Raw genomic sequence first — 57671 nt, forward strand, 5'->3', positions numbered from 1 at the left:
TCGTGCTCGACGAAGTGACGCAGCCCAACGAAACCTTCGCGAAACTGCTGCCCTATGCGGAAGCCATCAAGATCGATATCACGCGCGCACCCGCCGCGCTGTTGCCGAAGCTGACGAGCGTGCTCAAGTCGGCGGGCAAGTTGCTGATCGCATCGGGGCTCGACGCGCAAGCCGACTTCGAAACGGCGCACGGCCTCGGCTTCGACCGCTTCCAGGGGTATTTCTTCGCACGCCCGCAAACTGCACTGACCCGGCGCGTTAGTGCGCCACGCCACGCGCTGCTGAATCTGCTGCAACTGCTCGCGGGCGACCCGACGGTCGCGCAACTCGAAGCGGAGCTCAAGCTCAATCCCGTGCTGGTGATGCATCTGATGAAGCTCGCGAATTCCAGCGGACTCGCAGTCGGTCATAAGGTGACCACGCTGCGCGAGGCGATCAACGCAACCGGCACCGACCGGATCGCGCGCTGGACGCAGTTGTTGCTCTATGCCGACGGCCGCAAGGTCGCGCTCGAAGACGATCCCCTGCTGCAACTTGCGGCGACCCGCGCGCGTTTCATGGAACTGGCGATCGAACGCTTGCCGGAAGCCGGCCGAGACGAAGCCGACGCGGCGTTTCTGACGGGTGTGTTTTCATTCGTCGACGCGGTGTTCGGCGGCTCGCTCGAAAGCACGTTGAATGTGCTCACGCTGTCGCGTCCGATCCAGGCGGCGATTCTGCAACGCGAGGGCGCGCTCGGTTTGTTGCTCGACACTGTCGAGGCGCTGGAAAACGGCTCGTGGGACGAGCTTGCCGCACTCTGCACACATCTTGCGCCGTTAACGGTGGAAGAGGTCGCTCAAATGGGACTCGCCGCCGGCGCATGGGCAGGTGTTGCGGACCGCAGCGCGGAAGGTCTGGAAAGAATCGAGGATTGAGGCTCAAAGATTCGAGCGATGCCGGCATGCAGCGCAAACCGGCATCGCGAATCTGACTTGCAAAATCAGGCGTCGGGCAAATGCAGAAGCAGGAGACTCACGTACCGTGATCAACGATCACGCCACGTCTTTACATCGTCTCCATTTCCCGCATCTGCCCCAGGCCGAAAAAACGGCCTAACTCCTTGGCCAGTTCATTCAGCACGCTCATCTCTTTCTGCGAGATGCGCCGTGGCTCCTGAGTATGAGACCAGTCGCCGTAAAGTAGCGCGACCGTCTGGTCGGTCTCGTCCACCACCGGTAACAGCACGAAGGCGCGGGCGTCGTCGAAAGAGCGGCGGAACCATTCCGGCAGACGCGCGACCATTTTCGGATCGCGCGCATTTTCGATGAAGATGCCCACCGAATTCGCTATGGCGAGGTGGAACACGTCGGGCTCGAAGGCTGAACCGAACGTGAGCTTGGGCAGCGCCGCATCGATTTTCGGGCCGAGACCCAGGCGCGCGCGGAAGGTGCCGTTGCTGTGCTTGACGAACACCACCGTGCGCGCAAAGCCAAGCGCCGCGAGCACCGTTTCCGAAGCCATGCCGAGGGCCGGCGCGAGCGAACTGGTGTCGGGGAGGGCGCGCAGATCTTCGACACCTGCTGCAATGCGCGCTTCCGGATTCAGCGCCTCGCGCGCCATCGCGTCAGCGTTCGCGCGCAGTTCGACGATTTCGCGCATCACGCCGTCGCCGCCTTCCTCGCGGGCCAGCGCGACGCTCATTTCGAGCAGCACTTCGGGATCGGTGTTGAGCGCGTGGCTGTATTCCTGGGCGAGTTCGGCGATGCGTTCCTCGCGCTCGAAGTCGGGCACGTTCTGCTGCGTGAGGACGTCGGCGACCGCCGTCGAATAATTGGTGATCGCGCGCAGCCACTGCACCTGGCGCGGCTGTTCCGTGTCCTGCGGATCGAATTCGCCCATGCCCGAGCGGATCATGTCGGGCAGGCGCCAGCGCACTGCGGCTTCGGCGCCGATTTCGTCGAACGTCACGCCAAGCACCAGCACACAAGCGTCCGCTTCCTGCGTGCCGCTGTCGATGTGGCGGCGAATCTGATCCCATTCCGCGTCGAGATAGAAGACCACCAGCAGCTTGCCGATTTGCCGCATCAGCGTGCAGACCACGGCTTCCTCGCCGGCACGCAGATCGCCGCGCTCGGTCAGCTTGCGCGCGACGCAGCCCGAGAGCAGCGTGCGGTTCAGTTCGAGCTTCGCGTCGATGCGGCGCGGCGCACTGTGATGAAAGTGATCGACGATCTTCAGACCGACCACGAGATGGCCGACCGCGTCCATGCCGAGCACCATCAGCGCGCGCGACACGGTGGTGATATTGCCGCCGAAGGCTATATACATGGCCGAGTTCGCGAGCCGCAACACCTTTTGCGTGAGCGCGAAGTCCGAGAGCACGACCTGCACGAGGCCGGTGAAGTCGAGGTCGTCGTTGTTCATCGCCGCCATGGTGGTGCGCAACGACTGCGACAGCATGGGGAAATCGCCGCGCTCGCTCATTCGCGTCCACAGCCGGTCGAGCACAGCCGCCTTTACCATGTGAGTCCCGCAAAAGCCATACATGTTCCAATGAATGCCACGCCGGCCTGAAGCCGGCTTGTGCCGCTGCGTAAGCGCTTGACCCGCACTGCTAGGCGCTGTGCAGGTGAAGCGAGCGCGCTTCGAAACGCTGCGCCAGTTCGTCGGAAGGCAACGCCTGGCAGACGAGCCAGCCCTGTATGTGGTCGCATCCCATTTCGGTCAGCAGGGCGCGCTGCGCTTCGGTTTCGACGCCCTCCGCGACCAGTTCCAGGTCGAGTGTCTGGGCGAGGCCGACCACCGCGCTGACAATCGCCTGGTCGTTTCGGGAGGTTAGCAGATTCTCGACAAAACTCCTGTCGATCTTGAGCTTTGCAAGGGGAAACCGTTGCAGGTAAGCCAGGCTTGAGTAGCCGGTGCCGAAATCGTCGACGGCAAAGCGGATACCCATGGCGGTCAAATCCTCCAGCAACACCTTTGCATGTGCGGGGTCGTGCATCAGCAGACTTTCGGTAATTTCGAACACGAGGCGCCGCGGGTCGATGCCGGTCAGATTGATCGCTTCGCGCACGGCGTCCTTGAAACGCGGATCGCGGAACTGCTGTGGCGACACGTTCACGGCGACGTATTGTAGCGAAATGCCCTTGGCGTCCCACTGGATCAACTGCATGCACGCGATTTTCAGCACCCAGTTGCCGAGGAAGTTGATCAGGCCGATCGACTCCGCGAGGGGGATGAACATAGACGGCGGCACGAGACCGTGCACCGGATGCAGCCAGCGGATCAGCGCCTCGACCCCGACCACGCCGTGCGTGCGGCTGCTCGTGATCGGCTGGAAATGCAGCGAGAACTCGCCGTTGCGCACGCCGTCGTAGAGGTCCGCTTCGAGCTTCAGGCGCTCCGCGTCGGCGGGATTGTCGTCGGGCACGTAGAAGGCGAGCGTATTGCCGCCGGCCGCCTTGGCCTGCAACAACGCGTGGTCGGCCCAGCGCAGCAGATGCGTGTCGTGCGCGGCGGTGTCGTTGGCGTGGCGCACATCGGGATACAGCGCGATGCCGATGCTCGCCGAAAGATGCACCTGCTGGCCGCTGAATACATAAGGTTGCTGGATCGCGGTCAAGAGGCGCCGGGCCAGCGTTTCGGCGGCAGCGGCCGCGTCGGTGCGGTTCGCAGCGGGCTTCACGAGGATCGCGAACTCGTCGCTTGCCACGCGCGCCACGGTTTCGCTCGGACTCGTCATGTTCATCAGACGCCGCGCAGTGTCGCGCAGCATCTCGTCGCCGGCATCGTAGCCGAGCGCGCGGTTCACGCGCTGATAATCGTCGATGTCGAGCAGCAGCAGCGCGGTCGGCGTGCCGTGCGCGTCGGCTTGCCGTTGCGCCTCGAGCACCGCGGGAATCAGCGCGGACTGATTTGCGAGGTTGGTCAGGCGGTCCAGATGCAGTGCCTGGATGAGGCGCTCCTCGCTCGCACGCCAGGCGGACACGTCGAAGCCGGCAATCGCATAGCCGCCGATGCCGTTGTGGCTGCTGCGCACCACACGCAATTCCACGGTGATTGGGTAGGTGAGCGACTTGATGAGCCCGAGCGTGGCTTTCTCCACGTTGCCGGAAGCCGCCGCACGGGCAAGCAGCGCGTCGAGGCGCGGCACATCGGCCTGGGCCACCAGTTCATGCAGCGTGATCGTCTCGAGATATTCGCGGTGATAGCCGATAAAGCGCAGGCTCGCGTCGGACACATAGATAAAGCGCAGTTCGCTGTCCACGTGCGCGAGCAGATCGACGGCGCCCACCACCTGTTCAAGTTGCGGCGGCGGAGGCGGGGCTGCTTGCGGCGTGTCGTCCACGCGACGGCCAAGCGCAAGAAGCCGGTCGACGACCGTGCGCAAGGAGCCCCGGCGGGGCGCGGTGATCCTGTTCGCTTCCATGTTTGTCGCTGGCAACCTGTGTTCGTCTGCAGGCGGAGCGGCTTGCTTTTCGCCTGGTGAAGGCGGTCAAAAGGTATCAGGCCGCCCCATCAGAACAAGATAACGGCCCGTGCCCTGAAATCTTTAGCCGGCGATCGGGAAAAACTTTTCGTAAGGCACGGCGGGCCGCCATGGCCGGGCGTTCCGGCGATTGGGTTAAAGTGCGGCGACCCGGCGTCCGTTAATACGGCAAACCCCTTGTGCGGTGGCGGTGCGCCGCTGCCGCGCCACACTCCGACAAGCTGCACCGATGATCCATGTCTGAACTTCATTTGGTCCGTGCCACTGCCCGGCGCATCGAGGCGCGTGACTCGTCCAGCGAGGATGCCGAGCGGGCGTCCACGCCTCAGTTCGTCTATCTTGGCCGCCAGCCGATCCTCGATCGACAGGGCGCGCTCAACGCCTATGAACTGCTGTTCCGGGCCGGCGCCCACAATTATGCGGAAATCACCGACGACGCTCAGGCGACGGCGCAGGTCGTGGCGCGCGCCCTCGGCGGAATCGGTGTGCCCGCGGTACTCGGGCGGCATCGCGGCTTCGTGAATATTGATCGGGCGATGCTCTTCGACGACATTGTTCACGTCATGCCGCCCGAACGCTTCGTGCTCGAGATCCTCGAAACGGTGAAGTTCGACGCGCAACTCGCGCGCCGGCTGAACGAACTGCGGCGCAGCGGTTTCCAGGTCGCGCTCGACGACGTCAGCGAACTGTCCGGCGAACTGCTCGCCATGTTGCCGCATGCGGACATCGTCAAGATCGATTTTTTGCAGACGAAGCGAGCGGATCTGCCTGAACTCGCCGCCGCCATGCGCGGCTACGGCAAGACGCTGTTAGCCGAAAAAGTCGAGACACGCGAAGACTTCGCGCTCGCCCGCGATCTCGGCTTCGATCTGTTTCAGGGCTACTTCTTCGCGCGGCCTCAAGTGCTGGCCGCGCCGCGCAACCGGTCTCCGCGTCCAAGCCTCTTGCGACTGCTCGCGCTATTGTCGCGCGATGCGGGTATCGTCGAGCTCGAAGCCGAACTGAAGCTGAACCCGAGCGTGGTCGTCCAGTTGCTGCGGCTCGTCAACTCGAGCGCGTTCGGTCTTGGGCGCAATATCGCGTCGTTGCGCGAGGCGATTATCGCGACGGGGACGCGCCAGATCGCGCGCTGGGCGCAACTGCTGCTTTATGCGGACAGCGGCGATCTGCCGTGGCGCGCCGATCCGCTCGTGCAACTGGCCGGTACCCGTTCGCGCTTCATGGAACTGGCGGCAGGCTGGATGCGTCCCGCCGACGACGAATTCGCCGATGCCGCGTTCATGACCGGGATTTTTTCGCTCGTACATGTGCTGCTCGGCAGCACGCCGAAGGCGGTGCTGGAAAAGCTCGGCCTTGCGCCCCAGATCCGCGAGGCAATCGTCACGCATCACGGAGCGCTCGGCACGCTGTTGCGCATCGCGGAGCTGGCGGGCAAAGGCGGCGACGCGGCGTCGATCGCGCTCGGACCCGATGCGCCGCCGGAATTCGCCGCGCTCACGCCCGAGGTACTCGCCGAGCTCAACCTCTCCGCGGCCGCGTGGTTTGGCGCGCACGTGGAAGAAGCGGCCGCCTGATCCGCGCCGTTGTTTGCATCCTGCGAGGGGCGGCGCACGTATTCTGCGTGTACGTGGTCCAATAGAGCGCAGGGCCGGTCGGTCATGTCCGGCTTTGCCGCTTAGGTCCGTTCCAGGCTGCCGCCTGGAAGGCGCCCGGATCGTGCCGGGCCGACCGTGGTCACGCCGGACGGCGAGGCCGTAGACTCGTCGCCGGAATCGTGTGCATCAACGCTCAAAGGATCATCAGATGACAAGAAAATTCATACCGGCGGCGCTGGCCGCTGCCGTGTCGGTGGCCTTCGCCGCGTATTCATTGGCGGCGAATGCGACACTCAAGCCGGGCGATGCGGCACCGCAGTTCACCACGCAGGCGTCGCTGGGCGGCAAGACGTACACCTATTCGCTTGCCGACGAGCTGAAGAAGGGACCGGTGGTGCTGTACTTCTACCCGGCCGCTTTCACGAAGGGCTGCACGATCGAGGCTCATGAATTCGCCGAGGCCGTCGACGAATACAAGAAATATGGCGCGACGGTAATCGGCGTGTCGCACGACAACATCGACACGTTGACAAAATTCTCGGTGAGCGAGTGCCGCAGCAAATTCCCGGTTGCCGCGGACGCGGAGTCGAAAGTGATTGGCGCATACGACGCGGGCTTGCCGATGCATAGTTCGATGGCCAATCGCGTCTCATACGTGATCGCGCCTGACGGCAAGATCATCTACGAATACACGAGCTTGTCGCCGGAAAAGCACGTCGAGAATACGCTTAAGGCCGTGAAGGACTGGGCCGCGACGCACAAGCAGCCTTAAGGCCCATCGTCGGGAACTCGCCATGCCGATTATTGTTGCGCTACTGGCGCTGATTGCGCTGGTCTATGGCGCGGTGCGCGCATTCTATGGTTTGCAGTCGGCCTTCGGCACGACGGTCGCCGTCGGTGCGGCGGTGCTGACCGCCGTGCTGCTGATTGCCGCCGTCGCGTACTGGTTGCGCCGCCGCAAGGAAGTTGCACCGAATATTCGCGACGGCGACTGGACGCACCGGCTCGACGACACGTGGGGCTCGGTGCGGCTCGCGTCGGGCAAACGTCTGTGTGAGATTTATCTCGGCTCGGAGCAGGGCGCGTATATCTTTGCCGATCTGCTCGGGGCCGACATGAAGCGCGACGGCGCGCAATGGCAGGTTGCGCTGAAAGTGAAGGATGCCGCGCATGGCGTGTGGCACTTGCCGATGCAAAGCGAAGGGCAAGCAAAGCAATGGCGGCGCATTTTTTTGCTCGCTATTGACCAGAAACTTTGAGGCCGTTTTGGGCGGTGGAGAGGCGATGAAGCGGCGGTGGAGCGGCAATGAAGCGGCGGCACTGCCGCTTCAACCGCTGTGCCCACACAACGCCACAACCCCACAACGCCATGCATCACGCAGACGGAGCAATTCCGCTTCTACGCGCTTTCCTCGACTCCCAGCGAACGCGAATCCGGTCCATGTAAAGATAGACCACCGGTGTCGTGTACAAGGTCAGCATCTGGCTGACAATCAGCCCGCCGACAATCGCAATGCCGAGCGGCGCGCGCAACTCGGCGCCTTCGCCGCGCCCGAACGCAAGCGGCACTGCGCCGAGCATGGCCGCGAACGTGGTCATCATGATCGGACGGAAACGCAGCAGGCACGCCTCGTGAATCGCATCGCGCGACGAGCGGCCTTGCCGCGACGCTTCGATAGCGAAGTCCACCATCATGATCGCGTTCTTCTTGACGATGCCGATCAGCAGAATCACGCCGATCAACGCGATGATGCTGAACTCGGTCTTGAAGAGCAGCAGCGCCAGCAGCGCGCCCACGCCCGCCGACGGCAGCGTCGACAGAATGGTCAGCGGGTGAATGTAGCTCTCGTACAGGATGCCGAGCACGATGTACACCGCAGCGAGAGCGGCCAGAATCAGAATCGGCTGGTCCGACATGGACTGCTGGAAAGCCTGCGCCGTTCCCTGGAAGCTGCCGTGGATCGTCGCCGGCATGCCGATCTGCGCCATGGTCTCGTAGATCGCCTGGGTTGCCGTGGACAGCGACACGCCGGGCGGCAGGTTGAACGAGATCGTCGAAGCCACGAACTGACTCTGGTGATTCACCGACAACGGCGTATTGCCCGGACTGAAGCTCGCAATTGCCGACAGCGGCACCATGGTTTCCTTCGAAGTCGACACGGCCGCGCCCGACGAAGCGCTCGACTTGCCGCTCGCGGCGATCGAATTGATCGCCTGGTTACGCGCGGAATCGGCGGCAATCGTCGCGGCGCTCGACGCCGTGGTGCCCGCGGTGCCCCCCGCCGACGCGCTCGTGGACGACGTGGTGGTCGCCTTCGTCACCGTGCCCGCAGGCGCGTTGGTGGTCTGCGCGCCGCTCGCGCTGCCGCCCGACGTGCTGACGTAAATCTGCTTCAGCATGTCGGGGCTCTGCCAGTACTTCGGCGCGACTTCCATCACCACGTGATACTGGTTCAACGGGTTGTAGATCGTCGATACCTGGCGCTGACCGAATGCGTCGTACAGCGTGTTGTCGATCTGCGCGGGCTTGATGCCGAGTCGCGACGCGCTCGCGCGGTCGATGGTCACCATCGCTTCGAGGCCGCCTTGCTGCTGGTCGGAATTCACGTCGGTCAGTTCGTGGCGCGCCTGCAGTGCCTCGGTGAGCTTCGGTCCCCACAGGTACAGGTCGGGTGTCGAATCGGCGAGCAGCGTGAACTGATACTGCGCATTCGATTGCCGGCCGCCCACGCGGATGTCCTGCACCGATTGCAGGAACGTGCGTGCGCCAGCCACGTCGCCAAGCGGCGCGCGCAGTTGCTGGATCACCTGATCGGCGGAAAGCTTGCGCTCGCCTTTCGATTTGAGCGACACGAACATGAAGCCCGAGTTGGTCTGCCGCCCGCCCGTGAAACCGACCACGCTATCCACGGCTGGGTTCTTGCTGACGATCTCCATCATCTCGGCGAACTTGCCTTTCATGGCCTGGAAAGACGTGCTCTGGTCCGCCTGAATGCCGCCGATGAGCCGCCCGGTATCCTGCTGCGGGAAGAAGCCCTTCGGCACGATGATATACAGCCAGATATTCAGGCCGATGGTCGCGAGCAGAATGGTGAGGATCAGGCGCGGATGCAGAAGCGCCCAGCCCAGCGTGCGTTCGTAGCCGCGTTGCATGGACGCAAAACCGCGTTCGAGCCAGCGTCCGAAACGGCCTTCCTCTTTCTGTTCGCGGGGCTCGCGCAGAAGGCGGGAGCACATCATTGGCGTGAGCGTGAGCGAGACGATCAGCGACACGCCGATTGCGAGCGACAGCGTCAGCGCGAACTCGCGGAACAGCCGGCCCACGATGCCGCCCATCAGCAAAATCGGCAGGAACACGGCGACGAGCGAGATGCTGATCGACATGACCGTGAAGCCGACTTCGCGCGCGCCGATGAATGCAGCCTTCATGCGCGGTACGCCGTTCTCGATATGACGCGAGATGTTTTCCAGCACCACGATGGCGTCGTCCACGACGAAGCCCGTCGCGATAGTCAGCGCCATCAGCGAGAGGTTGTCGATCGAGAAGCCGAGCAGGTACATCGCGCCGAACGTGCCGATGATCGAGATCGGCACCGCCACGCTCGGAATGAGCGTGGCGCGCCAGTTGCGCAGGAACAGGAATACGACCATCACGACGAGCGCGACCGCGATCATCAGCGTGTACTCGGTGTCTTTCAGCGACGCGCGGATCGTGACCGAGCGGTCGGACGTGGGCGAGATGTCGACGTCGGCCGGCAGCGACGCATGCAGTTGCGGCAGCATAGCCGTGACGCGGTCAACGGTTTCAATGATGTTCGCGCCCGGCTGGCGATACAGGATCACGAGCACCGAACGCTTGCCGTTGAAGAGCCCGAGGTTGCGCAGATCTTCGACGGAATCGACGACTTCCGCCACGTCCGACAGCTTGACCGCCGAGCCGTTGCGATAGGCGATGACGAGGTCGCGGTACTGCGACGCCTTGCTCGCCTGGTCGTTCGTATAAATCTGCACGCGGTTCGGGCCGAACTCGATTGAACCCTTGGGACTGTTCGCGTTGGCCGCGGCGAGCGCCGCGCGCACGTCTTCGAGACCGATGCCGTAGTGAAAAAGCGCTTGCGGCTCCAGTTCGACGCGAACAGCCGGATTCGCCGAGCCGCTCACGTCCACTTCGCCCACACCGTCCACTTGCGACAGCGACTGCTGCAGCACCGTGGCCGCCGAGTCGTACAGCTGACCGGCGGTGAGCGTTTTCGACGTGAGCGCGAGAATCATGATCGGCGCGTCAGCCGGATTGACCTTGTGATAAGTCGGATTGCTGCGCAGACTCGCAGGCAGATCGGCGCGCGCGGCGTTGATCGCCGCTTGCACGTCGCGCGCTGCGCCGTCGATGTTGCGGTTCAGACCGAACTGCATGGTGATGCGCGTCGAGCCGACCGAACTCGTCGACGTCATTTCCGTGACGTCGGCGATCGAACCGAGATGCCGTTCGAGCGGACTCGCCACGCTGGTCGCTACCGTGTCCGGGCTTGCACCCGGCAACGATGCCTGGACCGAAATGGTCGGGAAATCGACCTGCGGGAGCGGCGCAACCGGCAGCTTCGTGAACGCGAAGATGCCGGACAGCGCAATGCCGATTGCCAGCAGTGTGGTGGCGACGGGGCGCGAGATAAACGGACGCGACAGGTTCATCGCATCAGTTCCCCGCGTCCGTGGCGGGCGGTGTTGCGCCCGCCGATGGACCGCCGCGGTTGAAGCGCTCGCGCGTGCGGCGGGCCAGCGAATCGAACGCGAGGTAAATCACCGGCGTGGTAAAGAGCGTCAGCAACTGGCTGACGATCAGGCCGCCAGCAATCGCAATACCGAGCGGGCGACGCAATTCCGAACCGGCGCCGGTGCCGAGCATCAGCGGCAGCGCGCCGAGCAGCGCGGCGAGCGTGGTCATCAGGATCGGCCGGAAGCGCAGCAGGCACGCCTGATAAATGGCTTCGCGCGGCGCCTTGCCTTCTTCGCGTTCCGCATAAAGCGCGAAGTCGATCATCATGATCGCGTTTTTCTTCACGATGCCGATCAGCAGCACGATGCCGATAATGCCGATGATGTCCAGGTCGTGGCCCGTGATCAGCAGCGCGAGCAATGCGCCCACGCCTGCCGAAGGCAGCGTCGAAAGAATTGTGATCGGATGGATGAAGCTCTCATACAGCACGCCGAGCACGATATACATCGTGACGATGGCTGCCAGGATCAGGAACAGTTCGTTCGATAACGACGCCTGGAACGCGAGCGCCGCGCCCTGATAGCGCGTCTGGAACGAGGCCGGCAAACCGATGTCCTTTTCCGCCTGCCCAATTGCCTTGACGGCCGCGCCAAGCGACGATCCCGGCGCCAGGTTGAACGACACCGTCGTGGCGGGAAACTGGCTCAGGTGCGTGACGAGCAACGGAGCCGGTTTTTCGATGAATCTCGCGATCGAGGAGAGCGGCACTTGTCCGCCCGACGAGGTGGAAGAGGGCAGATAGATCGAGTTGAGCGACTCGGTGTAGTGCTGCATCGACGGCTGCGCTTCCAGGATCACGCGGTACTGGTTCGACTGCGTGAAAATCGTCGAGACGATGCGCTGGCCGAATGCGTCGTAGAGCGCGTTATCCACGGTGGCGGGCGTGATGCCATAACGCGACGCGGTGGCACGGTCGATTTCGATGTAGACCGACTGACCGTTGTCCTGCAGGTCGGTTGCGACGTCCGCGAGTTCCGGCGACTGCTTCAACCGCTCGACGAGCTTCGGCACCCAGGTCGTGAATTCGCTCATGTTCGGGTCGGTCAACATGAACTGGTACTGCGTAGGGCTCACGGTCGAATCGATCGTCAGATCCTGCACCGGTTGCATGTACAGCGACGCGCCCGCGATATGCGCGACGTCCCGTTGCAGTTGCCGGATCACTTCGCTCGCGGTGCTGCTACGGTCGTCGCGCGGCTTCAGGTTGATGAGCATACGGCCGCTGTTCAACGTGATGTTGCTGCCGTCCACGCCGATGAAAGAGGTCAGGCTTTCCACGTCCGGGTTTTTCAGAATCTGCGCGGCGAGTTCCTGCTGGCGCTCGGCCATCGACGCATACGACACCGACTGCGGCGCCTGTGTGATCGCCTGGATCACGCCCGTATCCTGCACCGGGAAGAAGCCCTTGGGAATGAACACGTAGAGCAACGCGGTCAGCACGAGCGTCAGCACCGCAACGACCAGCGTGGCGCGCTGCCGGCTCAGGACCCACGTGAGCGCGACCGCATAACGGGCGATCACCCAGTCAATCGTGCGGTGTGCGCGCGCCTCGAAGCGGTGGCTCTCGTGCGGTGGCGTGTGGCGCAACAGTTTTGCGCACATCATGGGCACCAGCGTCAGGGACACGATTGCCGAAATGACGATGGTCACCGCGAGCGTGATTGCGAATTCATGGAACAGGCGGCCTACGACGTCGCCCATGAAGAGTAGCGGAATCAGCACGGCGATCAGCGAGACGGTCAGCGAAATGATCGTGAAGCCGATCTGCTTCGAACCTTTCAACGCGGCTTCGAGCGGCGCTTCGCCTTCCTCGACATAGCGCGCGATGTTCTCGATCATGACGATCGCGTCGTCGACCACGAAGCCGGTCGCGATCGTCAAGGCCATTAGCGATAAGTTATCCAGCGAGAAGCCGCACAGATACATCACCGCGAGCGTGCCGATCAGCGAGAGCGGCACCGACAGGCTCGGAATGATGGTCGCGTACACGTTGGCGAGAAACAGGTACATGACGAGCACGACGAGCACGACCGACATGGCCAGTTCGAATTGCACGTCGCGCACGGAAGCGCGGATCGTGGTGGTGCGGTCGGTGACGACCTGCACCTCGAGTGCGGCCGGCAGCGATTGCTGCAACTGGGGCAGCAGTTTCTTGATGCTGTCCACGACCTGAATCACGTTCGCGCCCGGCTGGCGCTGCACGTTCAGAATGATCGCGGGCGTGCCGTCGACCCATGCGCCGAGCTTCGTATTTTCCGCGCCCTGCACGATGGTGGCGACGTCGGTCAGCATCACGGGACGGCCGTTCTTGTACGCGACCACCGCGCTCTTGTACGCGTCGGCGTCGGTCAACTGGTCGTTCGCGTTGATCGTGTAGTTGCGCGTCGGGCCGTCGAAGTTGCCCTTTGGCGTGTTGACGTTCAGGTTCGAAATCGTGGTGCGCAAGTCGTCCAGATTCAACCCATAAGCGGCGAGCGCGCGCGGGTTCGCCTGGATTCGTACGGCCGGCCGCTGGCCGCCCGACAGACTCACGAGTCCCACGCCCGCGACCTGCGAAATTTTCTGCGCAAGACGCGTGTCGGCGAGATCCTGAACCTGCGTGAGCGGCAATGTTTTCGACGTGATGGCGAGCGTGATGATCGGCGCATCGGCGGGATTGACCTTGGCGTAGATCGGCGGCGCGGGCAGGTCCGAGGGCAGCAGGTTGCCCGCCGCGTTGATCGCGGCCTGCACTTCCTGCTCGGCGATATCGAGCGGCAGGTCGAGGCTGAACTGCAGCGTGATGATCGACGAGCCGGCCGAGCTTTGCGACGACATCTGATTCAGCGAGGGCATCTGCCCGAACTGACGTTCGAGCGGCGCGGTGACCGACGACGTCATTACGTCCGGGCTCGCGCCCGGATAGAACGTTTGCACCTGGATGGTCGGATAGTCGACCTGCGGCAGCGCTGAGAGCGGCAAGAAGCGCAGCGCGACGAGGCCGACCAGCATGATCGCCGCCATCAGCAGCGCGGTGCCGACGGGGCGCAGAATAAAGGCGCGGGATGGATTCATGCGGTAAGTGCCGTGCCCTTATTGCGAAGCTTGCGCGGCGTGCTTGCCGTGATGCAGGCGTGCAGCCGAGGCGCCGGAGGCACCCGAGGCCACAGCTGCGGCTGCGCCGCTGGCCCCGCTGGCCCCGCGCGCGCCGCGTGGCTTGTCCGCCGGAATCGTGATCTTCGCGCCTTCCTTCAGGCGGTCCGAACCGTCGATCACGACGCGCTCGCCCACTTGCAGACCCGACTTGATGCTGGTGCGCTCGCCGTCGACGGGGCCGACCTTCACTGGGCGGACCGTGACGGTGTTGTCAGGCTTCACGACGTACACGAACTGGCCCATGGAGCCGTTCAGCACAGCCGATGTCGGTACGATCACTGCGTCCTTGATCGTATTGACGAGCAAGCGTGTGTTCACGAACTGATTCGGGAACAACAGGTTCTTGTTGTTCTGGAAGATCGCGCGCAGCTTGACGGTGCCGGTCGTGGTGTCGATCTGGTTGTCGAGCGTTTCGAGTGTGCCGCCTTCGAGCGACGTGGTGTTGCTGCGGTCGTAAGCGGTGACCGAGAGCTTCGTGCCGGATTGCGCCTGATCGAGAATCTGCTGCAGGTTGTCTTCGGAGGTGGTGAAGATGACGCTGATCGGCTGCAATTGGGTAATCACGACGATGCCGTTGGTCAGGCTCGGCGTCACGTAGTTGCCGGGATCTACCTGCCGCAAGCCGACGCGCCCCGACACCGGTGCGGTGATTCGCGCATAAACCAGGTCGAGTTTGAAGGTGTCGACGTTGGCCTTGTCGGACTTCACGGTGCCTTCATATTGGCGCACGAGCGATGCCTGCGTATCGACCTGCTGGCTCGCGATCGAGTCTTGCGAAAGCAGCGTCTGATAGCGCTTGAGGTCAAGACGCGCGGTTTGCAGCAGCGCCTCGTCGCGCGCGAGCGTGCCTTCGGCGTTGCTGAGCGAGATCTGGTAGGGACGCGGGTCGATCTGCGCGAGCAGGTCGCCCTTCCTGACCATCTGGCCTTCCTTGAAATACACCTCTTGCAGCGTGCCGCTCAGTTGCGGCAATACCGTCACGCTGGCGAGCGGGGTGACGGTGCCGAGCGCAGTCAACACAACCGGCATCTCGCCTTGCGTCGCCGTGGCCACATGGACCGGTTGCGGCATGTTTGCCATGCCGCCCGGGCCGCCGCGGCCGGAGCGCCCGCTATGTGTGCCGCTCGCGCCCGGTGCGGCGGCGCCGTCCGGCGAGCCCCACGGATGCCAGCGCCACAGCACGAAGCCGAGAATCGCGAGCGCGGCGACGATGAGTGCGATATTGCGGCCGCGATGCGATTTGACGGCGGCGGGCGGCGTGTCCCGCTTATCGCGACTATGCAACGGACGGTCAGGCCCGCCACTGGCGGGCGTCGGGGAAACCGGAGCGGTGGGGCGTGAAGTTTCCGAATGCTGTTGTTGTTCGTCCATCGGTTCGGTCAGTGACTGGCTTGGAAGTGAGGCGTTCGCGCGATTGTGCCGCATCGGCGCGTGGCGCCCGATGCGTGCGGATCGCGCGACAGGCGGTTTCGACAGCGGTCGGTCCGCAAATGTTCAGCGCGATGCTACCTGAGACGTGGCCTACGATGCATGCACAGTGCTGCGGGACACGCGTGCGCTCGGGGATTCGGCGCACCGTGCCGGACGGCCCGAAGCCCGACCGCGCGGGCGGCTCCGCGACAGGAATGCATGATCCTACGTCCCGCGCTCTGTAACAGTCCACCCGCGTATTTTTCGTTTGATTACGCCGGTTACACGATGTGGAATGGCTCGCCGCTGCGCGGGGCGGGCAGTGCGTTTGCGGCACACCTGTTGTTCAGTTGTCGAGACGGCGTCCCGGCGTTCCCCCGATCTCCAGCACGATTCGCGCGACACAATCGAGCAGGTGGGGCCCGGCACGGTTGATGAGCCAGTCGCGCGGGCACTGGTCGGCGGAGCCGCCGCAATTGACCGCGTACCGCTCGCCGGACGGCCCGGTGAAGCCGAGCGCGATCGCATTCAGTCCGTCGTGCCATTCGCCGGTCGCGATCGCGAAGCCGCGCTCCATGGTTTCCTGCAGCGCCGTTTCGAGCCGGCCGCCGACGTGGCCCCAGTCGTCGCCCTCGGCGGCCTGCAATCCGGTCAGCAGTTTCGTGCGCTCCGGCTCGTCGAGCGCCGCCAGGTAGGCGCGGCCGATGGCAGTGCGGCTCAGGCTCATCCGCGCGCCCACCTCGAGGCGCGACACGAGCACGGCCGACCGTGGCCGGATCACGTCGATCACCACCATGTCGAGCCGGTCGCGCACGGCGAGATGCACCGAAAGCCGGGTGCGTTCCGCGAGTTCGATTAGAAACGGGCGGGCACGCGCGCGAATGTCGAAATTGCGCAGAAAGCCATTGCTCAGTTCCAGCACCGACGAAGTCAGCACGAAGCGCTCGCTGTCCGGCAACCGGAATAGGAAGCCGGTGCCCACGAGCGTCGCGGTGATACGCGAGACGGTCGGCTTCGGGATGCCGGTAAGTTCGGTCAACTCGCGGTTGCTGAGCGGCGCGTCTGCGGCGGCAATCGCGCGGAGCACTGTCAGACCACGGGCCAGCGCGGTGACTTCGTCGCCGGAGCCGTCTTTTTCCTTGACGGGGTCGGCGAAAGTATTGAGTCGCGTGCGTGGGTTCATGTGAATTGTGAAACGTTATTTCAGATTAATGGCTCAGAGGGGCGCTTAACGGTGAGGCGTACGGTTTGAAACGCCCATCGCATAAGGTTGCTACGCCCCGTATTTTCTTCATCTGATCATTGTAGCGAAATAATTTCCGACGCCGCGCCGAAGGTTCCGAGATTTTGCTTGACTAAGTCAGCATTACCGGAAAAAATGGAACCTCATTTCGAAAGGGGTGATAGGGTCGCGTTTTTGCCTTTCAGTTTTGGCGGCTCGGAGACTGTAGTGGTCTGCCTACTTTGATACTCGTCGCTTGGCGCCGTCTGTGTTCGACACCGCTCAAGCGCGTTTGGTCACCCCGCCAATTTTTCGAAATACCTTCTCTCAGGTTCTAGCACGGCCCTCGGAATGGCTAGAACTTTTCAAGGCGTCACGGTAACGTGACGCCTTTTTTTTGCTCTTATTGGTGCACAACATAGTCTGCAGCAATCCAGAAACTGCCATTCGGATGCAACATACTCTGCTGCATCGGGAAAATTCGGTGTGCGGCGCACAATTGTCGGGATATCGCACCTGGTATCGTCAAGTCGTCGCCGGAATGGCAGGCAGCAAGCGTGTGCCCGTCGTCCCGGGTGCCTGAACACCGCCGCATCGATGCGTTGCACGGTGGCTTGTGCCCGGACCTGCACGGCAGACGGCCTAGATCTGGCAGGGAAAAACGAAGTTCATCCGTGACTTTGCAGGTCTGGTGGGGCCGAACACTCTTGTCGGAGTTGATGACATGAACCCTTGGCGCATTGGCTGATCGAGCCGAGATCCCTCGAACCTAGCACCACAGTACAGCCTTGACGGCCTATTTCTCGGCAGCAGCCGCACTCGCACCCGAGAAGTACTGCTGGGCATTTTGCATATCTTCAGTTTGTCCGGCGCGTCACCTAGGGCCTCGACGGAGTTGCCTGGTATGCCCGAAACGAAGTCGATCACCGTTTGGCGGGCTCGCTCTGGCCGCATAGCGCGTGATTTTCCCGCGCCGTACCGCAACAAAGGGCCGCACGCCTAGGCGAGGTTGTTTGGGCTGCGCCGCAACACAAGATGTTGTGGCGCACCATGTTTTTTTATCCTATTTAGTGCGCAGGGTTAACCTCAGACAGTTGGTTTGCGGTAGAGATTGCCAATGGTTGCACACCGATGTAAGAACTACGGGGTGACGCCACCTAGCCAGCCGCCGACATTCTGCTTGAGGAGGCGACTATTTCTTGGGTAGTGCGCGACATTATGTTGGCAACTCGCTGGCATTGATCTGTGCGTGTAATTAGGAGTACTAGGTAATGGATGAGAAACTAAAACCCGGGCAAATCGCGCCGAGATCTGGCGAGTATGGAATCGTGGGTCCGCGAGGTGGCCAGACCGGGGAAGAGCGGACGGCGGTGAAAGGCAAGCCTATGCCGCCTACGCCAAAGTCGGGGCAGAGCTATACGATGGATCGTCCGGCCCACAACGGCGCGGGCAAACCCAAAAGGTAAGTGCCCGCGACGGAGACCACCGTGCATGCTGGTACGCGCAGGCACGCAAAGACGGTGCGTCGGACTTTTCTTCGTGCGCGAGGTTCGCGACCCGCTCGAAGGCGTCATCGAGATTCACAGCCGTGGCGAGTTCCCGTCGCATTCAACCGGGCCGCATTGTGCACCGGGTAGTCGCCAGTGGCGTTCCACTTCACGGTTCGACCATCGAGCGCAGCCCACCGCGATACCAGTTGAGAAGCCGAACTATCGGCGTCCATCGCGATGTAGCGGCGAATTTCCGCGTGGGCCGCGACGCTGACTACAGTCAGCAGTGCAAGTGCAGTTTGCCTCATAAAATATTTTCCGATATCAGAGCCGCACACCTCCGACTGAGTACATCCGCACCGCGGAGCGCGGAATCCCAAGAATTTCAAGGACACGCTCCACCAGGACCGGAAGCACCAGAAGTCGATGCATGAACGGCCCTTTATCCACGTCAGTGTGCGCGAGCAGCCGAGCAACTGGCTCACGGTTCCATAGGGGTCATCGACGATCACAACGTCGGCGCCTTTAGATCGAACATGGATAGTTCCCCGGCCGCGCACCTTTCACCTTTCGATCGAATGCGACTCCTACCGCGGAGGGCGCCAGGAGCGTATGGTTGTCGATGTACGCAACCCTCATGAGGTGCAGGCTTGCCCGTCCGAAATTGATCGCTGACACGAACGTGCTTCACTGAGTTGCCTGAACCCAGGACGCCGTTAGCATGCGTCAGCCCCGATCACCACGTCGCTATTCCCGTAATGTTGTATTAACTCCTTCGGCGAACGTGCATATCGATTTCGGTAGTCCTTAAGTCGCTCACGAAGCACCGAGCGCTTCGAATTCCTCCAGCATCCAGTCGCGCAGTCTGCGCAGCGCCGCGCTCGTTTCGAAACGGTCTGGCGTATAGCAGAGATAGTGGCCATGATTGTCGACATCGACTGGCGCGTCCACGGGCTGTACGAGCATCCCCGCGTCGATTGGCGCCCCTACCAGGAACTCCGGCACCAGCGCGAGGCCAAGCCCTGCATGGGCGGCCTGGATCAACACAGAGTATTGCTCGAAGCGAGGCCCGGAGAATGCGTTCATTTGCGTGACGCGATAGGTTTCCGACCATTTGGACCACACGCTTTCTGCCTGTTCATGAACAAGCCGTGGGGCGGCCGCCAGATCTGCTGGCGTGCGGAGCGCATGTTGGGCCGCAAAATCGGGCGAGCAGACGGGCACGAAGGTTCGCCCGGCCAGATAGTCGCAGCGTACCCCTTCCCAGTGGCCGTCGCCATAACGGATGGCTGCGTCGAGCCCGAACGGGAATGGATCACCATGCGCCAGATGACGTCGGAAACTCAGCGTGACGTTTGGCGCGACCGCGAGGAACGACGGCAGCCTCGGTACCAGCCACTTGGTGGTGAAGGTCGGCACGCTCGCGATGGTCAGCAGGTCGCTGTCCTCGCGCACGCTCAATAGCTCGATCGACGCGTTGCCGATCTCGCGCAGCGGACCCGTGACGCGCGCGTGATAGACCTGTCCGGCGCGTGTCAGGGACAGGTTGCGTCCCTCGCGCATGAACAGCTTCACCCCGAACAACGCTTCCAGATTCGCGATCTGTCGGCTCACCGCGCTCGGCGTGAGCCCCAGTTCGCGTGCCGCATACGAGAAATTCAGGTGTCTGGCCGAGCTCGCGAACGCATGCAGCTCGGCGATGTTCGGATACAGGTGCTTCATCGCTGATGTTCCAGATTCGCAAAGGACGTTGCGAACTTTGTACGTTTTTTTCATGACGATGCCATGTCGGTACCCCACACTGGCGTCCGTTGTCGAGATGCCAAGTCACTGATTAAGCGTGATTTTGCGCCGTCCTTTCTGCCCGTTCACGGATTCGTCGATGTCTTCCTTCGTTGTCACGGCCCGTGCCGCTGATGTTCCGGTTCGTCGTAGCAGTCGCTTTTCGTCGCTGGGCCGCGTGCTGGTGCGTGCGGTGGTGGTGCTGTTCGCGCTCTATCTGTTGCTGCCGATCATGCTGCTGGTAATCGGCTCGACCGGCCAGAGCTGGACTAACACGCTGCTGCCGACCGGCCTGACTGGCCACTGGTACGCCGATCTGGTGGCCGATCGCAGCTTTCGCCGTGCGTTCGCGATCAGTCTGACGGTGGCGCTCGCCTGCTGTGCGCTGAACGCGGTGCTCGGCGTGCCGCTTGCTTACGCGCTGCATCACCGGGCGCGAGCCGGACGCGGGCTTGTCGCGCGGCTCGTGATGCTGATGCCGATCGCCGTGCCGGCGCTCACGCTCGGCTTTGGCTATATCGCCGTGTTTGGCGGCGCTACGCTGCCGTGGCTCGGCACCCTGTGGCTGATGATCCTCGCGCATGCGGTACTGACGCTGCCGTACCTGTTGCAGACGCTGCTCGCTGACCTGCGCCATCTCGATCTTTCCACGCTCGAAGCCTGTGCGGCGACGCTCGGCGCCACGCCGGCGCGCCAATTTCTGACCGTGGTGCTGCCGAACCTGAGGCATAGCCTGTTCTCGGGTCTGGTGATGGTGGCGGCGCTGTCGATCGGCGAATTCCAGATCTCGAACCTGATCGCGGGCTTTCGCTACCGCAACTATCCGGTGGTGCTGCTGCAGGCGTTCTATGGCGCCTCGGGCTTTGCCTGCGCGGCCACCGTCGTGCTGCTGGTGCTCGCCGTGGCGGCCACGCTTATATCGATCTCCGCTGTGCAACGACTGAAGTGATGCCATGAGCCTCGAATTCGATACCGTCAACTATACCTATCCGGGTGCTTCGCACGGCATCTCGGACATCTCGTTGAAGGCCGCGCCGGGCGAACTGCTCGCCGTGATTGGGCAGAGCGGCTCGGGCAAGTCCACGCTGCTGCGGCTGACGGCGGGCCTGCTGACGGGCCATAGCGGTCGCATTGCGATCGGCGGCCAGGACGTGGCGGATCAGCCGGTCTGGAAGCGCGGTGTCGGCATGGTGTTCCAGCAGTACGCGCTGTTTCCGCACTTGAGCGTGACCGACAACGTAGCCTACGGATTGCGGATGCGCGGACTCGGGGCAGTTGAACGGCGCCGGCAGGCACTCGCGATGCTTGAGCGTGTCGGCCTTGCGAGTCACGTTGGGCGGCGTCCGGCGCAACTGTCGGGCGGCCAGCAGCAGCGCGTTGCGCTGGCCCGTGCTCTGGTGATAGAGCCGCGCGTGCTGCTGCTCGACGAGCCCCTCGCGGCGCTCGATGCCGGCATCCGTCATCAGCTGCGCGACGAGATCCGCACGCTGCAACGCGCCTGCGGCGCGACCACGCTGCTTGTCACGCACGATCAGGACGAGGCGCTCAGCATGGCCGACCGCGTCGCAATCGTCGACGGCGGCCGCGTGCTGCAGATCGGCACGCCGCATGAACTCTACGAACAGCCGGCCTCGACGCGCGTCGCACGCTTTATCGGCCATTCGACGATCTTGCCCGGACATGTGATCGCGACCGATCGCGTCGATGTCGGCTTCACGACGCTCTGCGCGTCGACCGGCCCATTGCGCGAGGGTGAAGCCGTCGAGTTGTTGCTGCGCCCCGAGCATGTGCAGGCCGACCCGGCGCAGGGCTGCGTCAACTGCATCCATGGCGCGCGCGGTGAAGTTCGCTATTTCGGCTCGACGTATCGCTACGACTTCGTTCCTCATGGCGCCACTGCTCCCTTGCTTGGCGAGGGGCGTGTGGTCGCCTCGCACAGCATCGCGATCGAACCTCGGCATCTGCGCGTGCTGCCGCCTGCCACCCAAGAATGAACATGCACCGCGGTATCGGGACGGCGCGGTTTCCCCGGGGGCCGGGTACGCCCCGCCTATCTACATACGATCACCCGCCTCGGCGGACACCCACACGCATCACGGAGAACCACGATGTTTGAAGGTCCCAGCTTGATTCAACACTTGCGAACCACCGCGCTTGTGCTCGGCACGCTCGTCGCCTGTGCCGCTCATGCCGCGCTGCCTGCGCCGCTCTATCCCGGCGAGGACGCGCTCTACACGAAGGCCGCCGACGAAGGCCTGGTGGTCTCGTTCGACACTGGGCCCGAATGGGCTAACTGGAAAGCGCTGTTCGCCGAATTCCGCAAGCGCTATCCGAAGGTCGAGATCACGTACAACGACATCGGCTCCGCCGCCACCGTGGTTACGCTCGACAAGTCGCGGCGGCGCCCGCAGGCAGATACGGCCTATTATTTCGCCGCTTCCGCGCTCGACGCAAAGGCGAAAGACGTGGTTGCACCGTTCAAGCCGCTGAACTTCGAAAAGCTGCCGGCTGTGTTTCGCGATGCTGACGCACGGTGGTTTGCCGTCCATTCGCTGAACGTCGCGTTTCTCGTCAACAGGAAGCTTGTCAAGGAGGTGCCGAAGCGCTGGTCGGATCTTCTGAAGCCCGAGTACAGGAACGCCGTTGTGTATCTCGACCCGCGCTCGACCGGACAAGGGCAGGTGGACGTGTTCGCGGCAGCCTACGCGATGGGCGGCAGCGTCGACGACCCGAAGCCGGGCGCCGATTTTTTCGGCAAGCTGAAGACGGCCGGCAACGTCCTGCGCGTGGAGGGCACCACGCCCTACGCGAAGTTCGTGAAGGGTGAAATTCCGGTTCTGATCGGCTACGAGAATGACGGGCTTAAAGCAAAGTACAACGACGGCATGGGCGATGCGGCCGAGGTGGTGATTCCACAGGACGGAAGCGTTTCCGCGCCGTATGCGATGAGCCTCGTCAAGAACGCGCCGAATCCGTCGGCGGCCGAACTTTGGCTCAACTTCGTGATGAGCGATAAGGGGCAGGCCTTGTTCGCGCAGGGCTATGTCCGGCCCTCCGTGCCGGGCGTGACGCTGGCCCCGGAGATCGCGGCAAAGATGCCGAACGCCCCGCAGGTCCATCCGCTCGATGTCGTCAAGGCGGCTGCGCAGAAGGCGCAGGTCGACCAGTTGTGGTCGCACGCGACGCTCGGGCAGTGAACGACGTGGCCTCCCGTCATGACCAGGGCCGTCCGCGATGAGCCCGCCTTCGACTTTCGCTACCCGCGATGCGGGCTTGCTGCGCCGCTTCGGCGGCTTGCCGGCTGGGCTGTTATTCGCGATCGCCTTCGCGTTGCCACTCGCGGCGCTCGTCGGTGCCGCGTTTGACGGCGGTGGCCGCGCGTTTGCCACCGTGCTCGGCGACCCGCTGGTGGCAGATGCGATAGGTCGCTCGCTGGGCCTTGCGGCCGCCACCGCCACGATGTCGACGGTGATCGGGGCGATGCTGGCTATCGCGCTGGCCGGGCAATCGCCGAAACGGCGGCGCGTCTCACTCGCCGTGCTCGGTGTGCCGCTCGCGTTCTCGGGTCTCGTAATTGCCTACGGCTTCATCCTGAGCTTCGGTCGCGCAGGTTTCGTGACGATGCTGCTCGCGAAGCTCGGCGCCGATCCGGCGCGGGTGGGCGGCGTGATCTACACCGGCGCCGGCCTCGCAATCGCGTACGCGTACTACCTGATTCCGCGCGTCGCGCTGATGCTCTATCCGGCCTTCGCCAACTTTGATCGTCGTCCGCTCGACGCGGCGCTGACGCTCGGCGCACGGCCATGGCGCGCCTGGCTCGACGTGGCCTGGCGCGAGCTGTGGCCGTCGGCGGCGGCGGCCTGGTGCCTGGTTGCGGCAATCGCGCTCGGCACTTACGGCACGGCCGTCGCGCTGGCCGGTACGCAGATCAATATTCTGCCGCTCTTGATGTACCTGAAGCTGTCCGACGGACAGACGGATTTTTCGCAGGTCGCCGTGCTGTCGGTCGTGTTGACCGCGCTTTGTACCTGTGTACTTGCAATGGGGGAATGGATTGTCAGACCAAGGCAACACTGAACATAAGCGGCTCGTCGATGTCGCGCTGGCTGATCTCGCGGCGCGTCAACGCGGCGCGAACCGGCACCTGATGCCGGTCGGTGTGATCGGCCCGAGAGCGGCCACGCAGGAGCAACTGCTGATGGCCGAAACTATCGCATATGCGTTCGCGAAAGCAGGCGTTGCGATCGTGGGCGGTGGTAAGGGTGGGGTGATGGAAGCGGCTGCGCGCGGTGCGTTCCGCGCCGACGGCATTGCCATCGGCCTGTTGCCCGAGGACGATGCGGAAGGCGCTAACCAGTACCTGCGCGTTGCGTTGCCGACCGGACTTGGCATAACCCGTAATGCGCTCATCGCTCGGTCAGCGCTGTGCCTCGTGGCGGTCGGCGGTGGACTCGGCACGCTGTCCGAGATCGCGCTCGGGCTGCAGTGGGGCAAACCGGTGTTCGCGGTGTGCGACGCCCCGCAGGTTGTAGGCGTGGAGACTTTCGATTCTGCGGACGATCTGCTCGTCCGTGCAGCGCGCTGGCTGAGCATGCACGCCTGATACAGGGAACGTAAAGCAGGAACACTTTTTTGCAAGGTAAATAGGAATACTAACTATGAGAAAGACCATAATCGGTTCATGCATTCTGGGTGGTGTTTGCATGGGTGCGCATGCGCAGAGCAACGTGACGCTGTATGGGATCATCGACAACGGTCTCGCGTGGCAAAACAGCGCGACTTCGGTGGGCTCAAGGTCCGGCGGCCATTCCGTCGTCAAGATGACCGCGGGCGTCTGGGCGGGAAGCCGCTTCGGCCTCAAGGGTAGCGAGGACCTCGGGGGCGGTACGAAGACCATTTTCACACTGGAAAACGGTTTCAACAGCACGAACGGCAACGCACAGTACACGGGCGGCATCTTTATACGGCAGGCGTGGGTCGGTGTGACGAACGATCGTTTCGGTACTTTGACCGCTGGACGTCAGTACACCGCTTACTACAACATGCTCGCGCCGTGGAGTCCGACCACCTGGCTGACCGGATACTTCGGCGCCCATCCGGGCGACATCGATTCACTCGACAACATCTATCGTGCGAACAACTCGCTTGTCTACCGGTCACCGACACTGGCCGGCTTCACCTTCAGCACTTCGTATGCGCTCGGTGGCGTGCCGGGCAGTTTCGACGCTGGCTCCACGTGGAGCGCGGGTCTGCAGTATCAGAACGGGCCGATCGGCATCGGTGCGGCTGTTCAGCGCGTGAACAACTCGACGCCGGGCGGTGGTGCCTGGGGGGCGTCGTCGACGACTTCGAACGGCGGCGCGCAAACGGCCGTGTCAGCCATCAATAACGGCTACCAGACCGCCCAGGCGCAGCAGCGCGTCGCAGTGACGGGCGGATACCGTTTTTCGTCGGCGTGGGATGTGAGCGCGTCGTATTCCAACGTGCAATACATCGCAGGCGTGGGCTCGGCGTTTCGCGACACCGCCATCTTCAACACGGCGGGCGCGGTGCTGCATTTCAAGCCGGCGAGCGCGTGGGATCTTGCTGCCGGATACAGCTATACGCGAGCTACGAAGGCGAACGGCATCACGAGCGCAGCGCAGTACAACCAGTTCACGCTCTCGCAGTACTACGCGCTGTCCAAGCGCACGGGTCTCTACGCGGTGCAGTCGTATCAGCGTGCGAACGGCGATACGCTGAACAAGGGCAAGATCATCGAGGCTACGGCATCATTGGGGGATGGCTTCAGTGGTTCCCCGTCGTCGTCGCGCAGCCAGATCGCGGTCGGAGTCGGTCTGGTGCATCGCTTCTGATTCGACTGCTCTGCGTTTTGGCAATAAAGTCGGGGCGCATGGCAACGCGTCCTGGCTAAGAAACTGGATGGCGGTACGCATGTGCGTCCTATCGAGTCAAATCTCGATATTGAGACCGCTTCTACCCAACGCCGAGTAACAGCATACGAACGATGCGTTATTGACGTTACATGTGGTGACCGGTCTCACTTCACTGCAACGAACTGAGTTTGAAGCCGCGTGATCATGCGTCGGCACCTCCCATGAATGCGTGGAAGAGGCCGGAGGTAAAGCCATGCACTTATTGATCGAACTTTGGGGGCAGCTTTTTCTTCGATATTGGCCATGCGTGCTAAAGCAACTGGGTGCGCGAACCTGAATCCCTGAACACGCGACGCAGCGCCCCTAAGCGAACGTCTGCAACCGGCGAGCCCGACTGGCCGCTTTGAGCCGTCCCGAGCCGGTGGCCGTCGGGCATTGCGCGGCCATACAGATAAGGGACCTTCGCCGACATCAGAAAGAATTGCTGACACCCGAGCGCATCAAGTTGCGAACTCGAGACCGGATGCGACACGATCGCCTTGTCCAAGGGCACCCATTCACCAGGCGTACAATCCTCTGACCATATCACGTGCCACGTCCAGTTGTGGGCGAGTCGTCAATGGCGGCTGACGATACACGCTCTGAGAACCACCAACCCATTGGCCCGGCGATGTTGTGACCGGCAGCGAAGAACGAGCCATGCCCGCACAGATGACGCCCAATCAACTCGTTCAATTGATCATCCCAGGTATCACGGCCGTCTTTTCACTCGGTTTTGCCTGTGCATGGCTCTACGATAGAAGACACTGACTGCCGCGCAAAGGGCTCGCATCGCAAACAGGATTTTAGATAACTCGCAATAAGGAAGTACAGTCTGCCCGTTCGGAAAGACGCAGAGCATCAGGATCGCTGGACGGTGGACCTTACAGATGCTGCGATGCAGAAACGATCATTCTATCCCTAAAAAGCTGCGATCTTCCGGCTTCGCGGTAGTGGACTTTCAGTCAATCTTTGCGTTTGCAAGAAGCAGTCCGAACCCCCGCCTTTGTAAGGGGCATGCAGATAATGTTTCGTCCGGGGTCTCGCGCTCGGTCGACGAGACGGCGTTTCCGGCCGCGAGACCCTGCGAACTATGTTGAACGAGATTAGCTCTTACGAGTGCACAAGAAAGTGTGCGGGAACGAAGAAATTGCGTTTCGGCGTTTCGGATCTTCGTTGTGCTCGGTGGACTTGCCCTGAGAACGGCTGTCTATCCGGCGGCCCATCCAATGTTCTAGTGCACTCGAGTACTTACTGACTCATGCAATGTCGGCCGCTTCAACACGGAAAGGGAGTTAGTGACAACTCACCCTTGGACTTCGTTCTTTTTTCAGTTGCAATGGCGCGGTCCGGAAGCCTATGTGGCGCAGAAAGTGAAAGGACGCGCGCGCAGCACTTTACAGAGTGCACAATCTCAGACGGAAAGCGTCCATGTCCCCTCCCGGATTCGGCCAGGATAAGCCCGGTCGACCGTGAACTTCGCCGAAAAAAGTCAGCGTTTCCTTGATGAGCATCGTGATGGCAACACCCAGATCGCTGACACAGTCGCATTAGCATTCCGACTCTGGCCTCATAGTCGCCAAATCACTGGACGGACTTCCTGCGAGCGTCGCACCCGTTCCGCTTGCGTGTCGACTCAAGACGATCACCATGATTCCCTCCCATCGCTACGTCGTGGCATTCGTCATCAACGTCGTTCTACCGACGGCGGCTTACCGCGCGATGCTGCCGCATGTCGGCCTGGCCGTTGCGCTGCTCGCGTCGGCGCTGCCGTTGATCGCGTGGATGGGTGTCGATTTCCTGCGATCTCGCCATGTCGACGCCTTGAGCGCCATAGTGCTGGCCGGCATCGCGCTCTCGTTGCTGTTACTCATCTCGCAACCCGCCGCATGGCTGCGAGCGGCTCGCGAGCCGCTCGTGAGTGGCGTCATCGGCGTACTGTTTCTTTGCTCGCTTGCGCTGCGTCGGCCGCTCGTGTTCTATCTCGCACGCTCGACGCTCTCCCGCGAGCACGAGAGGCGCGAACTCGAATTTGACGCCATGTGGGCAAGCCGCCCGGCGCTCGCGAGATCGATCCGGCTCATGACGGCGGTTTGGGGCATCGGTCTCGTCGGAGAAAACGCCATGCGCCTCGGGATCGCCAGCATGCTGGATGGCCGCGATCCACACTGGCTTTCCTTATGCATCCGGTACGTCACGTATGGCGGCCTGATGGCGTGGACAGTCGCATACCGCCGGCTGTACATCAAGAGGCAATGAGCGCATCGCATGGTGCAGCTGCGTAGTGTTGCGCCTGCGCTTGCCGAAGCCGTTCCAGGCACGCAGATGGCGGATCACATTTAAGCAACACGCTATCGTTGACTGACACATCGCGATTTGCATCTTTTTTAAGTAACCAACGGCCGTTGAGCTTCGAGAACGGCCGTTTATCTCGCGATCGCGGACTGACCGCAACGGTTCGGTTTGCGTCATCTCTCTCTTCATCTTCATGGCCGGAAAGCGGTCCAGGCTGCGACGTTGAACGGCGGAAAGCACGAGCGCGTCCTCGCATCCATCCCGATCTGGAATGAGCCATATTCCTTTCCGCCAGTTCCCGCAGCGGTTGCGAATGGCTACATTGCAACTCAACGCAATCGCGAGAGAGCGCCGGATCCCCCGGCGCTCTGGCTCACTTAGGGAAAGATCATGGCAAAGCTGTTCAACCCCGTACAAGTCGGTGCATATACACTTTCACATCGCGTGACGCTCGCGCCGATGACCCGTCTGCGCACCACCCAGCCCGGCGATGTCCCGAGCGCGATGATGGCTGATTTCTACGCCCAGCGGGCATCGGACGGCGGTCTGGAAATCGTGGAAGCGGCAAGCGTGTCCGTGCAGGCGCGTTCCTATCTCGGCGCCGCAAGCATCTACCACGACGATCAGATGGAAGGCTGGCAAGCCATCACAAAGGCCGTGCACGCGAAAGGCGGCCGGGTATTCCTCCAACTGATCCACGGAGGCCGGCAGAGCCACGTCGAAATGACGGGCGGCGTCGATCCCGTTGCGCCTTCCGTCGTGCCGTTCGATGGTGTCGCTGTCACGAAGGATGGCTTCGTGCCCGCCTCGCCGCATCGCGCGCTCGGTATCGATGAAATTCCCGGCATCGTCGAAGACTTCCGCACCGCCGCGCAGCGTGCGAAGGACGCCGGATTCGACGGCGTCGAACTGCACGCGGCAAACGGCTATCTCGTCGATCAGTTCATCCAGGACGGCACCAACCAGCGCAGCGACTCCTATGGCGGCCCGATCCAGAATCGCGTGCGCTTTCTGCGCGAGACGCTCGAAGCGCTGATCTCCGTCTGGGGCGCGGAGCGCGTCGGCGTGCGCATCTCGCCTTCGGGAGAATGGGGCGGCATCTCCGACAGCGATCCCGAAGCCACGTTCAGCTACGTCGCGAGCGTGCTCGATTCGTACAAGATCGCGTATCTGCATGTAATCGAACCGCGCGTCAAGGGCGACGACACGCTGCACCACGATCACGCGCCCGTCGCGACGAAGTATCTGCGCGAGCACTTCTCCGGGCCGATTATCGCTGCGGGCGGATTCGATCGCGAGAGCGCCATAGCGATCGTCGAATCGGGCGATGCCGATCTCGTTGCATTCGGCCGCCACTTTTCGTCGAATCCGGATCTGCCGTATCGCTTGAAGCACGATCTTCCGCTCACACCCTATGTGCGCGCGGCATTCTGGGGCGGCTCGGAAAAAGCGTATTCCGATTTCCTCACGTATGAAGAGTCGCAAGCGCTGGAAACGCGTACAACCGTAGACGAAGCCGAAAACGCCTGAGCCGTCTCACGGCCGAGGGTGCGTTCGTGAATATCGATTCGCGCATCATGCGGCTTTCGGTCTGCCGTGCCCCGACATTGACTCGGGCGCGAACTCGGGCTCGAGGCACCCTTCGACGAAAGCCGTGAACTGGCGGGCCTTGCTGCTGGCGAGACGTCCTGTCGGATACACGGCGGACAAGGAAATGGGCGGCAGCATCCAGTCGTCCATGACTGAAACGACCGCGCCCGATTTGAGTTCCGGCCAGAAAGCCCATTCCGATGCAACGGCAAGCCCCATGTCCGCGAAGACGGCCGCGCGCAAGCCTTCTGTCGCGGAGATTCTCACGCGGCCTTGCAGCCGCACCGACGACTCCCCCGCCTCGCTGCGAAAGGTCCATTCTTCGCCGCCGCCCAGATCGCGCGTGTAGACGACGGCGCGATGCGCGGGCAAATCACCAGGCGCTTCGGGCATGCCGTGCCGTTCGAAATAGGCAGGTGTCGCGAGTACGCGCCGCCGCGCGATGCCGATGCGGCGCGCCGTCATGTTCGAATCCGCCAGCTCGCCCATGCGCAGCGCAAGGTCGATGCCCTCTTCGACGAGATCGATATTGCGGTCGTCGAGCACGAGTTCGAGATCGAGATCCGGATGCTGGTCAAGGAACGCCGGCAAGCGCGGCACGATGTGCAGCCGCGCAAAGCATACAGCGGCCGACACGCGCATCTTGCCAGTCAGTCCCGCCGCGGTGCCTCGCGCAGCGAGCACGGCCTCGTCGGCTTCTTCGACGGCACGGCGCGCGCGCAGATAAAAGTTCTGGCCAGCTTCCGTCGGCGTGAGCGCACGCGTCGAGCGCAGCAGCAGCTTCACACCAAGCCATTCTTCGAGCTGCGCAACGGTTTTCGATACGGCCGGCTGGCCGATATCGAAGTGTCGAGCCGCCGCCGAAAACGAACCGGTATCGACAACGCGGATAAAAATTTCGATCGCCGCGAGACGGTCCATCGCGATTCTCCCTCACTCAGTTGGTGGCAATCAGTTCGTCCACTCTCGACAGAAACAGCTTCAGCACAGGCGATGCATTCGAACGACTGTAGCCGATCGCGAGATCGACGGTTGGCGCTTCGCCTTCGAGCGGACGGCTCACGACCGACCACGGCAGCAGATTGTTCGCATATTCGGGCATCAGCGACAAGCCTCGTGTCGATGCAACGAGCGACATCGCCATCGCAAGGTTGTCGACGCCGTGCTCGGGCTTCGGATCGAGCCCATTGTCATCCAGATATCGGGCGACCACATCGTGCAGCACGCGTGCCTTGTTCGACGCCATCACAAACGTCTCGCCTTTCAGATCAGACGGATGGATCGCGCTCTTAGCCGTCAGACGATGATCGCTCGGCATCAGCACGACGAGTTTCTCGCGATAGACGACGCGATAATCGAGATCCAGCCCCGGCTCCGTGCGCACGAAGGCCAGATCGAGCTTGCCTCGCGCCACGGCGTCCGCGAGATCGGGCGAGTAGCCGCTCGACACCGTGACGTCGATGTTCGGCAATTCGTCGCGCAACACCTGCATCGCGCGCGGCAGCCACGTCATTTCCTGCCCCGTCAGAAAGCCGAGTGCGAATACCTGTTTGGTGGGGCTCGAAGCGCGGCGCGCAGCTTCGATGGCGGCATCGACCTGCGCAAGCGCGAGTCTTGCATGGTCGAGAAACGCCTTCCCCGACGCGGTCAGCTCGACCCCGCGCGCGCTGCGGCTGAACAGTTCGGCCCGCACTTCGTCTTCGAGATCGCGGATCTGACGGCTCAGCGATGGCTGCGAGGTGAACAGCCGCTGCTCGGCGGCGACGGTGAGGCTGCCTGTTTCCGCGACTGCAACGAAATAGCGCAGATGGCGTAGCTCCATGTTTTCTCCTGTTCCCGTTCTGTCGCGTCCGGGTGGCCATGCTTTCGAGGTATGCGAGCAAGCCTACAAAGTCTTTTTCCGCCGCGCAAGCGCGCCGGCACACCCGATGAAATCGCCGAATCCATCGTGTACGTGGCGTCGGCCAGCTTCACGCCGGGCGAAGTGCTGCGTGTGAACGGCGGTCGGGCGGCATCGTAAGCCATGCTTCCCGGCCATGCCTTTCAGGCATGGCGCGCAACTTATAAAGTCTTTTTCCTCTTTGTCCGACGCACCTACATTACCTGTCAGGACGGCATCACGCGAAGCGAATACGGGCCGAGTTGACGCAGCAAGCCCGACCCGGTGCATACGTTTCAGCTACGTCGCGTCGCATGACCATCAACCGGTTTTAAGAGGACAACTGCCATGACCCGCCACACTCACCAGACCGCGCCGACCCGGTTCGTCGAAGCCAACGGCATCCGCTTCGCGTATCGCCGCTTCGGCAATCCCGGCGGCGTGCCGCTCGTAATGAACATCCACTTCACGGGCACGATGGATCATTGGGATCCCGCCGTCACCGACGGTCTCGCGCAAAACCGCGAAGTGATCCTGTTCAACAACGCGGGCATTTCGAGCAGTTCCGGCACGGTCCCCGAGTCGATCGAAGAGATGGCCGCCAATGCCGGCGCGTTCATCGAAGCACTCGGATTGAAACAGGTCGACGTACTCGGATTTTCGATGGGCGGACTGATTGCGCAGGAACTCGCTATCACGAAGCCGCGACTCGTGCGCCGCGTGATTCTCGTCGGCACGGGTCCGCGCAGCGGCGAAGGCATGGCGACGCTCACGCTTGAAGCGCAAGAAATTTTTGGAGCGTCATACGCGCATCCAGACGACCTGTGGCTGCGCGTGCACTTTTCGCCTTCGGACGCGAGCCAGGCGGCGGGCCGTAGCTTTATCGAGCGATTCCGTCTGCGCAGCGACAATCGCGATCCCGAAGCGAACGACAAGGTCGCGCCCGCGCAACTCGCCGCACTCGCGAAGTGGGGCGCGCCGCGCGAGAACCCGTACGACTATCTGCGCGCACTCGAACAGCCGACGCTCGTTGTCAACGGCGACAACGACGTGATCATCTATTCGATCAATTCGTGGCACTTGCAGCAACACATCCCGAACGCGCAACTGATCCTCTATCCCGACGCCAATCACGGCTCGCTGTACCAATACCCGGAGCGCTTCGTCTCGCACGTCGATCGGTTCCTCTCGGAAGCGGACGCGCCCGAGGCGTAACGCACTCTTGCTCGACATCGAACGGAATTTCATCATGACCAATCTGACAGGCAAAACCGCGCTCGTGACGGGCGCCTCCCGCGGCATCGGCCGCGCCACGGCCATTGCGCTCGCCAAAGCAGGCGCGCGCGTGCTGGTCCACTACAGCAACGCGGAGCAAGCCGCCGATTCTGTCGTTGCGGCAATTCGCGCAGCAGGCGGACAGGCCGACAAGATCGCCGCCGATCTGCGCAATGCGCACGGACCGCATGAACTGGCGAAGCGCGCGCGCTCACTGACAGGCGAACGACTCGACATTCTCGTCGCGAACGCGGGCATCTCGAAGGCCGCGCCGATCGAAGAAACCACCGTCGAGGATTTCGACGACCTGTTCGCCGTCAACGTGCGCGCGCCGTTCTTCCTCGTCCAGCAATTGCTGCCCGTGCTGGGTGACGGCAGTAGCGTGGTGTTGCTGTCGTCGCTTGCGGCACACGCGTCCGTGAACAATCTGTCGGCGTACGCGGCAACCAAAGGCGCGGTCGATACACTCGTGCGCCACTTCGCGTCCGCGCTCGGCGAGCGTGGCATTCGCGTCAACGCGATTGCGCCGGGTGTCGTCGAAACGGACATGTCGAACTTCGCGAAGACGGACGCGGGCCGCGATTTCACGCTCGGCATGCAGGCGCTCAAACGCGTCGCGCAGCCCGACGATATTGCCGGCGCCGCCGTGTTCCTCGCCTCCGACGACGCGCGCTGGGTCACGGGCGACACGTTGCGCGTCGACGGCGGATCGAAGCTTTGATGCTCTCACGCGCGCGCGTCGCCTTCTGGATAGTGCCGTGCGTGAGCGCTCCGACGTTGTGGACGAGCGCCGCGCGTCTCGTCGCATGCCTCGCAGGCATGCCCTCCAGCCTGGAAAGTCTTTTTCACAGCCGCAAGAGACGCCTAAAGTTAGCTCCGTCATGCTCGCCGAGCAGTGCGACACAAGCAACGTGTCGTGAACCTTACTGACAGGAGCCTCAAATGTCCCACCCCGTCGTCCTCATCACTGGCGCCCTCACGGGCATCGGCCGCGCAACTGCTTTCGCGTTCGCGCGTTCGGGTGCACGGCTCGTCGTATCGGGTCGCCGCGCAACGGAAGGCGCCGCGCTCGAAGCCGAACTGCGCGAAGCAGGCGCCGAAGCTCACTTCGTCCTGGCTGACGTGCGCCGCGACGAAGAAGTCCTCAATCTGGTGGATCAGACCGTCGCCCGCTACGGCCGTCTGGACGTAGCCGTCAACAACGCCGGCACGGAAGGCCGGCCAGGACCTGTCGTCGAGCAGACCGCCGACAGCTATGCCGACACGTTCGACACCAACGTGCTGGGAACGCTGCTGAGCCTCAAGCACGAACTGCGCGTGATGACTGCGCAGAAGGCCGGCAGCATTGTCAACATTTCGTCGACTTACGGTCATGAAGGCGCCGCATTCGCATCGGTCTATGCAGGCAGCAAGCACGCCGTCGAAGGCATTACGAAATCGGCCGCACTTGAAGTTGCTGCGACGGGTGTTCGTGTCAACGCCGTCGCACCCGGGCCGACCGATACGGGCATGCTGGACCGCTTCACCAGCACCGCGGAAAACAAGGCAGCGCTCGCAGCCACGGTGCCACTCGCGCGTATCGGCAAGCCTGACGATATTGCCGCAGCGGTGCTCTATCTTGCTGCCGACGGCGCCGCATTCGTTACCGGTCAGATCCTGACTGTCGACGGTGGCAAGACGGCAGGCTAAAGCGGCCTCACATGCTCGCCTGCGCGCTCACTGCCTGGCGGGCAGCTCAAATCCTGCAGATCTGGTCGCGGCCGGACGGCACAGTGGTAACAAATTTAGTTGACGGGCGTGGCGCGTCGCGCCGACGCCGACGTGTTAGGCGCCTGGTTGCTGGCGTCATATCGATAGAACTTTGATTATTCGTTTGAACCGGCGAGTGTATTCGTCGCCACCTACTATGTCCCGCGATGCACCGCGCCTATAGTCAGTCCAAGCCCTGCAACCGATGTCAAGGGTTACGGGAGCCACTAATCATCAGCGACTGAACAGAGCTTAAGAACGGGCCTGGTCCAGTCAACACATTCGATCAAGGACTGACATGACGAAACTATCGGGAAAGATCGCTGTAATCACGGGCGGAAACAGCGGCATGGGCCTGGCAACGGCGCAACTTTTTGCTAGGGAAGGAGCGAAGGTCATCATCACGGGACGCCGCCAGAAGGAGCTGGATGAAGCGGTGGAAAGCATCGGTGCCAACGCGGAAGGCGTGCTGGGCGATGTCTCCAGGCTGTCGGATCTGGACAAACTTCACGACCACGTGAAAGCGAAATACGGCCGCGTGGATGTCATATTCGCGAACGCAGGTTTGGGTTCGCTCGCACCGATCGATCAGGTCACGGAAGCGCAATTCGATGAAACCTTCAACGTCAACGTGAAGGGTACTTACTTCACGGTGCAGAAGCTTCTTCCGCTGGTGCCGGACGGTGGATCGATCATTTTGAACGCATCGATTGCATCGTCCAAGGGTATGGAAGCGTTCAGCGTTTATTCGGCTACTAAAGCTGCGGTGCGTTCGTTGGCACGTACGTTGACGACGGATCTCAAGGCACGCAAGATTCGTGTGAATGCGATCAGCCCGGGTCCGATCGATACACCGATCTTCGGCAAGACTGGCCTGACCGAACAAGAAATTGAAGGCTTCAAGTCGGGCATTACTTCGCAGGTGCCACTAGGCCGCATTGGTCTCCCGGAAGAAATCGCCAAGCCGGCTTTGTTCCTCGCATCCGACGATAGCAGCTATATCTCGGGCATCGAACTAACCGTCGACGGTGGTATGGCGCAAGTCTAAGAGTACGCGGCAGGAGGGCGGTATCGGCTTGAGCCAGCGATGCCGCTATTTGCGTTGACGCTGAGGCAGCGGCGTTTCTAATCAGGACGTTCTGCGTCGCACCGTCGACGTCAACTCGGTGCCAGATGATTCGGGGGGAGGGCCGCGCGCTGGCCGGCACGCGGGACGGAACGTCGTGGCCGTCGCTCCCGGTTTATCAATTGCTCCACCGGGGGCGCAATGGAGTGCGTTTATTCAGGCGTGGGCTCGGCCTCGAGCCCGGACCAACTGACGCTCGATACTCCTTTCTCCATGCTCAGGCGACTGGCAAGCAGTTCGAGCCTGGATTGGTCCTTCGGATGCAACTTCAGCGTTGCAGTGACCTCGATGCGCTGCGGCGTATCTTCGTAGTCGCGGCTGGTCAGGCTCTGGAACGACAGCGGCGCCGAGGACATTGCGTTCGAAAGCACCGCGCGGACATGGATTTCGTCCGCTTCGCGGCAGACCACCGTCAAGGTGTATTGACGTACCAGGTCGGCCGCCGACACCGGTGCCGTATTGATGGCCCGGCTGACTTCACGGAGGACCGTGTTGGTGAGCAGCACCACTCCCGTCCCGGCTGCCGCTGGCCCAAAATGGCCTGAACCGCACAGTACCCCGACAGCCGCGGAGCACCAAAGCGTAGCGGCCGTGTTGATACCCTGTATCGAGCCCTTGTCGCGCATGATGACGCCGCCGCCAAGAAAGCCTACGCCCGAGACGACATAGGCGGCAATCTGCGTCACTCCGGTTGCTCCGTTTCCGGTCAGCACTCCCAGCGTAACGAACAGGCAGGAGCCACAGGCGACGAGCGTGATGGTCCGCAAACCGGCCGTGCGCTGACGCATCTGGCGCTCAAGGCCGATGACAACCCCGCAGGCGAAGGCGGCGAGCAGCCGCAAGAGGAAATCGAACGTCATGTTGGTAAATTCAGGTGGTGCCTGCGTGGGTCACGTCTCGTGTGGGAACGAGCGAAGTATTGTGTGCGCGCGAGGCTTTTTGAAGTCAGCGACGAAATTGAAGAGCCATCCTTGTGCCCCTTACGAACCTGACAGGTAGCGGGCGACGCAATTTTTTGTACCGCAAAAGAATCGTCTGGGTGGCCGTGATGATAACCAGGGCGACGGCCACGACGAAATAGCCGCGAACTACGCCGGTGCAGACGCGACTGTACAGCGTGAGTGTCGGGGCTAGCAGTCCTGAAGTGGCGACTTGCATCAGGCATTCGATTCACGTGATCGCGGCGAGCCGATAGTTGCCGGTCCTGAGTGGCGCTTACGAACCATGAAGTCGTTGGCGTTTCGTGCGCGACGGTTGCATCTTGATGATGCCGTTGGACCCACCATGCCGTGGAGGCAGTGCGACACCGGTTGAACAGAAAGTGAATAAATGGGCCCATCGTCTCAGTCAGTCCAGCCGTAAGCAACGCGAAGCGAAAACGGAATTGCTGCCCTTGCCGAAGCCGATACGCGACGCTTTGTCACTGGAATATCATCTTCAGCTCGAGGCGCTGCACGCGGGTGTGGGCTCTTTGATGGCCCTTCAGATTGTGATGAGGGCGGTCATTGCGACAGGAATCCTATGCGAGCTCGGGTACGGAGATATCCAGAACGCGTCGTACAAAGACCTGGAAAAAATCGCGAATAATTCTTTTTCCTCCGGTGCGCAAGGGCGTTTCTATTTCGATCGCGACGCATTCCGTCTCTTCGCCAAAGTGTTGACGACCCACGATTCGCAGCTGGAAGCCGCTCCCGTCAAGGTAATAGACGAAGTCGCGAAGCGCCTGGAGCGATATCGCGGAGCTGCCTGACGAGAAGACACACAAGATGCCCAAGGCTCAGGTTGAGCCGCGAAAGACCGATAGCATCCAGGATGACGCCACCGTAAATATGCAGGACTTTTGAATATTTAATCAAGCCTTCTATCGGCCCGTTATCGTTGTCGTTTACTCCATGTCTAAAAAGAAATAGTTCACCTCGCTTATCGTTTGCGCAAAGGGACGCTTTTCCGACAAAAAAGTCCTTGAGCGGCTTCCGCCCAAAGCCCCGCTGTTCGCGCGAGTTGTTGAGGAAGAACAGGAAGAGCGGAGTTTCAGGGAGCTGGATTCGTGCCGACATAAGTCATATCCACACACGTAACGGAACGAAGCATGAAATCGATGACTGTCAGCAGAAAACTCGGCTTGGCGTTCGGCCTTGTTGTACTCATATCACTGGTTGGCGGCGCGATATCGCTGATTAACTTTCTCAGCCTTAATCAGGCGAATGGCTGGAACGTCCACAGCTATCAGGTACTTCGGGCGAACGACGACATGCTGACCAACATGGTGAACATGGAGACCGGCGTGCGCGGCTTTGTCGCCTCCGGCGACGATCGGTTCCTCGAGCCGTACGCGGCTGGAAACAGGGACTTCGCGAAGTCTTTCGACCTCGTTCGCAGCCTGACGGCGGACAACGCCAGCCAGCAGGGGCGACTCGAGACGCTGCGCGACATGCACCAGAGAGTGGCAGAAATCGACGAGAAGCTGATTGCCATGCGGCGCGATGTCAACGCCGGCAAGCAGCCTGCCGACGGGTTGATCGATTACTTCAAGCAGGGAAACGACAAGCAGTTCATGGACCGCTATCGCTCGGTGTCGGCAGAACTCGGCAACGCCGAGCAGTCGTTGCTCGATCAACGTTCGGGCGCAGTCGCCAGCATGACGGCATCGACCAAGCTGGCGCTCGGGCTCTCCGGCACGATCACGGTTCTTGTGTCCATCGTTCTTGGTGTCTTCATCACCCGCGGCATCATGCGCGCATTGGGCGGGGAGCCGGCCGAGGCTGCGAGGGCGGCACAGCGCGTTGCGGAAGGTGATCTGGAGGCGGCCATTGCGCTTGCGCCGAACGACCAGACCAGCCTGATGGCGTCACTCGAATCAATGCGCCAGCAACTGCGCGCTATCGTTTCCGACATTCATTCCACGGCGGAAGCCATTACGACCTCGGCGGGCGAGATCGCGCAAGGTAACCTGGACTTGTCGCAGCGCACGGAAGAGCAGGCAGCGTCACTGCAGGAAACCGCGGCTAGTATGGAGGAGTTGACCTCCACGGTCCGTCAGAACACCGAGAACGCGAAACAGGCAAACGCCCTCGCTGCGAATGCCCGCGAGGAGGCAACGCGCGGCGGCGAAGTAGTGAACCAGGTGGTCGAGTCCATGCGCGACATATCGAGCAGTTCGGGTAAGGTGGCCGACATCATTACCGTGATCGAAGGCATCGCGTTCCAGACCAACATTCTTGCGCTGAACGCAGCAGTGGAGGCCGCGCGTGCTGGAGAACAAGGCCGCGGCTTTGCAGTCGTAGCGGGTGAAGTCCGTACGCTGGCACAACGCAGCGCGAGCGCGGCGAAAGAGGTCAAGGACCTCATCACGAGTTCAGTTGAAAGTGTGGCTAAAGGCTCGGAGCAGGTTGGGAGAGCGGGCACGACCATGTCCGATATCGTTCAGTCGGTCAGGCGGGTGACGGACATCATGGGGGAAATCGCGTCGGCGTCTGACGAACAGGGAACGGGAATTGAACAAGTGAACGTTGCTGTTGGACAGATGGACGCGGTGACACAGCAGAATGCCGCGCTCGTTGAACAGGCATCTGCCGCTGCACAGGCAATGGCTCATCAGGCGACGTCGCTTCGGCACGCAGTGAGCGTCTTCAAGCTCGGGCACAAAGCTGCTTGAGCGAAAGCGATCGCCGGCTGATCACGCGAATGCCGATAGCGTGCATCAGCCGCGAACAGCTTCAAAAGATCGACTCCTTGCGCGCACGCCGTTATAAGTCTTGAGCGCGACGCGCAACATCGTTTCCGAATCCCGACTGGTTACGCTATACCAACGCGACCGCTTCGATCTCGATCTTCAGACCGAAGTGGAGCGCTGGCACCGGCACTACGGCGCGAGCGGGTCTCGCATCGCCCGCCCAACGCGCGTAGATCTCGTTGAAGCTCGCCCAGTGCGCGACATCGACGATATAGACACGAACCTGCGCCAGTTTCTTGATATCGCTGCCCGCACCGGCAAGCGCGGAAGCCAGATTTGCCAACACCTGCTCGGCCTGGGCTTCAAAAGAACGCTCCGTAAGCTTTACGCCGTTCGCGTCGATAGGAAGTTGGCCCGACACAAAAACCAGGCCATTTGCGACCGAAACGTGGCTGTAGTGACCACCCGGTGTTGCCAGTCCAGCGGGGTTCATCGTTTGAAGGAACTGCGCATTCTGCTGATGCTGATCCATGACGAACATTCCAGGTGAAAGGACCGCTTCGACCACAGCCACGACGAGGTCAGGAAGCTATTGGGGTTTTGTATTCGGGAACTGGAGTGCCAATCCCGGCGCCATCAAAATGTAGCATGGAGTCTACGGGTATCGGCAACCAGCGACGATTCGGAGGTCGATAGGATCGCAACCGTTAACCTCGGGGAATTGACACACGGTGGCGATCACAAGCAGCATGCATTGTTCGATTCCATCATGGCTTTTGAACTGGTCTTTCAGGCCGACGAGTCTGGAAGTATTGCTGCGCCAACGTAATCCAGTATTGAACACCTGCTGGAATGATGTCGTCGTTGAAGTCGTACTTCGGGTTGTGCAGACCCGGTGCAGTCTCACCGACATGGGCGTTGCCGATCAGCACATACGTGCCGGGTCGCTCTTCCAGCATGAAGCCGAAGTCTTCTGACGTCATGTTGGCCGGCACGTCGGCGTGCGTACGTTCATCGCCGAAAGTCTCGCGAATGACGGCTTCGCATAGTTGGGTCTCGGCCCGCGTGTTGATGGTCGCCGGATAGTACTGGAAGAACGTGACTTCGACCTGAGCGCCGTGCGCGGCCGCCAGCCCTTCGCACATTAGCTGGATGTCGCGCTGCAATTTCTGCTGCAGTTCCGATGAAAGCGTACGTATCGTTCCGCGCAACTCGGCGCTGTCCGGAATGACGTTGTCGGTGTCGCCGGCGTGGATCATGCACACGGAGATCATGGCGGGATCGACTGGGTCCTTGTGTCGCGCAGCGATGGTCTGACAGTGCAGCACCATCGAGCAAGCCAGCGGAATCGGATCAAGCCCGAGATGCGGTTGCGCCGCATGAGCGCCCTTGCCGGTGACTGTGATCCTGAAGCGCGAACCCGCCGCCATGATCGGGCCCACCCGCAAGCCGAAATGCCCACCCGGCAAACTCGGCCAATTGTGCATGCCGAACACTGCCTCGGTGGGATATTGCTCGAAGAGACCGTCGTCGATCATTTTTCGCGCGCCCGCGCCGCCTTCTTCTCCTGGCTGGAACACGAAATGAACGCTGCCAGGCAATTGCGGCATGCCTTTCAGAATGCGCGCGGCGCCGAGCAGCATCACCGTGTGGCCGTCGTGCCCGCACGCGTGCATGACTCCGTGAGTGCAGGACGCGTGCGTGAAATCGTTGGCTTCCTGGATGGGCAACGCATCCATGTCCGCACGAAGCACGATGCCCCAATGCGGATTCTCGCCCGGCAAGCTTGCCACGACGCCTGTTCCGCCCAGTCCGCGCGATACCGTATACCCGAGTTCCTCGAGCTCACGCGCGACGACATCCGCGGTCCTGTGCTCTTCAAAGCGCAACTCGGGATGCGCATGAAGGTCGCGTCGCAACTCTGCCCAATGCGGATGATGCGCGCTTAGCGATGTTTCGGGAATATCGGTGGTTTCCATTCTCGGCACCTTTCTAAAGCGGGCAGCATCAAGTCGGCGACATCACCGCGTGACGTCTTGCGATGGTTAATCGTAGTACCCGAGGATCGACTTCACCTCCATGTACTCTTCCATTCCTTCGATCCCGTACTCGCGACCGTTTCCGGATTGCTTGTATCCGCCGAACGGAGCTTGCGGGTCCCACGCCGGATAGTTCAGATGTACCTGGCCTGATTCGATGCGCGCGGCGACCCGACGCATCAGCGTTTTGTCGGTGCCCTGCACATGCGCGCCGAGCCCGTACACGGTGTCGTTCGCGATGGCGATCGCTTCTTCTACCGTGTCATACGCGAGGATCGCGAGGACCGGCCCAAAGATCTCCTGCTGCGCAATCGGCATGTCCGTGCGTACATCCGAGAAGATTGTCGGGCGCGCATAGAAGCCCTGGCTCAAGCCGACGGGTCTGCCTGGACCGCCCACGATCAGCTTCGTGCCGTCGTCCACGCCCGCTTCGATCATCTGCTGCACCCGGTTGAACTGTGCGCGATTCGCGAGTGGACCATGAGTCGTCGTCTCGGCGAACGGATCGCCGACGATCATCTGTTTCGTCGCCGCCGCGGCGAGTTCATCCGCCTGGGCGATGACGCTGCGTGGGACGATCAGGCGCGTCGGCGCGCTGCATGACTGGCCCATGTTGCGAAACGCAGCCGCTACGCCGAGCGTGACCGCACGCGGCAGATCGGCGTCAGGCAGCACGATGTTAGGCGACTTGCCACCCAGTTCCTGCGCAACGCGCTTAACCGTCGGCGCGGCCGCCTGGGCGACCAGCACGCCGGCTCGCGTCGAACCGGTGATCGACACCATATCGACTTGCGGATGGGCCGACAGCGCCGTCCCCACTTCTGGCCCCGTGCCGCTCACGAGGTTGAACACGCCCGCTGGAATGCCCGCTTCGGCGACGATCTCGGCAAACAGCAGGGCGCTCAGCGGCGACAACTCGCTGGGCTTCAGGATAACGGTGCAGCCGGCAGCCAGTGCCGGCCCGACTTTCGCGGTGATCTGATAGATCGGCCAGTTCCACGGCGTGATGAGCGCGCACACACCGATCGGCTCGCGCGCGATGGCGGTGGTGCCACGCTGGGCGACGAACGGATAAGTCGCGAGGTTGTCGCGTGCGACGCGGATATGTTCGGCCGCGAGCGGCACATGGGCACTGCGCGCATAGTTGATCGGCGCGCCCATTTCCATCGACAGGGCAAGCGCAAACAGTTCGGCTCGTTCGAGGAAGAGGGCATGAACGCGGTCGAGCAGCGCGGCGCGCTCTTTGGGCGAAGTCGCGGACCAGCTCGCGAACGCTTTGCGCGCGGCTTGCACCGCGCGGTCCACGTCGCCGGCGTTCCCTAACGGGATGTCGCAAAGCGTCTCTTCAGTGGAAGGGCAGACCACGGCGGTGCGTTCCGTGCCGATAGGCGCGACCCATTCGCCGTCGATAAAGAAGCGGTCCAGATGGCCAGCCTGCATCAGATGAAGCACAGGGGATTTCATTGCTGCTTGTCCTTGTGTCGATACCGTGCGCTCGTAGCAGGCGAAAGCGCACGGATAGAAGTCGAAACGAAAGCGTTGTCAGAAGTCGGCGACCTTGCCCCACGCCGATTTGTCGAAGCGTTCGGGACGGTAAGGCTCGGGGTCGACGATCGGCGTCGCGCCTGTGACCATATCCGCCACGAGATGACCGCATCCAGGCCCGATTCCGAAGCCGTGGCCGCTCAGGCCAGCGGCCAGCACAAAGCCGGGCAGCGACTGCGTTTCGCCGATGGCGGGGATGCCGTCAGGCGTCATGTCGATATAGCCGGCCCACGAGGCCGTTACGCGTGCTTCGCCAATCACCGGACACAGATCGATGGCACGCCTGCGAATTTCCGTGAGCGTGGCTTCATCGGCGCTGGGGTCCAGCACGCGCATTTTTTCCATCGGCGTCGGCTGATCGAGCCGCCAGCGGTTCAGGCCTTCATGGCCCGAGCGCACGCCTTCCAGACCGCCGGGACTGAGGCTCTGCCAGCGACGCGCGAACATCGGCAGAAAGTCCTTCGCATAGCGAAGTTTTTGCAACGTGGGATCGAACTTTGCCAATCCGCTGATGGCGAGCGAATAGGTTTCGTCGCCGCGACGCGTGATCGTGATGCTTTTCGTGTGCAGCGCATCCGGCAACGTGCCGCGCGGCAGCGAGACCGACGCGACCGACGAGCGAATGGTCGCCTGGGGCAGGCGGATGCCGAGTTGCCGGCAAAACGTCGAGGCCCATGCGCCGCCCGACAGCACCGCGATCTTCGTACGGATCACGCCGTGCTCGGTCACGACGCCGCTGACCCTGCCGCCCTCTGTTTCGATGCCCCGTGCCGCGCAATTCTGATGGACCGTGCCGCCCAGCTTGATGATGCTGCGTGCCACGGCCGGGGCGGCGTTGGCCGGGTCGGCCGTGCCGTCGGTCGGCGCGAACACGCCGCCTTTCCAGCTGCGTCCGGTTGCGGCCGCCCGCTCGTTGGCCTGTTTGCTGCCGAGCACTTCGGTTCTGACGCCGGCCGTGCGGGCGAATTCGCACCAGCGCGTCCATCCGCCGAGTTCGTCGTCGTCGTTGCTGAGATACAGCAGACCGCCGCGGCGAAAGCCGGCGGATTCCCCGGATTCGTCTTCGAACTGCTGCCACAGTCGCAGGCTTTCCGTCGCAATCGGCAATTCTCGCGCATCGCGGTTCTGTTGCCGGCACCAGCCCCAGTTCCGGCTGGATTGCTCGCCGCCTACGATGCCTTTTTCGATCAGCGCGACTTTGACGCCACGCTTCGCGAGAAAACATGCAGTGAATACGCCGACAATGCCCGCGCCTATCACCACGACGTCGGCGCTATCGGGCAGCGCCGGGCTGCTATCAATGCGGGTCAACGGTACGCGCATCTATGAAAGTTCCTTCGTGAGTCGCGTGTCGGGTAAATGTCTGTCGGCGACTTTGCCAGTTGCAACGCCCAGAACCGGTACGACCGGTAGACCGGATCGGGTGCGCCTTGATGCGCGGCGGTGCCGAGATGCTTGCTGTCGGCTCGAAGAGCCCACGGATCAGCAAGACTTCAAGCGCGCTATACGGGCCGGGCCGGTAGAGTCTTTATGGTACGTGGGCAATGTCACTCTGCGACGCTCGAAAAATATTTCAAAAGAGTATGAAAACTGCGTTTGGCGTGCCTTGCGCAGCATTTTATGTGGCGCGCTCATCGACTTGACTCGCTGGAGCGGCGAGTCGCGATCCGTAGAAACGCGGCCAGGCTTCGATTGCGTAGCGCGGCGTGACGGCCTGATAGGTGTGATAGGTCTGATGCCGCGTCCCGGTCGCACACGCAGATTTGTAGAATGCTCAGCCGCGCTTGAACTGGATGCAAGGCGCAGCAACGCAATCGCTGGCCGACGGGTGGGGCGCAATTGATAATTGCCAGCAGTTGGGTGCGCAACAGGGCCGTAAGCTGTTCAATCCTTCGCAGTGGGTATCTGGCTCGATACCGCCTGCAATTCGCCGGCTTTAGTTCGCAGGCGGCATTGTTCACGCTAGCTTGTCGATGACGAGCAATGTCGAAGTGGCCGACGCATATAACTTTCCGGTGCTGTCCTTTAGCGTGGCCTCGGCGAACGCCGCGCGGCGGCCAATGCTGATCACCCGGCCTTCCGCCCGAAGCGTGCCGGTCTCATGCGTTATCGCTTTATGGTACGAAACCTTGAGTTCCAGCGTTGTATAGGCTTGCGTTGGCGATAGACGCGAATGGGCGGCGCAGCCGCATGCGGAGTCGAGCAGTGTGGCTGCATATCCGCCATGTACCGTACCGATAGGGTTATAAGCTCGGAGTGACGGTACGCTTTCGAAAGCTGCGAAGCCTTCCGACGCTTCAACCAGCGTGAAGTCCAAGGTATCACCGATCGGTGGTCGTCCCCCTGATTGCATCAATTTGTGTAGCTGCTCCAAGCCGGAGAGATTGGGTGGCAGCTGTTCGACAAGGTTCATTTGCAAGACTCCAGGTGGAAGCGTCGTTTAAGCGCTGTCTTCGCGCGCATCAATATTTTGTCGGAGCGCGTTTGATCCGGCTCCCCTCTGGCAAGCATTAGCGCGCCAACCATCTCGCACAATAGCGACTCCGCGTTCGGGTTCGCCTCTGTGTCTCCAAGCTCCGACAAAAGCCCTGCAAGCCGCTTTCGCAGCCGTGTCGTTCCCTCTGCAAAGGCCGCGCGTGCTTCAGGGGATACCCTCGTCATTTCAGAAACTAACGCAGCAACCGGACAACCAACCGGAATTGCGTCCCGGTGCGCGCGCGACAGATAAAAGCGGATGTAATGCCAAAGGCCTTGCGCAGGCGATCGACCGGATACTTGATGGAGAAAGTGGGCTTCACTCTCTTCAAACATCGTGGCAATGGCAGCAGTCACAAGCTCGTCTTTCGAACGAAAGTGAGCATAAAAACCCCCATGGGTCAGTCCGGCGCCCTCCATAACCCGCGCCACGGCAATCTGCTGTGGCCCGTGAGCCCGAATTGCATCAGCGGCTACCTTCAGCAGCTTTTGACGCGTTTCGTCTTTGTGTGTAGCGCCATATCGCATTGACCGGTCCCGACCATAGTATGATAACCATCATATAAAGAAACGTGTTCAATCACAACGCTTCTCGCCGCGACAGTTTTCGCGAGAGCTGGCACCGCCGTCAGGCGGCGAGTCGTCCGTTCGCTCTGCGACTCGCGCCAGGCAGGTTTAGTTTTGCTGGCCGACTTTGACGGCTGACGTTAACAGACGCGAAGACGAATGCGACTGACAATGCGGGCATCCACACTGTGAAAACGGGTCGGTCCGCGCTCATAACGTAAAGAACGCGGCATCTTCTCTGAGCCTCGGGACGATTCGTCTCTCTGCCCACTCCAACCACGCCCGGGTCCTGGCATCCATGAAGTGCCTGGAAGGCAGGAGTGCATATATTCCAATGTCCGGCGACCGCCACGCGGGTAACACCCGGCGGAGCCGGCCATCGCGGATCGCGTCTATGACCGAGAAAAGCGGAAGGAGCGTTATTCCGGCACTCCTCACAGCAACATCGAGCAGCAATTCTGGCGTGTCCGCCACCAGCGGTCCTTGCGGGGGAAATTCCTGCACCGGGCCTTGCCCGTCTGTCAGTCGCCATTCAGGAGTGATGGAAGGATTGATCAGACGCAGGCATGAGTGCTCGCTCAATGCGGTGGGTGTCGTAGGCTCGCCGAAGCGTTGCAGATATTCGGGCGACGCGCACACCACCGCGAATGTCGTTCCCAGCCGACGCGCCACCAATCCCGAGTCAGTCAGCGACTCCGCCAGATAAAAGCTCACGTCTACACCGCGGGCGAGCAGGTCGGGAAAGTACTGCGAAGTACTGTAGTTGACGATGACTTCGGGGTAACTCGCACAGAAATCGGCGAGCGCAGGCGCGACATAGTGGTGGCCGAAACTGGTCATGCATTGCACGCGCAGCCGGCCAGACGGAGTGGATGCCGTCCCGGAGGCCTTCGCTTCGGCTTCGTCCATAAGCGCAACGATCTCGCGACAACGCTCGGCGTATTCGGCGCCTGCATCGGTGAGTATCCGATGGCGGGTCGAGCGCTGAAGCAGCTTGACGTCAAGCCGCTTCTCCAGGTCCGACACGAGCCGCGAAACCTGCGCCGTCGTGAGATCCATCTGCTCGGCCGCGGCAGTGAAACTGCCGCTATCGACCACACGCAGGAACGCGCGAATCGCATGGAAGAGGCCTGTCTGTAGGAGGTCTTTGCGCATTCCGTAAATATACTTTGTTCGACGGTCTATTGTTACTGAAGTTGTAGCGTCTCACAATCGGGCCACTAAATGGCAACCGCGGAGAACCTCCCATGAAACCCGATGTGCGTGCTCCGGTGAGCAGTAGCGGCCGGCTTGCAGGCTTGCTGATTCTCGTTTTGCCTCCGCTGTTGTGGGCCGGAAACTTCGTGGTCGGCAGGCTCGCACGTAACGACGTGCCACCTATGACGCTGGCCTTCGGCAGGCATCTCATCGCGCTGGTGTGTCTCCTGCCGTTTGGATGGGCCGCGATGAAGCGCGACATGAGTCGGTATTGGGCGCTTCGCTGGCGACTCGTGCGCGTATCCCTCGCAGGTATGGTTGCCTTCAATCTTCTCGTCTATGTAGGGCTGCATTCGACGACGGCGTCGAATGCCCAGTTGATGAACTCTGCCATTCCGGTGCTGATCATCTTGATCGGTGCTGCATTTTTCGGGCAACGGCTGACCGCCGTCCAGAGCTTCGGACTCGTTCTGTCCTGCGTCGGCGTTTTGACCATCATCTCGCACGGCGACACTGCGCGACTGTTAGCGCTTCAGTTTTCCCGTGGCGACCTGTTCGTCTTCGGCGCGATGGTGGCGTTCGCTCTCTTCTCGGTCTGGCTGCGTTCCTTTCCGGCGGACATGGACCGTCTCGGGCTACTTGGCGCGCAACTCGTCATCGCGGTAGTGGTGCTCTTTCCGCTGTTCATGTGGGAGTACATCGCGGGGGAACGTGCAACCTGGAACAGCGCGTCTCTTGGAGAAATCATGTACGTAGGGCTCGCACCATCCCTGATCGCCAACCTCCTGTATATGTTTGGCATTGCGCGCGTAGGCCCAGCTCGAGCGGGGCTCTTCATTCACCTGATTCCGCTCTACGGCGCGTCGATGTCAATCGTGTTTCTGGGCGAGACGCTGCACGTTTATCACGCGATCGGCATGGCCGCGATCGTCGTTGGTCTGGCCTGCTCACGTAGCAAAGACAGACCGGTATCCCGGTCTGCCGATGACAACGAGGGCGATCGCTATAGCAAGCGTCGTCGGGTACAAACGGTTGGATGAGTCTCCTACGCTTTGACCACTTTATCGATCGCCCTCACGGGTAGCAACCGCCGTCAGTACGCCTTGGCAGCTTGATGAACCGTCTTAAAGCGTAGGCCGATCCAGGCCACATCAACTTCACAATGTCATATCTGCGAGTCCGAACATGAGTTTGCAATCCGTCCGTACATTTCTTTCACAGCATGCTCCCGACCTCGAAATTCTTGAAAAGCAGACGAGCACCGCCACTGTCGCGGAAGCCGCCGATGCCCACGGCGTGTCGCCGGGGCAGATCGCGAAGACGCTGTCTTTGTGGCTGAAGGACGAGGTTATCCTGCTGGTGCTTGGAGGTGACGCGAAGATTGACAACCGCAAGTTCAAGGACCAGTTCAAAGGCAAGGCCAGGATGCTCAATGCCGAGGAGGTGGTTGAATGGACCAGTCATCCGGTGGGCGGGGTGTGTCCGTTCGGACTGCCGCGCGAAATGAAAGTCTTTGCGGATGTGACGTTGAAGAAGTTCGATGTCGTGTTGCCTGCAGCGGGCGCAACGAACGCCGCACTGCGCATCGCGCCCCAGCGCCTTATCGAACTGGTTAGGGCAGAGTGGGTCGATGTCGCTCAAGGTCCAGCCCTGACCGTCTGACGGACTGTTTTCTTCCTGTCCGTCAGCGAGGCAAAATCGACATGACTTCCGCTCGTTGGACGGCGCGGCCGCGACTGAAGTTATCGCCTCCGCGGCGTCATGCAATCGTTGGTCCCCACTGTAGTCTGTGCCGCCGCTTGGAGTTAGGCGCCTCTGCAAAAAGTTCAGCGAGAAATGTCCTCCAGCGACTTTCCAAGCGTCCGAGGCCCCATCAGTCCGATTGCGAGGATAACCAGCATCATCGCGCCGGCGATGAAAACGAACACGCCGGTCACGCCGAAGTCCTCAGCATGAATGCAATGATGAACGAGCTGAACACCGCGGATGCACGACTCCATGAATAAACGAAGCCTACCGCCCGTGCGCGAATCGTCGTGGGGTACAGCTCCTGCTGATAGGCATGGTAGGTGAACGATATGATGTTGCCCGCCAGCGTTAGACAAACGCCCAGCATCACGATCGCCACGGCCGACGTTGTTTGGCTAAAGAGAAGTCCGGCCACAATGTTGAGCGCCGCCATGCAAACAATGACGTGCTTTCGCTCGAAGCGGTCAGCAATGAGATAGCCGAGCAAAGGTCCAAGAGGCGCCGCCAACCCGATGACTGTCGTGTAGAGCAGGCTCGACGTCACGGTGATTCCCTGCTTCACAAGCAGCGTGGGTACCCAGTTAGCAAAACCGTAAAAGCCGACCGTCTGGAATATGTGAAAGACGATCAGCATGACGGTTCGCTTGCGGTACGGCGCCTTCCACATATCAGAGAAGCCGCCTTTGATTGCGATCGGCTCGGATGGTCCTGGCGGAGGAAGCGGGCTTCCGTACTGGCTTTCAACCTGCGCTTCGAGCCGGGAGAGCACGGCGTCGGCCTCTGCGAATCGCTGCTTGCTGGCGAGCCAACGCGGGCTTTCCGGCAGGTTTCGACGGAAATACCATACGAACGCCGCACTGATGCCGCCAATCAATACGACCCACCGCCAACCGTCCAATCCCAGACAGGATTTCGGTACGAGCAGGTAAGACAGGAAGGCTACGACCGGGACCGCGGAAAAGCCGATTGCCTGGCAGACTGCAAACGCACGCCCGCGCATATGCTTCGGTGCGAGCTCGGACATGTAAGTGCCAATGGTGATGAGTTCGACGCCGATACCAAGACCGGAAACGAAGCGCCAGAAGTTCAGTCCTGTCGCTGTATCCTGGAAGGCCATTACCGTATTGGCCGCTACGTACCAGAGCAATGAATACGTGAAGATTGCACGCCGGCCAAAACGGTCAGCGAGGAATCCGCAGGCGATGGTTCCGACGAACAGACCGCTAAAGAGAGATGCGATAAAGCTGGCGACACCCGACGTTCCGAAAAGCCCGTGCGTCGTCGCAGTGAGAATTCCTGCCTTCACGAGACCAGGCGCGATGTACCCGGTGAAGAGCAAATCGTACAGTTCGAAGAAGAAGCCGAGGCTAAGCAACACGATCAGTTTCCAGACGCTCCGCGTGGCGGGAAGTCGGTCAAGACGTGCAGATATTGCGGCTTTATCGACGAGCGAATCCTCACCGGGCACGCTGGTTTCTTTGGCGCCTAAGGATGAGGCGCCTTCCAAAGTGGTCATGGTTGTCTCCGTCTAGTATTTGCTTTTGATGCTGCCGGGCAAAAATCAGCTAACGACAGCTAATGACAGCTGATAACAGCAATCCTCACTGGCGTTGCTCCTTGAGCTCGGCGAAGGAGACGATCCTGCCGGCCAGTGCGCTTGCCACGACAGTTGGTGGGCTGGCGAGCCAGACCTTTCCTGGCCCAAAACGACCCGAGAAATTCCGGTTGATTGCGCTGATGGTGACCTGCGACGCGTCAGTGGATGCACCAGGGCCGCAGTTGGCACATGCGCCGCATGAGGGCTGAAGCAGAACTGCGCCAACGCGTTCGAAAGCATCGAGATATCCGCGCTCGATGCAGTAGTCCCGCACGTCCGACGTGCCGAACTGTAGAAACAATTGCACGTGTTCAGGGACCCGGATTCCCCGTTCGGCAGCCCAGGCGAGAACCTCATGATAATGGTCGAAATCTTCGCGCTTGCCGGCAGTACATGAGCCGCCGTACGCAATATCAATCTGCGGCCTGTTGCTCAACTGATTCAGCGCGATGCCGTTTCCAGGGTCTCCGGGTGCCGCAAGCATAGGGGAGAGCTGAGTGCAGTCGATCTCAATGGTGGCTGCGTAGGGAGCGCCGTCGTCACTTCGCATCCAGGGCTCGATTTCGAAGTCCACACCGCGACGTTCCTTCAGAAACCGGACCGTCTCTTGATCGGGAGCGACGATGCCTGTGAAGCCGCCAAGCTCTGCGGTCATGTTGGTGAGCGTGGTGCGCTCGTCGGTGGTTAGCTGCGAAATGGCCGAGCCAGCAAACTCGAACACTTTGCCGACGCCCGCGCCGGCATGGATGCGGGGGTCCGCAAGAAGATGGAGCGTTAAGTCTTTAGCCGTCACCCCGGACGGAATCGGTCCGCGGAAATCGATTCGCAGCGACTCGGGAACGGTCATCCGTACCGCGCCGGTGATGAACGCATTGGACATGTCCGTCGTGCCAACCCCAAATGCAACGCAGCCAAGCGCTCCGCTGTGCGGTGTGTGCGAATCGGTGCCTACCACCAGTTGGCCTGGCAGCGCGTACCTCTCCGCCATCATTGCGTGCGAAATGCCTTCCGAACCTTCGCTAATGCCACTGCCGTTTTCGCCGAGGTAGCCATGATTGCGTAGACCGTAATCGCGGGCGAAAGCACGGTGCGCTTCAGACAGCGCGCGCACATCCGGAAGTAGCCCGTTGCGGATGTGCAGCTCGCTTTTGTGCGAGTAGGACAGGTGGTCCTCGAACATCAAGATCGTCTCAGGCGAATGCAATTTCAGTGGGCGACCGAACGTTACATGCAGCATGTGACTCGCCATGCCGGTGTAGTACTCGTGAATGAAACGCCAGTCCGCGCGGACAAATACTCCTTCTCCAGGGTTCTGTGAGTTTCCCGTGGCCTCGGTTTCCAACGCGTGCCTCTCGATGATTTTTTGAGCGAGCGTGCGTGGACGGCCGTCGCGGGCCTGAGTGGTCGTCCTGACGTGCTGCATGTGCGCAGCGCCGTACCGCAGAAGGCCCCCGCTGCGGAGAATCGCTGACGCAAGCGCGTCGCGAGATGCGACCAGTTCGTCGATGTCGATTTCTTCACCACGCTCTATACGTTCGAGCAGTCCAAAATCTGTCGACGTGAAGAGTCCGACGTTGTCGGCATTTTGCCGGTAAATGCGCTCGAAGCTTCTGGCGATAACAAGCCGGATACCAGCACGATATTCCGCTACCGGGCTGTGCTCGCGAGACGACCCCTTGCCGTACCGGTTGCCGGCAACCGTCACACAAAAGCCTCCGGCGCGAACAGCGTCCAGACCAATGGGTGTGCGTTCACCTGCTCTGAATCCAACATACGGAACACGCGCAAGCCGCTCGTCGAAGCGGGTGAGCACGCTCATTGGTGTGATTTCATCGGTCGACACGTCGTCTCTCAGCGTGCCGGCCGTGGTCTCGGTCAGATCTTCGCCGCTTAACTGTCGGTCGATGATGTCCGGGTCTGCGGAAAGAAAAAGCACCCGGCCATCGAGCTTCAAAATCGGCATGTCTAGTCTCCTTGCGGGAAATCTAGACTGTCTTCGGCACCGGGATGAAGTGCTGGAATCGCAGGGGGGCATTACCAATCACGACGTCCGCATTAACCCTGATGGCTATGTGAACTTAGATGAAATATCAAGGCCGCAACGGCTTTGCGGCGCGCTGACCTTTTGACGGCATGCACCCGTAGCGTCCTGCTCGCCGCCCACGGCGCGTCGAGCGGGTGACGAATGAAGTTTCCCGACCCGGCGAACGCCGAAGCCGCGCTCGTCGGCACGATGCCAATGCCTAAGCCAGCCTCTATCATCCGGCACTGGGCGTCAAAGCTATTGACCGTGACCGATATTCTGAGTGCCTTTCCCATGGCTGCCGCGCGCTCGCGCAATTCCTGGTCGAGCGTTCCTCCGGCCTGCAGTGCAACGAGTGAGAAGTCCAACACGTCACTAAAGGTCGGGGCGGTCACCGATGCGAGTTCGTGCTGCCGTGGAACGACAACCAGCAAGGGGTCGTCTGCAAAGTGCCAGGAGTCGAGGCTGTCCGGCGCGACAACTGCCGACGAGATTCCCACATCTGCGCGGCCGTCCACACATGCGCGCAGTACGTCGCTGCTGATCTGCTCGATGAGCGCAATCTCGACCAGCGGATACTCCGCCTTGAAAGTCGTCAGTAGTTCAGGGAGAAACCCGACGATGGCGGACGCATTTGCATACAGCCGGACGGTTCCCGAAACCTGACCTGCCAGCGAATGTACCTCGCCCGCCAATGACTGCAACTGGTCGTTCAGTGCGCGGGCCCGCGAAAAAACATGGGCACCGGCCTCCGTCAGTTCGACACCGGACGGTGAACGCGTCAGTAAAAGCGCGCCAAGCGAGGTCTCAAGATCAGCAATCCGCCGGCTGATAGCCGACGACGATATGTGACCTCGTGCTGCCGCTCGGGCTATCGAACCTTCCTCGACCACCGCAACAAAAAGTTCAAGACTGTATGGGTCAATGCGCACGGATATTGTTCTCAGCAGAATGGCGACTACCAGGCATTGAGCGCCATGAGACATGCTGAAGGCCTCTCCGCAATAGCAGGCCAAGGCTGGTCGCGCCGAATCGTCGAACTTGCGATTATCCGCCCATCGTGCCGCCGCGCAAGGAACCCTCCATGTGGTTCCTTTTCGCGAGGCAAGTCACCTCCAGCACCGACAAAGCCAAGAAAGCAGGTCATGCGGATCGCAAAGTCAAAGCCGGCTCGCATATCATGACCACATCAAACTGGAGGCACCATGTGCTACTCGGCTCAAGTCGTGGCGGACTATCGAAAATTCGTGCGTACCTTTGGCGCAATCATCGACATCCACGAGTTTGCGCGTTTGTTTTTTGAACGAACGGAGGGCATCGGCAAAGCGAAGATACCCAAAGCCATGGAAGACGCCTTTGCCGATCCGCAGGACGAAGCAACGCGTGAAATCAATGCTCTTATAGCGCGCTTCACGTCGGCGCAGGTGACGAAGCTGGAACAGGATCTTTTCAAACAGCGCACACGGCTTGCAGACGCCGAACGCGCGCTGCAGACGAAGGTCACGAAAGCGGCAACGGAAAGTCAGCGCATTGCCACCGACAAAATTGCATGGGTCAAGGGAAAACTTGAAGACCTGCAGCGAACCGCATTACAGCCGCGGGACTCGCGCATCTTTCCCGGTAACTACGCGCCGGTCATGGTGATGGAAGGCGGGCAACGGGTCGTCAAGCCTATGCGGTATCAATGCCGCATTGCTGGAAAACCTGCGTCGTACGATACGAAGTATCCCGGGACATACAATGCGCGCCGGGATAGCCTTGAAGGTTTCTGGGCTCCGTGCTTTGGGTACACGCATGCCGTCCTGCTTGTCGAAGTTTTCTATGAGAACGTCAGCCGGGCGAAGTACGAAGGCACGCTACTGGAAACTCACGAACGGGATGAGAACGTCGTGCTGGAGTTTCGTCCGGGCAACGGGGAATTGATGCATGTTGCCTGCTTGTGGTCGCGGTGGTCCGCACCGGGCGAGCCGGACCTGCTGTCATTTGCGGCAATAACAGATGAGCCGCCACCGGAAGTCGCGGCGACCGGTCACGACCGCTGCATCATTCCTATCAAGCCGGAAAACGTAGATGCATGGCTCAACCCAAACCCGAACAATCTGGAGGCAATGTACGCAATTCTCGATGACAGGGACCGGCCGTACTATGAACATAGGTTGGCGGCATAGCGGTGACGCGCCCAATTGTCCCTGCTTGGAGTCGCCATCAACCAGCCCGGACCGATGCGGCGTCATTTGCGCCAGATGGCTCGAACAACCGGAAGGAGGCTTGCATGATACGAAAAATGCTCAATGCGTCGCAACTTCAGCAGGAGGTCAACCGGCGACTCCATCGGCTGCCGGAAATCGTCGAAGACGGCGTCAAGATTCGCGTGCCGCGACCGCAGTTGCAGGAGGCCGACAAGACAGGCTGCAACTGGACGATGACCAATTTCGGCAACGCGATCGGCTTTGAGCGCGACATCGAGAGCGTGCTAAAAGCCGTGCGCGCCGAATACAACCTCAGTACTGAAGTAAAAGACACGGGCAACCCGTTCGGAGAGTAGGCGCGAAAGGCGCTTAAAACGTCACCATCGTGCACGCCGCCTGGAAGATGCTGTCGACAAGGCGCTGGCGCTCGGGCCTCTTCGGTCTACAAGGCTCGAACGAGGAAGCCGCGCGCCTTGCCTCGGCCAGTTCGCCGAGTGATAACGGGTCAGTTCTTCAGATCATCGGGCACCTTGCCACCGTTTTCAGCGAGCTTCGTCATCACCTGCTTGTGCAGCCAGATGTTCATCGAAGCTGAATCTTCCGTATTGCCTGTGTAGTGCAACTCGGATGCGAGTTCCTTGCGGGCCGCGAGACTGCTGTCGAGTCCAAGCAGCTTCAGCAGATCGACAATGGACGTACGCCAGTTCAATGTTTCGCCGCTGCTTTCCTGCATTTTTATCAGTACCGCTTCGACGTCGACCGTCGGCATAGGGGTAACGGGAGGCTGTGAATTACCGGCGGCGGCAGTGGAAGGTGTTGCTGGCGTTCCAGCCGGCGCAGTTGCGCTGCCCGGTGCCGCCGTCGCCGCGGCTGCCGGTCCGGCGGTGCCGCCCGAGCCCGTGTTCGCCGGATGATCATGCGGGAAGATCTTGTTGAGGATCGTCGAAAAAATGCTCATTTATCGCTCCTGGTTCGCGCCGGTCACTGCGGCCGGCGTATGGGGCGCGCAACGCTCGTGCCTGTGCGCACTTACGAACGTTACGAGCAAGCCTGCGTCATGTCACTCGTCATACTTCTGATTTGCATTGGTGCAGTGATTTACATCGCTATCCTAATTAATAACGTCGGTTCGAACGGGACTTTATTGGAAGCACTCGGCGAGGCACGCGGTTTGCTGAACCTTGTCCACTTAACGGAGACAGGGAGGGTTCAAATGGCCGAGTCTACTCAAGCCACCAGTTCGGGTTCCGCCGATGCATCGCGCGACGACAGCCTCGCGTCAAGGCCGAACGGCAGCGACGAACTGCGTGCCCGCAGCGCACAGAAACTTTCCGAATTGAAGGACAGACTTGCCGACGCGCAGGACGTTGTCAAAACGAAATACCGCGTCGTGTCTGAATCTACAGACGACTTCGTTCACGACAGTCCGTGGAAAGCGGTAACGATGGCGTTGATCGGCGGCCTGATCATCGGGATGCTGGCGGCCCGATAACGCGCGTTTTACGAAATGTGGCCCATGTCACCGCTGTACGACGTGGTGACATGGGCACTCACAGGTCTGCTACGGCTTGAGCGCTAGCTCGCGTCAGTGCTCACTGGGCCGGATGGCAGGGTCTTCCTCGACGACTTCGCGGGTCGCCGTCCAGTACGGCTGCCGGTTGTAGTAGCTATAGGTCGATTCGCCCCAGGTCGGGTCGGCCATTGACGGCCAGTGGTCCGGGTCGAAGCCCGGGTCGTCCTTCAGACGTTGCGCCGTGATGTCGACGAAGAAGCACTTCTGGTCGGTATCGAGAGTCAGCGCGCTCCAGGGAATGGCGTGCAGATTCGCTCCCATGCCGAGGAACCCGCCTTCGGACAGCACCGCGTACGCGATGCGTCCATTGCGGACGTCCAGCATGATGTCGGAAATCTTGCCGACATGCTCACCATCCGACGACATTACCTTCGTGCCGTCGAGCGTGGCCGCAGCCATGACGTCGGGCCCCGGACCTTCGCCGATACCGCCGCCGACAATTTTCGCTCCGCCGCTAGAGGCGCCTTGCGGATTGATTGAGCCCATCTTTCACCTCCTTTATGGAAAGGGTGCGCTTTGAAACGCGCAAGCGCTGTGCCCGCTGAAGAGCGCGTGAACTGCGGCCCGCAGGGGTAAAGCCAGCACCAGGAAGAGATGAAAGAAACGAGATAGCGGGCTGTGGCGAGCGATACCTAACGCGACAGCAGCGTAACCGTGGCAATGCCGAGAATCGTCATGACGAGCGACGCGCCCACATGTATCGCGACTTCGCCGGCGGCCCAGCCGAGGCGGCCGTCCTGCAGGTGCTGCACCACTTCGGCCGAGAAGGTGGAGAAGGTGGACAGTCCGCCCATCATTCCGGTGATCACGAAAAGCCGCCACTCGGGCGCAAGCTGCGGCGCGCGCGCGAAGCCCGCGACGGCCACGCCGATGATGTAGCCTGCGATCACATTTGACGCGAAGGTGCCGAGCGGCAACGACGGAAAGAGCGCATTCAGACGCAGGCCGAGAAACCAGCGAAATAACGAGCCAAGTGCGCCGCCGACGGCGACCGCGAGTATCGACCAATACATGAGAGTGCCAGGCGAAACGTGGGATTCAACAATCCGGGCGGAGCGGGACGCAATGTGAGTCGGCTCTGTTCCGGGGAAGCAGGCATCGTTCGGAAGGGGGCCATGAGCGAACATGCCGTGCCGAGCGCATGGCAACCTTTTCGAGTGTTCAGCCTGCAGCGCGCAAGTCTAACATTGGCTATTCCATGGGGACAGGTCGCACGAGCCGGCCCGGCGCGGCCGGCGCATGCCATCAGCCCAGGCTTTCGCGCTCCGGCGTAGCAGAGATTTTGTGGATCGACAGGTCGGCGCCGTTGTACTCGTCCTCCTGATCGAGGCGCAGG

The 57671-nt window shown here is 61.5% G+C and carries 48 protein-coding genes and 1 pseudogene (2 of these 49 running past the window's edge); 24 read left to right on the forward strand and 25 right to left on the reverse strand.

Translation table 11 applies throughout. The annotated features are described in order from the left end of the window. Positions 1 to 917: the 3' portion of an EAL and HDOD domain-containing protein gene (locus ACTJLB_RS04705; RefSeq protein ID WP_440782614.1), read on the forward strand. 469 nt of this gene lie to the left of the window's left edge; only the last 917 of its 1386 coding nucleotides appear in the window; its start codon lies beyond the left edge, outside the window; its stop codon occupies positions 915 to 917. Between the two features lie 130 nt (positions 918 to 1047). On the opposite strand, the gene ACTJLB_RS04710 is transcribed toward ACTJLB_RS04705, so the two are convergent. Beyond that, positions 1048 to 2505, reverse strand: a complete 1458-nt coding sequence (locus ACTJLB_RS04710; protein ID WP_204521050.1) for an HDOD domain-containing protein — start codon at positions 2503 to 2505, stop codon at positions 1048 to 1050. Positions 2506 to 2596: 91 nt separating this feature from the next. Next, the gene (locus ACTJLB_RS04715) at positions 2597 to 4411 is read right to left on the reverse strand and encodes a putative bifunctional diguanylate cyclase/phosphodiesterase (RefSeq protein WP_440782615.1); all 1815 of its coding nucleotides are present in this window, start codon (positions 4409 to 4411) and stop codon (positions 2597 to 2599) included. Positions 4412 to 4707: 296 nt separating this feature from the next. Between ACTJLB_RS04715 and ACTJLB_RS04720 the strand changes: the two genes are divergently transcribed. From ACTJLB_RS04720 to ACTJLB_RS04730, 3 genes are all read left to right on the forward strand, one after another. Continuing rightward, complete coding sequence (locus ACTJLB_RS04720) at positions 4708 to 6045, forward strand: EAL and HDOD domain-containing protein (RefSeq protein ID WP_088175134.1); 1338 nt, start codon at positions 4708 to 4710, stop codon at positions 6043 to 6045. 229 nt (positions 6046 to 6274) lie between these two features. Beyond that, entirely contained in the window at positions 6275 to 6838 is a 564-nt protein-coding gene (locus tag ACTJLB_RS04725) for a peroxiredoxin (RefSeq protein WP_087750335.1), read from the forward strand. A 22-nt stretch (positions 6839 to 6860) separates the two neighbouring features. Next, a complete protein-coding gene (locus tag ACTJLB_RS04730; protein WP_392393430.1) occupies positions 6861 to 7325 on the forward strand; it encodes a hypothetical protein in 465 nt (154 codons plus the stop codon). Positions 7326 to 7440: 115 nt separating this feature from the next. On the opposite strand, the gene ACTJLB_RS04735 is transcribed toward ACTJLB_RS04730, so the two are convergent. From ACTJLB_RS04735 to ACTJLB_RS04755, 5 genes are all read right to left on the reverse strand, one after another. Beyond that, the gene (locus ACTJLB_RS04735; RefSeq protein WP_020071468.1) at positions 7441 to 10755 is read right to left on the reverse strand and encodes an efflux RND transporter permease subunit; all 3315 of its coding nucleotides are present in this window, start codon (positions 10753 to 10755) and stop codon (positions 7441 to 7443) included. Between the two features lie 4 nt (positions 10756 to 10759). Next, positions 10760 to 13894 carry an MdtB/MuxB family multidrug efflux RND transporter permease subunit gene (locus tag ACTJLB_RS04740; RefSeq protein ID WP_020071469.1) on the reverse strand — a complete coding sequence of 1045 codons (3135 nt, stop codon included), beginning with the start codon at positions 13892 to 13894 and terminating at the stop codon, positions 10760 to 10762. A gap of 18 nt (positions 13895 to 13912) precedes the next feature. Next, positions 13913 to 15346 (reverse strand): MdtA/MuxA family multidrug efflux RND transporter periplasmic adaptor subunit, encoded by a 1434-nt coding sequence (locus tag ACTJLB_RS04745; RefSeq protein WP_440782616.1) that lies wholly within the window; start codon positions 15344 to 15346, stop codon positions 13913 to 13915. Between the two features lie 385 nt (positions 15347 to 15731). Then, positions 15732 to 16568, reverse strand: a complete 837-nt coding sequence (locus tag ACTJLB_RS04750) for an IclR family transcriptional regulator (RefSeq protein WP_392393426.1) — start codon at positions 16566 to 16568, stop codon at positions 15732 to 15734. A 2345-nt stretch (positions 16569 to 18913) separates the two neighbouring features. Further along, positions 18914 to 19819 carry a LysR substrate-binding domain-containing protein gene (locus tag ACTJLB_RS04755; RefSeq protein ID WP_440782617.1) on the reverse strand — a complete coding sequence of 302 codons (906 nt, stop codon included), beginning with the start codon at positions 19817 to 19819 and terminating at the stop codon, positions 18914 to 18916. Positions 19820 to 19979: 160 nt separating this feature from the next. On the opposite strand from ACTJLB_RS04755, the gene ACTJLB_RS04760 reads away from it, so the two are divergent. From ACTJLB_RS04760 to ACTJLB_RS04785, 6 genes are all read left to right on the forward strand, one after another. After that, entirely contained in the window at positions 19980 to 20828 is an 849-nt protein-coding gene (locus tag ACTJLB_RS04760; RefSeq protein ID WP_440782618.1) for an ABC transporter permease, read from the forward strand. A 4-nt stretch (positions 20829 to 20832) separates the two neighbouring features. After that, positions 20833 to 21873 carry an ABC transporter ATP-binding protein gene (locus tag ACTJLB_RS04765; protein ID WP_440782619.1) on the forward strand — a complete coding sequence of 347 codons (1041 nt, stop codon included), beginning with the start codon at positions 20833 to 20835 and terminating at the stop codon, positions 21871 to 21873. 114 nt (positions 21874 to 21987) lie between these two features. Beyond that, on the forward strand, positions 21988 to 23076 hold the full coding sequence (locus tag ACTJLB_RS04770) for an extracellular solute-binding protein (protein WP_440782620.1): 1089 nt from the start codon (positions 21988 to 21990) through the stop codon (positions 23074 to 23076). Positions 23077 to 23113: 37 nt separating this feature from the next. Next, on the forward strand, positions 23114 to 23956 hold the full coding sequence (locus tag ACTJLB_RS04775; RefSeq protein WP_440782621.1) for an ABC transporter permease: 843 nt from the start codon (positions 23114 to 23116) through the stop codon (positions 23954 to 23956). Between the two features lie 70 nt (positions 23957 to 24026). Continuing rightward, entirely contained in the window at positions 24027 to 24482 is a 456-nt protein-coding gene (locus ACTJLB_RS04780) for a TIGR00725 family protein (RefSeq protein WP_440782836.1), read from the forward strand. 55 nt (positions 24483 to 24537) lie between these two features. Next, complete coding sequence (locus ACTJLB_RS04785) at positions 24538 to 25734, forward strand: porin (RefSeq protein ID WP_440782622.1); 1197 nt, start codon at positions 24538 to 24540, stop codon at positions 25732 to 25734. 331 nt (positions 25735 to 26065) lie between these two features. Here the strand turns inward: ACTJLB_RS04785 and ACTJLB_RS04790 are convergent, their stop codons facing one another. Then, positions 26066 to 26308: a hypothetical protein gene (locus tag ACTJLB_RS04790; RefSeq protein ID WP_440782623.1), complete on the reverse strand. Its 243-nt coding sequence runs from the start codon at positions 26306 to 26308 to the stop codon at positions 26066 to 26068. 1136 nt (positions 26309 to 27444) lie between these two features. On the opposite strand from ACTJLB_RS04790, the gene ACTJLB_RS04795 reads away from it, so the two are divergent. After that, on the forward strand, positions 27445 to 28053 hold the full coding sequence (locus ACTJLB_RS04795; RefSeq protein WP_204521044.1) for a VC0807 family protein: 609 nt from the start codon (positions 27445 to 27447) through the stop codon (positions 28051 to 28053). 426 nt (positions 28054 to 28479) lie between these two features. Beyond that, on the forward strand, positions 28480 to 29619 hold the full coding sequence (locus ACTJLB_RS04800; RefSeq protein ID WP_440782625.1) for an alkene reductase: 1140 nt from the start codon (positions 28480 to 28482) through the stop codon (positions 29617 to 29619). Positions 29620 to 29664: 45 nt separating this feature from the next. On the opposite strand, the gene ACTJLB_RS04805 is transcribed toward ACTJLB_RS04800, so the two are convergent. Next, positions 29665 to 30600 (reverse strand): LysR family transcriptional regulator, encoded by a 936-nt coding sequence (locus ACTJLB_RS04805; RefSeq protein WP_310071124.1) that lies wholly within the window; start codon positions 30598 to 30600, stop codon positions 29665 to 29667. A 16-nt stretch (positions 30601 to 30616) separates the two neighbouring features. Then, entirely contained in the window at positions 30617 to 31501 is an 885-nt protein-coding gene (locus tag ACTJLB_RS04810; RefSeq protein ID WP_440782626.1) for a LysR family transcriptional regulator, read from the reverse strand. Positions 31502 to 31552: 51 nt separating this feature from the next. On the opposite strand from ACTJLB_RS04810, the gene ACTJLB_RS04815 reads away from it, so the two are divergent. The 5 genes from ACTJLB_RS04815 (at position 31553) to ACTJLB_RS04835 (ending at position 35630) form a co-directional block, all read left to right on the forward strand. Next, positions 31553 to 31699 (forward strand): hypothetical protein, encoded by a 147-nt coding sequence (locus ACTJLB_RS04815; protein WP_440782627.1) that lies wholly within the window; start codon positions 31553 to 31555, stop codon positions 31697 to 31699. Positions 31700 to 31906: 207 nt separating this feature from the next. Then, on the forward strand, positions 31907 to 32773 hold the full coding sequence (locus ACTJLB_RS04820) for an alpha/beta fold hydrolase (protein ID WP_440782628.1): 867 nt from the start codon (positions 31907 to 31909) through the stop codon (positions 32771 to 32773). A gap of 34 nt (positions 32774 to 32807) precedes the next feature. Beyond that, positions 32808 to 33554, forward strand: a complete 747-nt coding sequence (locus ACTJLB_RS04825; protein WP_440782629.1) for an SDR family NAD(P)-dependent oxidoreductase — start codon at positions 32808 to 32810, stop codon at positions 33552 to 33554. A gap of 221 nt (positions 33555 to 33775) precedes the next feature. Then, positions 33776 to 34522: an SDR family NAD(P)-dependent oxidoreductase gene (locus tag ACTJLB_RS04830; protein ID WP_440782630.1), complete on the forward strand. Its 747-nt coding sequence runs from the start codon at positions 33776 to 33778 to the stop codon at positions 34520 to 34522. 358 nt (positions 34523 to 34880) lie between these two features. Next, the gene (locus ACTJLB_RS04835; RefSeq protein ID WP_408171789.1) at positions 34881 to 35630 is read left to right on the forward strand and encodes a glucose 1-dehydrogenase; all 750 of its coding nucleotides are present in this window, start codon (positions 34881 to 34883) and stop codon (positions 35628 to 35630) included. A gap of 230 nt (positions 35631 to 35860) precedes the next feature. Here the strand turns inward: ACTJLB_RS04835 and ACTJLB_RS04840 are convergent, their stop codons facing one another. Next, positions 35861 to 36568: an MgtC/SapB family protein gene (locus tag ACTJLB_RS04840; RefSeq protein WP_087750325.1), complete on the reverse strand. Its 708-nt coding sequence runs from the start codon at positions 36566 to 36568 to the stop codon at positions 35861 to 35863. A gap of 404 nt (positions 36569 to 36972) precedes the next feature. Here ACTJLB_RS04840 and ACTJLB_RS04845 point away from each other — a divergent pair, with 404 nt between their 5' ends. Both ACTJLB_RS04845 and ACTJLB_RS04850 read left to right on the forward strand, forming a co-directional pair. Next, entirely contained in the window at positions 36973 to 37458 is a 486-nt protein-coding gene (locus ACTJLB_RS04845; protein ID WP_440782838.1) for a Fis family transcriptional regulator, read from the forward strand. 339 nt (positions 37459 to 37797) lie between these two features. After that, complete coding sequence (locus tag ACTJLB_RS04850; RefSeq protein WP_408410813.1) at positions 37798 to 39363, forward strand: methyl-accepting chemotaxis protein; 1566 nt, start codon at positions 37798 to 37800, stop codon at positions 39361 to 39363. A gap of 145 nt (positions 39364 to 39508) precedes the next feature. On the opposite strand, the gene ACTJLB_RS04855 is transcribed toward ACTJLB_RS04850, so the two are convergent. From ACTJLB_RS04855 to ACTJLB_RS04885, 7 genes are all read right to left on the reverse strand, one after another. Continuing rightward, on the reverse strand, positions 39509 to 39913 hold the full coding sequence (locus ACTJLB_RS04855; RefSeq protein ID WP_440782632.1) for a RidA family protein: 405 nt from the start codon (positions 39911 to 39913) through the stop codon (positions 39509 to 39511). Positions 39914 to 40148: 235 nt separating this feature from the next. Further along, complete coding sequence (locus tag ACTJLB_RS04860) at positions 40149 to 41360, reverse strand: M20 aminoacylase family protein (RefSeq protein ID WP_440782633.1); 1212 nt, start codon at positions 41358 to 41360, stop codon at positions 40149 to 40151. A gap of 66 nt (positions 41361 to 41426) precedes the next feature. Then, complete coding sequence (locus tag ACTJLB_RS04865; protein ID WP_440782634.1) at positions 41427 to 42884, reverse strand: aldehyde dehydrogenase family protein; 1458 nt, start codon at positions 42882 to 42884, stop codon at positions 41427 to 41429. Positions 42885 to 42962: 78 nt separating this feature from the next. Beyond that, the gene (locus tag ACTJLB_RS04870; RefSeq protein WP_440782635.1) at positions 42963 to 44288 is read right to left on the reverse strand and encodes an NAD(P)/FAD-dependent oxidoreductase; all 1326 of its coding nucleotides are present in this window, start codon (positions 44286 to 44288) and stop codon (positions 42963 to 42965) included. A 634-nt stretch (positions 44289 to 44922) separates the two neighbouring features. Then, positions 44923 to 45378: a PaaI family thioesterase gene (locus ACTJLB_RS04875; protein WP_027805171.1), complete on the reverse strand. Its 456-nt coding sequence runs from the start codon at positions 45376 to 45378 to the stop codon at positions 44923 to 44925. Further along, a complete protein-coding gene (locus tag ACTJLB_RS04880) occupies positions 45375 to 45968 on the reverse strand; it encodes a TetR/AcrR family transcriptional regulator (RefSeq protein WP_288825012.1) in 594 nt (197 codons plus the stop codon). Before ACTJLB_RS04880 ends, ACTJLB_RS04875 begins: the two co-directional genes overlap by 4 nt. 249 nt (positions 45969 to 46217) lie before the next feature. Next, positions 46218 to 47162 (reverse strand): LysR family transcriptional regulator, encoded by a 945-nt coding sequence (locus ACTJLB_RS04885; protein ID WP_440782638.1) that lies wholly within the window; start codon positions 47160 to 47162, stop codon positions 46218 to 46220. A 143-nt stretch (positions 47163 to 47305) separates the two neighbouring features. On the opposite strand from ACTJLB_RS04885, the gene ACTJLB_RS04890 reads away from it, so the two are divergent. Both ACTJLB_RS04890 and ACTJLB_RS04895 read left to right on the forward strand, forming a co-directional pair. Beyond that, on the forward strand, positions 47306 to 48244 hold the full coding sequence (locus ACTJLB_RS04890; protein WP_440782639.1) for a DMT family transporter: 939 nt from the start codon (positions 47306 to 47308) through the stop codon (positions 48242 to 48244). A gap of 145 nt (positions 48245 to 48389) precedes the next feature. After that, positions 48390 to 48866, forward strand: coding sequence for a YbaK/EbsC family protein (locus tag ACTJLB_RS04895; protein ID WP_440782640.1), 477 nt, complete (start codon positions 48390 to 48392; stop codon positions 48864 to 48866). A 164-nt stretch (positions 48867 to 49030) separates the two neighbouring features. Here ACTJLB_RS04895 and ACTJLB_RS04900 read toward each other — a convergent pair. From ACTJLB_RS04900 to ACTJLB_RS04910, 3 genes and pseudogenes are all read right to left on the reverse strand, one after another. Further along, positions 49031 to 50469, reverse strand: a pseudogene (locus ACTJLB_RS04900) (MFS transporter). A gap of 85 nt (positions 50470 to 50554) precedes the next feature. Further along, positions 50555 to 52513, reverse strand: coding sequence for an aconitase family protein (locus ACTJLB_RS04905; protein ID WP_440782641.1), 1959 nt, complete (start codon positions 52511 to 52513; stop codon positions 50555 to 50557). A gap of 92 nt (positions 52514 to 52605) precedes the next feature. Further along, positions 52606 to 53505, reverse strand: a complete 900-nt coding sequence (locus tag ACTJLB_RS04910; RefSeq protein WP_288825056.1) for a LysR family transcriptional regulator — start codon at positions 53503 to 53505, stop codon at positions 52606 to 52608. A gap of 273 nt (positions 53506 to 53778) precedes the next feature. Between ACTJLB_RS04910 and ACTJLB_RS04915 the strand changes: the two genes are divergently transcribed. Further along, positions 53779 to 54741, forward strand: coding sequence for an SOS response-associated peptidase family protein (locus tag ACTJLB_RS04915; RefSeq protein ID WP_020070079.1), 963 nt, complete (start codon positions 53779 to 53781; stop codon positions 54739 to 54741). A 104-nt stretch (positions 54742 to 54845) separates the two neighbouring features. After that, a complete protein-coding gene (locus ACTJLB_RS04920; RefSeq protein WP_408474042.1) occupies positions 54846 to 55118 on the forward strand; it encodes a hypothetical protein in 273 nt (90 codons plus the stop codon). A 149-nt stretch (positions 55119 to 55267) separates the two neighbouring features. Here the strand turns inward: ACTJLB_RS04920 and ACTJLB_RS04925 are convergent, their stop codons facing one another. Further along, positions 55268 to 55720, reverse strand: a complete 453-nt coding sequence (locus ACTJLB_RS04925; RefSeq protein ID WP_020070081.1) for a DUF3597 domain-containing protein — start codon at positions 55718 to 55720, stop codon at positions 55268 to 55270. A 99-nt stretch (positions 55721 to 55819) separates the two neighbouring features. Between ACTJLB_RS04925 and ACTJLB_RS04930 the strand changes: the two genes are divergently transcribed. Further along, positions 55820 to 56254, forward strand: a complete 435-nt coding sequence (locus ACTJLB_RS04930; RefSeq protein ID WP_310357230.1) for a DUF883 family protein — start codon at positions 55820 to 55822, stop codon at positions 56252 to 56254. Between the two features lie 93 nt (positions 56255 to 56347). On the opposite strand, the gene ACTJLB_RS04935 is transcribed toward ACTJLB_RS04930, so the two are convergent. From ACTJLB_RS04935 to ACTJLB_RS04945, 3 genes are all read right to left on the reverse strand, one after another. After that, the gene (locus ACTJLB_RS04935) at positions 56348 to 56821 is read right to left on the reverse strand and encodes a PRC-barrel domain-containing protein (RefSeq protein WP_020070083.1); all 474 of its coding nucleotides are present in this window, start codon (positions 56819 to 56821) and stop codon (positions 56348 to 56350) included. Positions 56822 to 56967: 146 nt separating this feature from the next. After that, positions 56968 to 57348 carry a fluoride efflux transporter CrcB gene (crcB, locus tag ACTJLB_RS04940; RefSeq protein WP_440782643.1) on the reverse strand — a complete coding sequence of 127 codons (381 nt, stop codon included), beginning with the start codon at positions 57346 to 57348 and terminating at the stop codon, positions 56968 to 56970. A gap of 232 nt (positions 57349 to 57580) precedes the next feature. Then, a protein-coding gene (locus ACTJLB_RS04945) for an ammonium transporter (protein WP_440782645.1) crosses the window boundary here: on the reverse strand, positions 57581 to 57671 show its end. Its footprint extends 1112 nt past the window's final position; 91 of the gene's 1203 nt are visible here — the last part of the coding sequence; the start codon falls outside the window, past its right edge; it ends in the stop codon at positions 57581 to 57583.

The sequence above is a fragment of the Paraburkholderia sp. 22098 genome (assembly GCF_052045935.1).
GTDB classification, from domain to species: Bacteria; Pseudomonadota; Gammaproteobacteria; order Burkholderiales; family Burkholderiaceae; genus Paraburkholderia; species Paraburkholderia caledonica.

Coding starts and splice junctions, on each gene's coding strand:
- ACTJLB_RS04850 (WP_408410813.1), top strand. CDS start 37,798: ATGAAATCGATGACTGTCAGCAGAAAACTCGGCTTGGCGTTCGGCCTT.
- ACTJLB_RS04880 (WP_288825012.1), bottom strand. CDS start 45,968: ATGCGATATGGCGCTACACACAAAGACGAAACGCGTCAAAAGCTGCTG.
- ACTJLB_RS04895 (WP_440782640.1), top strand. CDS start 48,390: ATGAGTTTGCAATCCGTCCGTACATTTCTTTCACAGCATGCTCCCGAC.
- ACTJLB_RS04830 (WP_440782630.1), top strand. CDS start 33,776: ATGTCCCACCCCGTCGTCCTCATCACTGGCGCCCTCACGGGCATCGGC.
- ACTJLB_RS04715 (WP_440782615.1), bottom strand. CDS start 4,411: ATGGAAGCGAACAGGATCACCGCGCCCCGCCGGGGCTCCTTGCGCACG.
- ACTJLB_RS04795 (WP_204521044.1), top strand. CDS start 27,445: ATGATTCCCTCCCATCGCTACGTCGTGGCATTCGTCATCAACGTCGTT.
- ACTJLB_RS04920 (WP_408474042.1), top strand. CDS start 54,846: ATGATACGAAAAATGCTCAATGCGTCGCAACTTCAGCAGGAGGTCAAC.
- ACTJLB_RS04820 (WP_440782628.1), top strand. CDS start 31,907: ATGACCCGCCACACTCACCAGACCGCGCCGACCCGGTTCGTCGAAGCC.
- ACTJLB_RS04865 (WP_440782634.1), bottom strand. CDS start 42,884: ATGAAATCCCCTGTGCTTCATCTGATGCAGGCTGGCCATCTGGACCGC.
- crcB (WP_440782643.1), bottom strand. CDS start 57,348: ATGTATTGGTCGATACTCGCGGTCGCCGTCGGCGGCGCACTTGGCTCG.
- ACTJLB_RS04825 (WP_440782629.1), top strand. CDS start 32,808: ATGACCAATCTGACAGGCAAAACCGCGCTCGTGACGGGCGCCTCCCGC.
- ACTJLB_RS04925 (WP_020070081.1), bottom strand. CDS start 55,720: ATGAGCATTTTTTCGACGATCCTCAACAAGATCTTCCCGCATGATCAT.
- ACTJLB_RS04725 (WP_087750335.1), top strand. CDS start 6,275: ATGACAAGAAAATTCATACCGGCGGCGCTGGCCGCTGCCGTGTCGGTG.
- ACTJLB_RS04710 (WP_204521050.1), bottom strand. CDS start 2,505: ATGGTAAAGGCGGCTGTGCTCGACCGGCTGTGGACGCGAATGAGCGAG.
- ACTJLB_RS04870 (WP_440782635.1), bottom strand. CDS start 44,288: ATGCGCGTACCGTTGACCCGCATTGATAGCAGCCCGGCGCTGCCCGAT.
- ACTJLB_RS04735 (WP_020071468.1), bottom strand. CDS start 10,755: ATGAACCTGTCGCGTCCGTTTATCTCGCGCCCCGTCGCCACCACACTG.
- ACTJLB_RS04785 (WP_440782622.1), top strand. CDS start 24,538: ATGAGAAAGACCATAATCGGTTCATGCATTCTGGGTGGTGTTTGCATG.
- ACTJLB_RS04800 (WP_440782625.1), top strand. CDS start 28,480: ATGGCAAAGCTGTTCAACCCCGTACAAGTCGGTGCATATACACTTTCA.
- ACTJLB_RS04770 (WP_440782620.1), top strand. CDS start 21,988: ATGTTTGAAGGTCCCAGCTTGATTCAACACTTGCGAACCACCGCGCTT.
- ACTJLB_RS04765 (WP_440782619.1), top strand. CDS start 20,833: ATGAGCCTCGAATTCGATACCGTCAACTATACCTATCCGGGTGCTTCG.
- ACTJLB_RS04845 (WP_440782838.1), top strand. CDS start 36,973: ATGATGCCGTTGGACCCACCATGCCGTGGAGGCAGTGCGACACCGGTT.
- ACTJLB_RS04905 (WP_440782641.1), bottom strand. CDS start 52,513: ATGCCGATTTTGAAGCTCGATGGCCGGGTGCTTTTTCTTTCCGCAGAC.
- ACTJLB_RS04885 (WP_440782638.1), bottom strand. CDS start 47,162: ATGCGCAAAGACCTCCTACAGACAGGCCTCTTCCATGCGATTCGCGCG.
- ACTJLB_RS04930 (WP_310357230.1), top strand. CDS start 55,820: ATGTCACTCGTCATACTTCTGATTTGCATTGGTGCAGTGATTTACATC.
- ACTJLB_RS04835 (WP_408171789.1), top strand. CDS start 34,881: ATGACGAAACTATCGGGAAAGATCGCTGTAATCACGGGCGGAAACAGC.
- ACTJLB_RS04840 (WP_087750325.1), bottom strand. CDS start 36,568: ATGACGTTCGATTTCCTCTTGCGGCTGCTCGCCGCCTTCGCCTGCGGG.
- ACTJLB_RS04740 (WP_020071469.1), bottom strand. CDS start 13,894: ATGAATCCATCCCGCGCCTTTATTCTGCGCCCCGTCGGCACCGCGCTG.
- ACTJLB_RS04860 (WP_440782633.1), bottom strand. CDS start 41,360: ATGGAAACCACCGATATTCCCGAAACATCGCTAAGCGCGCATCATCCG.
- ACTJLB_RS04755 (WP_440782617.1), bottom strand. CDS start 19,819: ATGAAGCACCTGTATCCGAACATCGCCGAGCTGCATGCGTTCGCGAGC.
- ACTJLB_RS04780 (WP_440782836.1), top strand. CDS start 24,027: ATGCCGGTCGGTGTGATCGGCCCGAGAGCGGCCACGCAGGAGCAACTG.
- ACTJLB_RS04815 (WP_440782627.1), top strand. CDS start 31,553: ATGCGAGCAAGCCTACAAAGTCTTTTTCCGCCGCGCAAGCGCGCCGGC.
- ACTJLB_RS04915 (WP_020070079.1), top strand. CDS start 53,779: ATGTGCTACTCGGCTCAAGTCGTGGCGGACTATCGAAAATTCGTGCGT.
- ACTJLB_RS04875 (WP_027805171.1), bottom strand. CDS start 45,378: ATGAACCTTGTCGAACAGCTGCCACCCAATCTCTCCGGCTTGGAGCAG.
- ACTJLB_RS04760 (WP_440782618.1), top strand. CDS start 19,980: ATGTCTTCCTTCGTTGTCACGGCCCGTGCCGCTGATGTTCCGGTTCGT.
- ACTJLB_RS04805 (WP_310071124.1), bottom strand. CDS start 30,600: ATGGACCGTCTCGCGGCGATCGAAATTTTTATCCGCGTTGTCGATACC.
- ACTJLB_RS04855 (WP_440782632.1), bottom strand. CDS start 39,913: ATGGATCAGCATCAGCAGAATGCGCAGTTCCTTCAAACGATGAACCCC.
- ACTJLB_RS04745 (WP_440782616.1), bottom strand. CDS start 15,346: ATGGACGAACAACAACAGCATTCGGAAACTTCACGCCCCACCGCTCCG.
- ACTJLB_RS04935 (WP_020070083.1), bottom strand. CDS start 56,821: ATGGGCTCAATCAATCCGCAAGGCGCCTCTAGCGGCGGAGCGAAAATT.
- ACTJLB_RS04750 (WP_392393426.1), bottom strand. CDS start 16,568: ATGAACCCACGCACGCGACTCAATACTTTCGCCGACCCCGTCAAGGAA.
- ACTJLB_RS04775 (WP_440782621.1), top strand. CDS start 23,114: ATGAGCCCGCCTTCGACTTTCGCTACCCGCGATGCGGGCTTGCTGCGC.
- ACTJLB_RS04730 (WP_392393430.1), top strand. CDS start 6,861: ATGCCGATTATTGTTGCGCTACTGGCGCTGATTGCGCTGGTCTATGGC.
- ACTJLB_RS04720 (WP_088175134.1), top strand. CDS start 4,708: ATGTCTGAACTTCATTTGGTCCGTGCCACTGCCCGGCGCATCGAGGCG.
- ACTJLB_RS04810 (WP_440782626.1), bottom strand. CDS start 31,501: ATGGAGCTACGCCATCTGCGCTATTTCGTTGCAGTCGCGGAAACAGGC.